This window comes from Nitrospirillum bahiense, assembly GCF_007828025.1.
Taxonomy (GTDB): domain Bacteria; phylum Pseudomonadota; class Alphaproteobacteria; order Azospirillales; family Azospirillaceae; genus Nitrospirillum; species Nitrospirillum amazonense.
Map to the genome: position 1 here is coordinate 334,565 of NZ_VITO01000002.1, position 56,123 is coordinate 390,687.

The 56,123-nt window shown below is 68.1% G+C and carries 53 protein-coding genes (2 of these 53 running past the window's edge); 24 read left to right on the forward strand and 29 right to left on the reverse strand.

What is annotated here, in order from left to right:
- Nucleotides 1-689 carry the 5' portion of a type III polyketide synthase gene (locus FBZ88_RS04170; RefSeq protein ID WP_246138482.1) on the reverse strand. It extends 415 nt beyond the left edge of the window, so only the first 689 of its 1,104 coding nucleotides appear in the window; it begins with the start codon at nt 687-689; its stop codon lies beyond the left edge, outside the window.
- Between the two features lie 246 nt (nt 690-935).
- On the opposite strand from FBZ88_RS04170, the gene FBZ88_RS04175 reads away from it, so the two are divergent.
- Nucleotides 936-1,346: a hypothetical protein gene (locus tag FBZ88_RS04175; protein ID WP_145615555.1), complete on the forward strand. Its 411-nt coding sequence runs from the start codon at nt 936-938 to the stop codon at nt 1,344-1,346.
- On the opposite strand, the gene FBZ88_RS04180 is transcribed toward FBZ88_RS04175, so the two are convergent.
- From FBZ88_RS04180 to recG, 3 genes are all read right to left on the reverse strand, one after another.
- Nucleotides 1,309-1,662, reverse strand: a complete 354-nt coding sequence (locus tag FBZ88_RS04180) for a hypothetical protein (RefSeq protein ID WP_145615556.1) — start codon at nt 1,660-1,662, stop codon at nt 1,309-1,311. The genes FBZ88_RS04175 and FBZ88_RS04180 overlap by 38 nt on opposite strands.
- A gap of 220 nt (nt 1,663-1,882) precedes the next feature.
- Nucleotides 1,883-2,611 (reverse strand): class I SAM-dependent methyltransferase, encoded by a 729-nt coding sequence (locus tag FBZ88_RS04185; protein WP_145615557.1) that lies wholly within the window; start codon nt 2,609-2,611, stop codon nt 1,883-1,885.
- A 96-nt stretch (nt 2,612-2,707) separates the two neighbouring features.
- The gene (recG, locus tag FBZ88_RS04190) at nt 2,708-4,789 is read right to left on the reverse strand and encodes an ATP-dependent DNA helicase RecG (protein WP_145615558.1); all 2,082 of its coding nucleotides are present in this window, start codon (nt 4,787-4,789) and stop codon (nt 2,708-2,710) included.
- A 161-nt stretch (nt 4,790-4,950) separates the two neighbouring features.
- On the opposite strand from recG, the gene FBZ88_RS04195 reads away from it, so the two are divergent.
- From FBZ88_RS04195 to FBZ88_RS04215, 5 genes are all read left to right on the forward strand, one after another.
- On the forward strand, nt 4,951-5,226 hold the full coding sequence (locus tag FBZ88_RS04195; RefSeq protein WP_145615559.1) for a CopG family ribbon-helix-helix protein: 276 nt from the start codon (nt 4,951-4,953) through the stop codon (nt 5,224-5,226).
- Between the two features lie 6 nt (nt 5,227-5,232).
- Nucleotides 5,233-5,526 (forward strand): type II toxin-antitoxin system RelE/ParE family toxin, encoded by a 294-nt coding sequence (locus FBZ88_RS31495; RefSeq protein ID WP_145615560.1) that lies wholly within the window; start codon nt 5,233-5,235, stop codon nt 5,524-5,526.
- A 53-nt stretch (nt 5,527-5,579) separates the two neighbouring features.
- Nucleotides 5,580-5,876, forward strand: coding sequence for an FAD assembly factor SdhE (locus FBZ88_RS04205; protein WP_145615561.1), 297 nt, complete (start codon nt 5,580-5,582; stop codon nt 5,874-5,876).
- 36 nt (nt 5,877-5,912) lie between these two features.
- Nucleotides 5,913-9,593 (forward strand): transcription-repair coupling factor, encoded by a 3,681-nt coding sequence (mfd, locus tag FBZ88_RS04210; protein WP_246138483.1) that lies wholly within the window; start codon nt 5,913-5,915, stop codon nt 9,591-9,593.
- Nucleotides 9,594-9,716: 123 nt separating this feature from the next.
- On the forward strand, nt 9,717-10,292 hold the full coding sequence (locus FBZ88_RS04215; RefSeq protein WP_186464190.1) for a tetratricopeptide repeat protein: 576 nt from the start codon (nt 9,717-9,719) through the stop codon (nt 10,290-10,292).
- 45 nt (nt 10,293-10,337) lie between these two features.
- Here the strand turns inward: FBZ88_RS04215 and FBZ88_RS04220 are convergent, their stop codons facing one another.
- Complete coding sequence (locus FBZ88_RS04220) at nt 10,338-10,898, reverse strand: hypothetical protein (RefSeq protein ID WP_145615563.1); 561 nt, start codon at nt 10,896-10,898, stop codon at nt 10,338-10,340.
- 287 nt (nt 10,899-11,185) lie between these two features.
- Here FBZ88_RS04220 and FBZ88_RS04225 point away from each other — a divergent pair, with 287 nt between their 5' ends.
- Complete coding sequence (locus FBZ88_RS04225; RefSeq protein WP_145615564.1) at nt 11,186-12,478, forward strand: O-acetylhomoserine aminocarboxypropyltransferase/cysteine synthase family protein; 1,293 nt, start codon at nt 11,186-11,188, stop codon at nt 12,476-12,478.
- Between the two features lie 23 nt (nt 12,479-12,501).
- Here the strand turns inward: FBZ88_RS04225 and FBZ88_RS04230 are convergent, their stop codons facing one another.
- The 11 genes from FBZ88_RS04230 to FBZ88_RS04280 form a co-directional block, all read right to left on the reverse strand.
- Entirely contained in the window at nt 12,502-13,371 is an 870-nt protein-coding gene (locus tag FBZ88_RS04230) for a DUF2189 domain-containing protein (protein WP_145615565.1), read from the reverse strand.
- 288 nt (nt 13,372-13,659) lie between these two features.
- The gene (locus tag FBZ88_RS04235; protein WP_145615566.1) at nt 13,660-14,073 is read right to left on the reverse strand and encodes a VOC family protein; all 414 of its coding nucleotides are present in this window, start codon (nt 14,071-14,073) and stop codon (nt 13,660-13,662) included.
- Nucleotides 14,074-14,185: 112 nt separating this feature from the next.
- A complete protein-coding gene (locus FBZ88_RS04240) occupies nt 14,186-14,602 on the reverse strand; it encodes a thioesterase family protein (RefSeq protein WP_145615567.1) in 417 nt (138 codons plus the stop codon).
- 59 nt (nt 14,603-14,661) lie between these two features.
- Nucleotides 14,662-14,982: a hypothetical protein gene (locus tag FBZ88_RS04245; protein WP_145615568.1), complete on the reverse strand. Its 321-nt coding sequence runs from the start codon at nt 14,980-14,982 to the stop codon at nt 14,662-14,664.
- 184 nt (nt 14,983-15,166) lie between these two features.
- Nucleotides 15,167-15,664, reverse strand: a complete 498-nt coding sequence (locus FBZ88_RS04250) for a Csu type fimbrial protein (protein WP_088871334.1) — start codon at nt 15,662-15,664, stop codon at nt 15,167-15,169.
- Entirely contained in the window at nt 15,661-18,060 is a 2,400-nt protein-coding gene (locus FBZ88_RS04255) for a fimbria/pilus outer membrane usher protein (protein WP_246138484.1), read from the reverse strand. The genes FBZ88_RS04250 and FBZ88_RS04255 overlap by 4 nt, the downstream gene beginning before the upstream one ends.
- Nucleotides 18,057-18,761 (reverse strand): fimbrial biogenesis chaperone, encoded by a 705-nt coding sequence (locus tag FBZ88_RS04260; protein ID WP_186464191.1) that lies wholly within the window; start codon nt 18,759-18,761, stop codon nt 18,057-18,059. Before FBZ88_RS04260 ends, FBZ88_RS04255 begins: the two co-directional genes overlap by 4 nt.
- Nucleotides 18,762-18,904: 143 nt before the next feature.
- Complete coding sequence (locus FBZ88_RS04265) at nt 18,905-19,399, reverse strand: Csu type fimbrial protein (protein ID WP_145615570.1); 495 nt, start codon at nt 19,397-19,399, stop codon at nt 18,905-18,907.
- Between the two features lie 155 nt (nt 19,400-19,554).
- Nucleotides 19,555-20,613, reverse strand: a complete 1,059-nt coding sequence (locus tag FBZ88_RS04270; RefSeq protein WP_145615571.1) for a serine hydrolase domain-containing protein — start codon at nt 20,611-20,613, stop codon at nt 19,555-19,557.
- A 122-nt stretch (nt 20,614-20,735) separates the two neighbouring features.
- On the reverse strand, nt 20,736-21,149 hold the full coding sequence (locus FBZ88_RS04275) for a type II toxin-antitoxin system VapC family toxin (protein WP_145615572.1): 414 nt from the start codon (nt 21,147-21,149) through the stop codon (nt 20,736-20,738).
- Nucleotides 21,146-21,379, reverse strand: coding sequence for a FitA-like ribbon-helix-helix domain-containing protein (locus FBZ88_RS04280; protein WP_145615573.1), 234 nt, complete (start codon nt 21,377-21,379; stop codon nt 21,146-21,148). The genes FBZ88_RS04275 and FBZ88_RS04280 overlap by 4 nt, the downstream gene beginning before the upstream one ends.
- Before the next feature lie 157 nt (nt 21,380-21,536).
- Between FBZ88_RS04280 and FBZ88_RS04285 the strand changes: the two genes are divergently transcribed.
- On the forward strand, nt 21,537-22,496 hold the full coding sequence (locus FBZ88_RS04285; RefSeq protein WP_145615574.1) for a 3-keto-disaccharide hydrolase: 960 nt from the start codon (nt 21,537-21,539) through the stop codon (nt 22,494-22,496).
- A 3-nt stretch (nt 22,497-22,499) separates the two neighbouring features.
- Here the strand turns inward: FBZ88_RS04285 and FBZ88_RS04290 are convergent, their stop codons facing one another.
- Together FBZ88_RS04290 and FBZ88_RS04295 are read right to left on the reverse strand one after the other, a co-directional pair.
- Nucleotides 22,500-23,423: an alpha/beta fold hydrolase gene (locus FBZ88_RS04290; RefSeq protein ID WP_145615575.1), complete on the reverse strand. Its 924-nt coding sequence runs from the start codon at nt 23,421-23,423 to the stop codon at nt 22,500-22,502.
- 37 nt (nt 23,424-23,460) lie between these two features.
- A complete protein-coding gene (locus FBZ88_RS04295) occupies nt 23,461-24,123 on the reverse strand; it encodes a DsbA family oxidoreductase (RefSeq protein WP_145615576.1) in 663 nt (220 codons plus the stop codon).
- 294 nt (nt 24,124-24,417) lie between these two features.
- On the opposite strand from FBZ88_RS04295, the gene FBZ88_RS04300 reads away from it, so the two are divergent.
- The 4 genes from FBZ88_RS04300 (at nt 24,418) to FBZ88_RS04315 (ending at nt 29,299) form a co-directional block, all read left to right on the forward strand.
- Nucleotides 24,418-24,849, forward strand: coding sequence for a hypothetical protein (locus tag FBZ88_RS04300; RefSeq protein WP_145615577.1), 432 nt, complete (start codon nt 24,418-24,420; stop codon nt 24,847-24,849).
- Between the two features lie 121 nt (nt 24,850-24,970).
- Entirely contained in the window at nt 24,971-26,332 is a 1,362-nt protein-coding gene (gene gltX / locus FBZ88_RS04305) for a glutamate--tRNA ligase (protein ID WP_145615578.1), read from the forward strand.
- A gap of 72 nt (nt 26,333-26,404) precedes the next feature.
- Nucleotides 26,405-27,778, forward strand: coding sequence for a cysteine--tRNA ligase (gene cysS / locus FBZ88_RS04310; RefSeq protein ID WP_145615579.1), 1,374 nt, complete (start codon nt 26,405-26,407; stop codon nt 27,776-27,778).
- A gap of 84 nt (nt 27,779-27,862) precedes the next feature.
- Nucleotides 27,863-29,299 carry a tetratricopeptide repeat protein gene (locus tag FBZ88_RS04315; protein WP_145615580.1) on the forward strand — a complete coding sequence of 479 codons (1,437 nt, stop codon included), beginning with the start codon at nt 27,863-27,865 and terminating at the stop codon, nt 29,297-29,299.
- 3 nt (nt 29,300-29,302) lie between these two features.
- Here the strand turns inward: FBZ88_RS04315 and FBZ88_RS31250 are convergent, their stop codons facing one another.
- Nucleotides 29,303-30,391, reverse strand: coding sequence for a tetratricopeptide repeat protein (locus tag FBZ88_RS31250; RefSeq protein ID WP_145615581.1), 1,089 nt, complete (start codon nt 30,389-30,391; stop codon nt 29,303-29,305).
- A gap of 808 nt (nt 30,392-31,199) precedes the next feature.
- Between FBZ88_RS31250 and FBZ88_RS04325 the strand changes: the two genes are divergently transcribed.
- Nucleotides 31,200-31,589 (forward strand): VHL beta domain-containing protein, encoded by a 390-nt coding sequence (locus tag FBZ88_RS04325; protein ID WP_145615582.1) that lies wholly within the window; start codon nt 31,200-31,202, stop codon nt 31,587-31,589.
- A gap of 59 nt (nt 31,590-31,648) precedes the next feature.
- On the opposite strand, the gene FBZ88_RS31255 is transcribed toward FBZ88_RS04325, so the two are convergent.
- Nucleotides 31,649-33,355, reverse strand: coding sequence for a methyl-accepting chemotaxis protein (locus FBZ88_RS31255; RefSeq protein ID WP_145615583.1), 1,707 nt, complete (start codon nt 33,353-33,355; stop codon nt 31,649-31,651).
- 423 nt (nt 33,356-33,778) lie between these two features.
- Here FBZ88_RS31255 and cimA point away from each other — a divergent pair, with 423 nt between their 5' ends.
- Together cimA and FBZ88_RS04340 are read left to right on the forward strand one after the other, a co-directional pair.
- On the forward strand, nt 33,779-35,401 hold the full coding sequence (cimA, locus tag FBZ88_RS04335) for a citramalate synthase (RefSeq protein WP_145615584.1): 1,623 nt from the start codon (nt 33,779-33,781) through the stop codon (nt 35,399-35,401).
- Nucleotides 35,402-35,432: 31 nt separating this feature from the next.
- Nucleotides 35,433-36,239, forward strand: coding sequence for an RNA methyltransferase (locus FBZ88_RS04340; protein ID WP_145615585.1), 807 nt, complete (start codon nt 35,433-35,435; stop codon nt 36,237-36,239).
- 14 nt (nt 36,240-36,253) lie between these two features.
- Here the strand turns inward: FBZ88_RS04340 and FBZ88_RS04345 are convergent, their stop codons facing one another.
- The gene (locus FBZ88_RS04345) at nt 36,254-37,123 is read right to left on the reverse strand and encodes an AraC family transcriptional regulator (protein ID WP_145615586.1); all 870 of its coding nucleotides are present in this window, start codon (nt 37,121-37,123) and stop codon (nt 36,254-36,256) included.
- A gap of 147 nt (nt 37,124-37,270) precedes the next feature.
- On the opposite strand from FBZ88_RS04345, the gene FBZ88_RS04350 reads away from it, so the two are divergent.
- The 6 genes from FBZ88_RS04350 to rpsD all read left to right on the forward strand — a co-directional run bounded on the left by FBZ88_RS04350 (nt 37,271) and on the right by rpsD (nt 43,285).
- Complete coding sequence (locus FBZ88_RS04350) at nt 37,271-38,203, forward strand: alpha/beta fold hydrolase (RefSeq protein WP_246138485.1); 933 nt, start codon at nt 37,271-37,273, stop codon at nt 38,201-38,203.
- 62 nt (nt 38,204-38,265) lie between these two features.
- The gene (locus tag FBZ88_RS04355) at nt 38,266-39,972 is read left to right on the forward strand and encodes an amidohydrolase (RefSeq protein WP_246138486.1); all 1,707 of its coding nucleotides are present in this window, start codon (nt 38,266-38,268) and stop codon (nt 39,970-39,972) included.
- A 134-nt stretch (nt 39,973-40,106) separates the two neighbouring features.
- Nucleotides 40,107-40,829, forward strand: coding sequence for a tetratricopeptide repeat protein (locus tag FBZ88_RS04360; protein WP_145615588.1), 723 nt, complete (start codon nt 40,107-40,109; stop codon nt 40,827-40,829).
- Nucleotides 40,830-40,960: 131 nt separating this feature from the next.
- Complete coding sequence (locus tag FBZ88_RS04365; RefSeq protein WP_211102508.1) at nt 40,961-41,602, forward strand: tetratricopeptide repeat protein; 642 nt, start codon at nt 40,961-40,963, stop codon at nt 41,600-41,602.
- Between the two features lie 102 nt (nt 41,603-41,704).
- Entirely contained in the window at nt 41,705-42,403 is a 699-nt protein-coding gene (locus FBZ88_RS04370; RefSeq protein WP_145615590.1) for a peroxiredoxin-like family protein, read from the forward strand.
- A gap of 267 nt (nt 42,404-42,670) precedes the next feature.
- Nucleotides 42,671-43,285 carry a 30S ribosomal protein S4 gene (gene rpsD, locus FBZ88_RS04375; protein WP_145615591.1) on the forward strand — a complete coding sequence of 205 codons (615 nt, stop codon included), beginning with the start codon at nt 42,671-42,673 and terminating at the stop codon, nt 43,283-43,285.
- A gap of 93 nt (nt 43,286-43,378) precedes the next feature.
- Here rpsD and FBZ88_RS04380 read toward each other — a convergent pair whose 3' ends face one another.
- On the reverse strand, nt 43,379-43,933 hold the full coding sequence (locus FBZ88_RS04380) for a cytochrome b (RefSeq protein ID WP_211102509.1): 555 nt from the start codon (nt 43,931-43,933) through the stop codon (nt 43,379-43,381).
- A 45-nt stretch (nt 43,934-43,978) separates the two neighbouring features.
- Complete coding sequence (locus tag FBZ88_RS04385) at nt 43,979-46,480, reverse strand: cation-translocating P-type ATPase (protein ID WP_246138487.1); 2,502 nt, start codon at nt 46,478-46,480, stop codon at nt 43,979-43,981.
- A 197-nt stretch (nt 46,481-46,677) separates the two neighbouring features.
- Between FBZ88_RS04385 and FBZ88_RS04390 the strand changes: the two genes are divergently transcribed.
- Both FBZ88_RS04390 and FBZ88_RS04395 read left to right on the forward strand, forming a co-directional pair.
- A complete protein-coding gene (locus tag FBZ88_RS04390) occupies nt 46,678-47,118 on the forward strand; it encodes a VOC family protein (protein WP_211102510.1) in 441 nt (146 codons plus the stop codon).
- A gap of 478 nt (nt 47,119-47,596) precedes the next feature.
- The gene (locus tag FBZ88_RS04395; protein ID WP_145615593.1) at nt 47,597-48,616 is read left to right on the forward strand and encodes a sulfotransferase family protein; all 1,020 of its coding nucleotides are present in this window, start codon (nt 47,597-47,599) and stop codon (nt 48,614-48,616) included.
- Nucleotide 48,617: 1 nt separating this feature from the next.
- On the opposite strand, the gene FBZ88_RS04400 is transcribed toward FBZ88_RS04395, so the two are convergent.
- The 5 genes from FBZ88_RS04400 to purQ all read right to left on the reverse strand — a co-directional run bounded on the left by FBZ88_RS04400 (nt 48,618) and on the right by purQ (nt 53,154).
- Complete coding sequence (locus tag FBZ88_RS04400) at nt 48,618-48,908, reverse strand: hypothetical protein (RefSeq protein WP_004272926.1); 291 nt, start codon at nt 48,906-48,908, stop codon at nt 48,618-48,620.
- A gap of 396 nt (nt 48,909-49,304) precedes the next feature.
- A complete protein-coding gene (gene grxD / locus FBZ88_RS04405) occupies nt 49,305-49,643 on the reverse strand; it encodes a Grx4 family monothiol glutaredoxin (protein WP_004272927.1) in 339 nt (112 codons plus the stop codon).
- A gap of 219 nt (nt 49,644-49,862) precedes the next feature.
- On the reverse strand, nt 49,863-50,099 hold the full coding sequence (locus FBZ88_RS04410) for a BolA family protein (RefSeq protein ID WP_040846404.1): 237 nt from the start codon (nt 50,097-50,099) through the stop codon (nt 49,863-49,865).
- A gap of 149 nt (nt 50,100-50,248) precedes the next feature.
- Nucleotides 50,249-52,378, reverse strand: coding sequence for a phosphoribosylformylglycinamidine synthase subunit PurL (gene purL / locus FBZ88_RS04415; RefSeq protein WP_411861187.1), 2,130 nt, complete (start codon nt 52,376-52,378; stop codon nt 50,249-50,251).
- Nucleotides 52,379-52,464: 86 nt separating this feature from the next.
- A complete protein-coding gene (gene purQ, locus FBZ88_RS04420) occupies nt 52,465-53,154 on the reverse strand; it encodes a phosphoribosylformylglycinamidine synthase subunit PurQ (RefSeq protein ID WP_145615594.1) in 690 nt (229 codons plus the stop codon).
- Nucleotides 53,155-53,445: 291 nt separating this feature from the next.
- Between purQ and FBZ88_RS04425 the strand changes: the two genes are divergently transcribed.
- Nucleotides 53,446-54,837 carry an NAD-dependent succinate-semialdehyde dehydrogenase gene (locus FBZ88_RS04425; protein ID WP_145615595.1) on the forward strand — a complete coding sequence of 464 codons (1,392 nt, stop codon included), beginning with the start codon at nt 53,446-53,448 and terminating at the stop codon, nt 54,835-54,837.
- 67 nt (nt 54,838-54,904) lie between these two features.
- Here FBZ88_RS04425 and galA read toward each other — a convergent pair whose 3' ends face one another.
- A protein-coding gene (gene galA / locus FBZ88_RS04430) for a beta-galactosidase GalA (RefSeq protein WP_186464192.1) crosses the window boundary here: on the reverse strand, nt 54,905-56,123 show its final stretch. The gene runs 1,328 nt beyond the window's last position; 1,219 of the gene's 2,547 nt are visible here — the last part of the coding sequence; the start codon falls outside the window, past its right edge — the gene reads right to left on this strand; it ends in the stop codon at nt 54,905-54,907.

Genomic DNA, 56,123 nt, shown 5'->3' on the forward strand with positions numbered 1-56,123 from the left:
AAGGCGGGGGCGTCGTCCGGCTCCCGGGGCCCGGCCCGCAGGATGGCCGCTGCCCCGCCATCGCCGAACAGGGCGGTGGCGATGACGTTGGCCTTGGACAGGTCGCCCCGGCGGAAGCTGAGGGCGCACAGCTCCACCACCAGCAGCAGGACGTTGGCACCGGGCCGGGCGGTGGCCCAGGTGGCCGCCCGCGCCAGGCCCAGCACGCCGCCGGCGCAGCCCAGGCCGAACAGGGGCATGCGCTCCACATCCGGCCTCATGCCCAGACGCTGCATAATCAGCGCGTCCAGGCTGGGCGTGGCGATACCGGTGGAGGAGACGGCGACGATGGCGTCCACGTCGGTGGGCTTGAGGCCGGCCTGGTCCAGCGCCTGGGTGGCGGCGCGGGCCAGCACGTCGACCGCGTGCTCCAGGTACAGGGCATTGCGCTCCGCCCAGCCGTGCGGTTCCAGATACCATTCCAGCGGCACGCAGGAGGCGCGGCCCTCGATGCCGGCATGGGTGAAGACGGGGGCCAGCCGGTCGAAATCGCGCAGCCGGTGGGCGAAGACCTGGCGGGCGCCGGCCAGCGCCTGCTCCTGCGTCAGGCGATAGGGCGGCAGGGCGGTGGCGATGGACAGCAGACGGGCGGGCGCCGGCGGGGCGGACAGCGGGGTATTGGATGTAGGTGCGGCGCTGGCCATGGTCATGTGTGTCCTTCCCCTTGTGTCTGCCTGTCATACGGCCACCGACCGGCGATGGTTCATGTGGCGTTGCCGGGCATGCCCGGACACCATCATGCTAAGGGGAAGGAGCCTCCCCAACATCCGTCACTTTGGCGGGGTGGGTCGTCCGGCAACGGTTGGAATAAAGCCGGGCGCCGCTTCGTCAGGACGTGCCGGAATGGCCGGCCGCGCTATATCGATGCGGGCCATCCCTGCGAAGGACGCCCGCTGGTGAACGTGGAAGCCTCACACCATGTCGACTGTTCCGACATCGGACCGGACGGCTACTATGATTATTATTATGCCTACACCCTGTGGCGCTTTTCCGACGGGGGACCGCGTGTCCTGATCGTGCGGGGCTATGACGACGACACGGCTGCGACGGTACAGGCATGGGAGGGCGCGGATGGCACCCGGCATCCGGTGGGCGCGCTCGACCTATTCCATCCCCTGGTCCGCCAGGCCATGGAGTATCTGCGGGGCGAGGGACGATCGGTCCAGCGGCTCAGCCCCTATGGCATCGTGTCGGCCACCCCCGTGCAGGGGTGGGCCAAGGCTTTCATGCTGGGGCTGGGCTATTGGCTGGGCTTGCTGGCGATGATCTTCAAATCACCATCAGGGCCGCCAGGCCCACGAAGATGAGGGCCAGAGGCGCCAGGCCGAGGGTAAGCCTCAGCCGGCCGATGGCGCTGGGCTGCTCGGGCGGGATGGAGCGGGCACGATAAGCCCCGATCAATCCCATGCTCGCCATGCCGCCCAATGCGCCCCCCAGAACGGAGCCGACAAGGGCGCCCCGGCTGGTTGGCAGGTCGTGTCGCATGACGAAAATCACCATCGGTATCAAGCCGAAGCCTAAGCCCAACAAGACGTGCCTGATGACCGTCAGGGTCCGCAGGCTGACCTTATCGGTTGCGGGGCCCGTTGGGGTGGCGGCTGCGGAAGTGGGCGTGGCGACCATGGCGTATCTCCTGAAGGGGGAACTCCATGGGACATACGGCGCTGATCCCGCGCCGCAACTGTGCGGAGGAAATAGCCCGGCGGCACAAGTTGGCGGTTGCAGGCGTCGCCCCGGGTGCAAACATTGCTACAACGATGCCGGTATCCGCCGCTCATCGGTGGAGTGACGACGATTTTATGGGCTGGAACCTTGGCCGCCTATTCGATAGCTGTCGCTTTCCTTATGGACCCACCGTGAGCGACGCGTTAAAGCCGGCCATTATCGCCTGCGAAGAAGCAATCTCGTTTTCTTGGTAAAATTTCTCAATATTTTCATCTGTCATGACTGCATCGCCAAATTCTTTGAGTATTTCATAATAATTATCCTCCAGAATAGTTGAGGATGGATTGAGATTGGTAATGCAGACGATGCCTGTCGGTGTCGTGTCGACGAGGGTGATGTGCAGGTCTTTTCTATATTTCTTCAATATCGGGATCATTTTCCAGGCGTCGCCGGTCCACCATCCGGCATAATCCTGATTCTTACGCTGTAATGGATTGTGCTGCCTTTCGGTCATTTCCGCGTTCACGGGTAGGCAGTCATCCAGCATGATGAGGCTGTGTCTATTGCAGTTTCTTTCGCTATTTATAAAATCTCTCAGTAAATATTCAAATTGATGTAGGCCATCAAGGAACACAACATCAAGCGTATCACCTGATATCGCTCTCACATCATGGTCCCTGAAAAATTGGTCGCTTGTCTTTTGATAGAGGAAAAGGGACGGCTTCGTGCCGATGGGGCTTGAGCTGAACTGGAAACAAGGATCGACGCCAATAGCGGAGCAATCGATCATCGCGAGGGTGGAGCCGTCGCGGACGCCGATTTCCATATAGGTTCTGGCCATTTTTGACTTGACCATTTTTTGTATGAATACCCGGAAATCAACGCCGGCGTGATTGTGGTGATACATGACCACTCCAGATCAAATTATAAATTGAAATCAATCGGATGGTTTCCTGGCTTTCCCAATCAAGCGCCTTGCGGCGCCGTTCATCCAAGTATGTCCTCAACCGGACCGCAGCGTCTTGACCGCCTCATCCCGCTGGAACAGGTAGAGCAGGACGCGCAGGGCCTGGCCGCGCGGGGTTTCCAGGTCGGGGTCGCGGGCCACCATCAGGCTGGCGTCGTCGCGGGCGGTGGCCAGCAGGTCGGCATGCACGGTGATGTCGGCCATGCGGAACTCCGGCAGGCCGGACTGGCGGGTGCCCAGCACCTCGCCCGCACCGCGCAGTTCCAGGTCCTTCTCCGCGATGATGAAGCCATCCTCCGTTGACGTCATGACATCCAGGCGGGCGCGGGCGGTTTCGCCCAAGGGCGCGGTGTACAGCAGCAGGCAGGCGGAGGCGCGCTCACCGCGCCCCACCCGGCCGCGCAGCTGGTGCAGCTGGGCCAGGCCGAAGCGCTCGGCATGCTCCACCACCATGATGGTGGCCTCCGGCACGTTCACCCCCACCTCGATGACGGTGGTGGCCACCAGCACGGACAGCTCGCCCGCGGCGAAGCGGGCCATGACGGCGTCCTTCTCCGCCCCCTTCATCTTGCCGTGCACCAAGCCGACGCAATCGCCCAGCCGTTCCATCAGGGTGGCGTGGCGCAGGGTGGCGTTGGCGAGGTCCACCGTTTCCGACTCGTCCACCAGGGGGCAGACCCAATAGACCCGCTGGCCGGTCTTGATGGCGGCGGCCACGCGCTCCACCACTTCCTCGATGCGGTCGGCCGCGGCGGCGCGGGTCACCACCGGCTTGCGCCCCGGCGGCTTTTCCATCAGGCGGCTGACGTCCATGTCGCCATAGGCGGTGAGGGTCAGCGTGCGGGGGATGGGGGTGGCGGTCATGACCAGGGTATCGACGCCGCGCCCCTTGGCCGCCAGGGCCAGGCGCTGGTGCACGCCGAACTTGTGCTGTTCATCGATGATGGCTAGCGCCAGGTCGTGGAAGGCCACGTCCTCCTGGAACAGGGCGTGGGTGCCGATCAGGATGTCGATCTCCCCCGACGCCAGGCGATCCAGCACCTGCTGGCGCGCCTTGCCCTTGTCGCGGCCGGTCAGCAGGGCCAGGCGGATGCCGGCGGCGTCGGTCAAGTCGGCCAGGCTTTCGGCGTGCTGGCGTGCCAGGATTTCGGTGGGCGCCATCAGGGCGGCCTGGGCGCCGGCCTCCACCGCCGTCGCCATGGCCATCAGCGCCACGATGGTCTTGCCGCTGCCCACGTCGCCCTGCAGCAGACGCAGCATGCGCTCCGGCTGCGCCATGTCGGCGTCGATCTCCACCAGCGCCTGCGCCTGCGCGCCGGTCAGCTGGTAGGGCAATGCCGCCTGGATGCGGGCGCGCAGGGTGCCGTTGCCCACCGTGGCGCGGCCGGCCAGCCGCCGCTGGTGCCAGCGCACCAGGGCCAGGGCCAGCTGGTTGGCCAGCAGCTCGTCATAGGCCAGGCGCTGGCGCAGGGGGCTCAGCGGGTTGACGTCCTTTTCCCCCTTGGGGTCGTGCGCGCCGGCCAGCGCCGCCTTCCAGGCGGGCCAGCCTTGGCGCTCCAGCCACGCCGGATCCTGCCATTCCTCCAGATCCGGCGCGCGGGCCAGGGCGGCCTGGATGGCGGTGCGCAGCGGCTTGGGGTTCAGGCCGCCGGTCAGGGGATAGACCGCCTCCACCTCCTGCGGCGGAGCGCCTTCCTCCACCGGGGCGAAATGGTCGGGGTGGGGCATCTGCAGCAGGCCGTTGAAACGCTCCACCTTGCCGCTGACCACCACCATGGTCCCCTGGGGCAGCTTCTTCTCCAGCCAGTCGCCCTTCACATGGAAGAACACCAGCTCCATCTCCCCGGTATGGTCGGTACAGCGCACGCGGTAGGGGCGGTGGCGCTGCACCGGCGGCATGTGGCCGTCCACCCGCACCGTCAGGGTGACGATGCGGCCCTCCGGCGCCTCGGCAATGCTGGGGGCGTTGGCGCGGTCCAGGATGCCGGTGGGCAGGTGCCACAGGATGTCCGCCACATGCGGGCCGGTCAGCCGCTCCGCCAGCTTGCCCAGGCGGGGCCCCAGGCCCGGCAGGCTGGTGATGGGCGCGAACAGGGGATAGAGGACGGGCGGACGCAACGGGGCAGGCTCCAGGACGCAAAACCGTGGGCATATGCCTATATGTTAGCGGGCTAGCTTGTCGACCGGCTACCGTCGTGGTGGCTCTTGGGCGGCGAGGCGTGTTTACGATGTGTTCCTGGCGATGTATGATGCCGTCCCCTCCAAGCGGTGGAACTGTCATGACGAAAACGATGCCTGTCGCCGTCAATCTCGAACCGGAGCTGAGCGACCAGGTTATTGCGGTGGCTGCCGCCCTTGACCGCCCTGCCGCGTGGGTTGTCGAACAAGCGGTCAAGGATTTTGTCGCCCTCCAGGAATGGCAACTTGCGGCGATAGACGAAGGAATTCGCGCCGCCGATGCCGGTGAGATCGTGGCCCATGAGGACGTCGTGGCATGGGTCCGCTCATGGGGCACATCCCATGAGTTGCCCATGCCTGCGCCTAAGTCCGACTAAACCGGGATGCGTATCGTTTGGACCATTCCCGCCCTAAGGGATTTGACGTCCATTCAAGCTTATATCGCCCAGGATAGCCCATCGGCGGCGGCCCAGCAGATCGAGGCCGTGATTGCATCCGTGTCGGATCTGCTGGCGCGTTTCCCGCAGGCTGGGCGAAATGGTCGCCGTGCCAACACGCGTGAGCTTGTCATCCAAAAAACGCCATATCTGGTCGCCTATCGGTTACGGGGTGACACGGTTGCCATTCTGCGCGTACTCCATGGCCGGCAACGTTGGCCGAGGCTCCCGGCGGGCTAGTGCGGGTGTGGTCAGGCTCTCGTTTTCAGAACCATCTTCAAGGTCCCTGTTTCATGTCCATCATCACTCATAATCCCGAAGACGACGCCTCGCAGAATGCCCTGGCCGTGCGGCGCAAGCGCCTGATCTTCCGCAGCTGGCATCGCGGGATGAAGGAGATGGACCTGCTCATGGGCACCTTCGCCGAAAAGCATGTGCCGGCCTTCACGGTGGAACAGCTGGACCGGTATGAACATTTGCTGGATCTGAACGATCCGGACGTCTTCGACTGGCTGCTGGGGCGCGCGCCCTTCCCGGATGACCTGGATGCGGACCTGATGGCCTTGCTGCAGGCCCATCGCGTCGCCTGATTTTTTCGTCACCGCTTAACGCCTGGCTGTTGCCCCATGCCCGACACCGTCCTGCCGTCCGCCCTGCTTTCCAGTCTGAACCCCGACACGCCCCGCCGCCTGCTGGTGGCCGGCGCGCCGGAGGGGCATGACGCGCGCGTGCTGGCCGACCTGGCGCGGCGGGCGGGGGCCTCCGGCCTGCTGCACGTGGCGCTGGACGACACGCGCATGGCCCGGGTGCAAGAGGCCTTGGCCTTCTTCGCGCCCGATGTGGCGGTGCTGCCCTTCCCGGCGTGGGACTGTCTGCCCTATGACCGCGTCTCGCCCAACGGCGACATCGTCGCCCGGCGCATCGAGACGCTGACGACCCTGCTGGGCGCGCGGCAAGCCGCGTCCCAAGGGGGCCCCTTCATCGTCCTCACCACCCTGAACGCCGCCCTGCAGAGGGTGCCGCCGCGCCTGGCCTTCCGCAACGCCACCTTCAACGCCAAGGTGGGCGGTCGCCTCAACGTCGATGAGCTGCAGCGCTTCCTGGCCAACAACGGCTACACCCGCGCCCAGACGGTGCGTGAGCCGGGCGAGTACGCCGTGCGCGGCGGCATCATCGACCTGTTCCCTCCGGCGACGCCGGAACCCTTGCGCCTGGACCTGTTCGGGGATGAGCTGGAAGGCGTGCGCGCCTTCGACCCCATGACCCAGATGACCACGGAAAAGCGGTCGGGCGTGGACTTGAAGCCCATGTCGGAGGTGTTCCTGGACGACCCCTCCGTCCAGCGCTTCCGCACCGGCTATCGCGAACTGTTCGGCGCCGTCACCGACAGCGACCCGCTGTATGAGGGCATCAGCGCCGGGCGCAAGATGCCGGGCATGGAACATTGGCTGCCCCTGTTCCACGCCGGGCTGGACACGCTGTTCGACTATGTCCCCGCCGCCATGGTCAGCCTGGACGCCCAGGCGGAGGAGGCGCGCGACGCCCGCCTGTCCCAGGTGGCGGACTTCTACGACGCCCGCCGCACCTTCCAGGAGGTGGAGAAGAAGTCGGGCACGCCGGTGTACAAGCCGGTGCCGACCTCCGCCATGTTCCTGGATGGTGACGCCTGGGACCGGCACTTGGCCTTGCGCTGCGTGGCGCAGCTGTCGACCTTTGCCGCGGTGGAAGGGGGAAGTAATCCCAACCTGGCCGATGCCGGCGGCCGCCGGGGGCGGGACTTCGCCGACGCCCGCGCCAACCCGGACGTGAACGTCTTCCGCGCGCTGGGCCAGCACATCGACCAGATGCATGCGGACGGCCGCCGCGTGGTGGTGGCGGGCTACAGCCAGGGTGCCCGCGACCGCCTGGCCAAGATGCTGAAGGAACACGGCATCGACCCGGCCTTGACCGCCGACAGCTGGGCGGAGGTGGGGGCGCAGGAATCGCGGGCCACCGCCGTCATCGTGCTGGGCATCGACACCGGTTTCACCACCGGCGACTTGGCGGTCATCACCGAACAGGACATCCTGGGCGACCGCCTGGCCCGCCCGTCGCAGAAGAAGCGCCGCGCCGCCAACTTCATCGCGGAGGCCGCCAGTCTGTCGCCCGGCGACCTGGTGGTGCACGTTGATCACGGCATCGGCCGGTATGATGGGCTGGAGACGCTGACCGTCACCGGCGCCCCGCATGACTGCCTGCGTATCCTCTACGACGGCGGCGACAAGCTGTACGTGCCGGTCGAGAACATCGAGGTGCTGTCCCGCTTCGGGTCGGAGGAATCAGGCGCGCAGCTGGACAAGCTGGGGGGCGTGGGCTGGCAGTCGCGCAAGGCTCGCGTCAAGAAGCGGCTGAAGGACATGGCCGACGCGCTGTTGCGCATCGCCGCGGAGCGCGCCCTGCGCAAGGCCCCGCCCATTGAGGTGCCGGACGGCGTCTATGATGAGTTCGCCGCCCGCTTCCCCTATGCCGAGACGGACGACCAGCTGAAGGCCATCGAGGATGTGCTGGAGGATTTGAACTCCGGCCAGCCCATGGACCGCTTGGTGTGCGGCGACGTCGGCTTCGGCAAGACCGAGGTGGCCCTGCGCGCCGCCTTCGTCGCGGCCATGAGCGGCCTGCAGGTGGCGGTGGTGGTGCCCACCACCCTGCTGGCCCGTCAGCACACCCGCACCTTCGAGAAGCGCTTCGCCGGGCTGCCCGTGCGCCTGGGGCACCTGTCGCGCCTGGTGACGGCAAAAGAGGCCAACCAGACCAAGGCCGGCCTGGCCGACGGCACCATCGACATCGTGGTCGGCACCCACGCCCTGCTGGCCAAGAGCATCCAGTTCAAGCGGCTGGGCCTGGTTATCGTGGACGAGGAACAGCATTTCGGCGTGAAGCAGAAGGAACGGCTGAAGGAACTGCGCACCGATGTGCACGTCCTGACCCTGACCGCCACGCCCATTCCCCGCACCCTGCAATTGGCGCTGAGCGGCGTGCGGGAGCTGTCGCTGATCGCCACCCCGCCGGTGGACCGCTTGGCCGTGCGCACCTTCGTGCTGCCCTACGACCCGGTGGTGATCCGCGAGGCCATCCTGCGCGAGCATTATCGCGGCGGGCAGAGCTTCTATGTCTGCCCGCGCATCGAGGATTTGCCCAAGCTGCAGGAACGGCTGGCCGAACTGGTGCCGGAGGTGAAGGTTATCACCGCCCACGGCCAGATGCCGGCGGCGCAGTTGGAGGAGGTGATGACCGCCTTCGACGAAGGCAAGTACGACCTGCTGCTGGCCACCAACATCATCGAAAGCGGCCTGGACATCCCCAGCGCCAACACCCTGATCGTCCATCGCGCCGACATGTTCGGCCTGGCGCAGCTGTACCAGGTGCGCGGCCGCGTGGGCCGGTCCAAGGTGCGCGGCTACGCCTACCTGACCTATCAGCCCAAGACGGTGCTGTCGCAGACGGCGCAGCAGCGCCTGCACGTCATCGAGACGCTGGACAGCCTGGGCGCGGGCTTCCAGCTGGCCAGCCACGACATGGACATCCGCGGCGCCGGCAACCTCTTGGGTGAGGAGCAGTCGGGCCAGATCCGCGAGGTGGGCGTGGAACTCTACCAGCAGATGCTGGAAGAGGCGGTGGCCGCCGCGCGCGGCGGCCTGACGGAGGCGCAGGCGGCGGAGGAGCAGTGGACGCCGCAGATCCAGCTGGGCATGCCCGTGCTGATCCCGGAGGACTATGTCGCCGACCTGGGCATCCGCCTGTCGCTCTACCGCCGCGTGGCCGACCTGGTGGACCGGGCGGAGATCGACGCCTTCGCCGCCGAGATGGTGGACCGCTTCGGCACCCTGCCGGGGGAGGTGGAGAACCTGCTGCGCCTGGTGGAGATCAAGCGCCTGTGCCGCGACGCCGGGGTGCAGACCCTGGACGCGGGCCCCAAGGGCGCCGTCATCGGCTTCCGCAACAACGAATTCAAGAACCCGGCCGCCCTGGTGGGCTTCATTCAGCAGCAGGCCGGCACCGCGAAGATCAGGCCGGACCACAAGCTGGTGCTGCTGCGCCCCTGGGATAGCGCCGAAACCCGCATGGACGGCGTGCGCAAGCTCATGAGCGACCTGGCCAAGATGGCGGCGGGCGAGACGGTGAAGACCGATCCGCCCCCGCCACCGCCGCCACCCCCGCCGCCCAAGCCGCAGGGCAAGCCCGTCTCCGCCTGGGGCCACAAGCCGCCGCTGCCATCAGCCAAGCTGAACCGCCCGGGCTTCTCCGCCCCGCCGCGCAGCCGGCGGTAGGGGCGCGCGGAAAACGCAAATGGCCCCGTACCCTGGCGGTACAACCAATCCCCGCCTTCCTGATGTCGGCGGCCCGGGTTAAGCTTCGGGCTGTGTTCGGGAGGGGAGGCGGCTATGGCCGGCATGCTTGACCCACAAGAGCTTCTGCAACAGGCCACCGCCGCCCGGCGGGCGGGTCGGCTGTCGGAAGCCCTCGACTTGGCCAGCCAGGCCGTGGCCCTGTCGCGTGCCTCCGGCCAGACGTGTGGCGCTGATCTGCCCCAGGCGCTGACGCAGCTGGCGCAGGCATTGCGTGATCTGCAGCGTCCGGCTGAGGCGCGGCTGCCGCAGGAGGAGGCGGTGGCCCTTTCCCGCAATGCGGGCGATGGCCTGTCCACGGCCCGCGCCCTGCGTCACCTGGGTGGAATCCTTGACGACATGGCGGCCCATGGGGACGCCGTGCCGGTTTATGCGGAGATGATGGCCTTGTACCAGGCGGCGGAGGTCGCTCCTCTGGAAATGGCCAACGCCGTCCGGGCGCTTGCCTGCAATGCCGAGGGGCGCGGCGACCAGCGCGAAGCCGAGGCGCGATGGCGGGAGGCATTGGACCGCTATGCCGCGCTCGATGCCGTGTTCCGTGGCGACTTCGGGCTGGCCGACAATCCCGGTGTCAAGGAGGCGCGGACGCGCCTGTCGCGGCTCCAGGCCAGCCCAGTCTAAACCGTTCTGGCCCCCGGGGCGATCCGTTCGCGCCAACGGTGATGGTTACAGCGCCCCGTGCCGTTCCAATGCCGCACGCAGCAGGCCCTTCATGGGCGCCTGGGGCACGGCATCCTGTTTCTTCAGCACGGCGGTGAAGGCGGGCGCGCCGCCGTAGGCGGACTCGTAGCGTTCCACCACCTCATCCGCCAGGCGGGACACGGCGTCAGCCGGCACGCCGTTGGGAAACTGGAAGAAGGCGCGGATGGGGCCCAGCAGGGTGCAGCCGTCGGCGGTCAGCGCCACGACCGCGCCCTTGGGCACCACGATGGGCTGGTCCTTGCGCCGCACCGCCACCTCGCCGCCCAGGGCCCAGTATTGGGTGCCGTCAACCTCCGTCCGACCGAAGACGCGGATGCGATCCCCCAGGCCGGCCTGGGCCAGGCCGGGGCAGCGGCCGGGCAGGGTGTCGGGCGCCTGCTCGAACACCACGGTCTGCGGGTCATAGATCAGGCCGAACACCGGTTCGATCATCTCTTCGGCATGGGCGCCGCCCGCCGTGGCCAGCAGTGTGGCGAACAGGCCGACCTTGGCCAGGGAACTCTTGAACAGGGAAACCTTGGGCATTTTCACGCTCCGGCAGCTGAACTGTCTTGAGGCTGCAAGGAAGGGTAGGAGCGGCGTGTGGCCGGAAAAGGGCGGGACCGGTATCGCGAAACGGCTAGATCGCGGCGCAGGCTGGCCGCCGGATCAGCCTATGGAAAGCGGGTGCACGGTGCGGCTGGTCCCCCGTTTCCCGCCATAAATGAAATAATTTAATAAGCATGCATCGGTGGATGCAATTTCCGAACGGCTGAGGCAACAATCGCCGCAACGTTGAATGCACCGACGAATAATGAGCGGAGGATGTCGCCATGGCCGTAGACAGCAAGCACCCCGAGACCTTGGCCCTGCATGCCGGGTACCGCGCCGATCCCGCCACGGGGGCCGTGGCCGTGCCCATCTACCAGACGACGTCCTACCAGTTCCGCGACACGGAGCACGCCGCCAACCTGTTCGCGCTCAAGGAATTGGGCAACATCTACACCCGCATCATGAACCCCACCACCGACGTGCTGGAACAGCGGCTGGCGGCGCTGGAGGGCGGGGTGGCGGCCCTGGCGGTGGCGTCGGGCCAGGCGGCCAGCACCTTCGCCATCCTGAACGTGGCCAGCGCCGGCGACAACTTCGTCACCTCCACCGACCTGTACGGCGGCACCTGGAACCTGTTCGCCAACACCTTCAAGCAGCTGGGTATCGAGGCGCGCTTCGTCGATCCGTCGGATCCGGAGAACTTCCGCCGCGCCACCGACGACCGCACCCGCGCCTATTACGCCGAGACGCTGCCCAATCCCAAGCTGCGCGTCTTCCCCATTGCCGAGGTGGCGGCCATCGGCCGCGACTTGGGCGTGCCGCTGATCATGGACAACACGGCCACCCCCATCATCGCCCGCCCGCTGGACCATGGGGCGGCCGTCGTCGTCTATTCCACCACCAAGTACATCGGCGGCCACGGCACCAGCATCGGCGGCGCCCTCATCGACGGCGGCAATTTCGATTGGGAGGCGCATGCCGATCGCTTCCCCCTGCTGAACCAGCCGGACCCCAGCTATCACGGGGCGGTGTGGACGCGGGCGGTGAAGCCGCTGGGCCCCATCGCCTACATCCTGCGCGCCCGCGTCACCCTGTTGCGCGACATCGGCGCCGCCCTCAGCCCGTTCAACGCCTTCCAGGCCATCCAGGGGCTGGAGACCCTGCCGCTGCGCATGCGGGAGCATAACCGCAACGCCAGCGCCGTCGCGGCCTTCCTGGCGGAACATTCCAAGGTGTCGGACGTCATCCACCCCAGCCGGCAGACGGGGGAACTGCGCCGCCGGGCGGACGCGGTGCTGAAGGGCGGCCATGGCGCGCTGGTGGGCTTCGAACTGAAGGGCGGCGCCGACGCCGGCCGCCGCTTCATCGACGCGCTCAAGCTGTTCTACCACGTCGCCAACATCGGCGACGCCCGCAGCCTGGCCATCCATCCGGCCAGCACCACCCATTCCCAGCTCTCGGCCGAGGACCAGGCGGCCACCGGCGTCACCCCCGGCTATGTCCGCCTGTCCATCGGCATCGAGCATATCGACGACATCCTGGCCGATCTCAGCCAGGCGTTGGCCCAGGCCTAACGGGCGCAGGCGCCCGGCGGGCGTCAGACCACCAGGCGGCGATAGAGGTGCCAGGTGCTGTGACCCAGCACCGGCATCACCACGATCAGGCCGACGAAGGCGGGCAGGGTGCCGGCCAGCAGGCTACCGGCCACGATCAGGCCCCACAGCGCCATGACGCCTGGGTTGCGCGCCACCGCTCGCATGGAGGTGCCGACGGCGGTGTGCAGCGGCACGTCGCGGTCCAGCAGCAGGGGGAAGCTGATGGCGGCGATGGCCAGCACCAAGGCCGCGAAGCAGGCGCCCACGGCGCAGCCCACCGCGATCATGGTCCAGCCGGCGCGGGTGCCCGCCACGTCGGCGGCGAACTGCGCCACCGAGGCCGGCGGCTGCGGCCCCAGGGTGGCGTCATAGATGCCCTGGGCGGCGTACAGCCAGGCGAAGTAGATGACCGTCAGCATAAAGCCCAGGGCCGCGATGGCGGCGATGGCCGGGGAGCGCAGGGGCCCGAACGCCTCCCGCCAGCTGGGCTGCGCGCCGCGCTCCCGCTGCCGGCTCATCTCCAAGAGGCCGATAGACGCCACCGGACCCACCAGCACGAAGCCGGAGGCCAGCGGGAACAGCATCGGCAGCATGTTCAGGTTCACCGCCGCCCGGGCCAGCACACAGCCCAGGATGGGGTAGATGATGCACAGCGCGAAGACATCGGTGCGGAAGGCGCCGAAGTCGCGGAAGCCGGCGGCGATGGCCTCGCCCAGGTCGGCCACACCGATGCGCCGCACCAGGGGCGCCTCCCGCGCCCGCAGGTCCTCCATATGCCCGATGGCCCGGCCCACGGACGCCACGCCCGCCGCCGCCTCACCCAGCCGTTCCCATGTCCATTCCACGGGATTGCGTATGGTCTCTTGTGTCATGCCCGATCCTCCTGAACGCATTGCGGTTTCAGGCAGGGGCCCAGAGATCAGCGGGGCCCAAGGCAGGGATGTTTTTGCCGCGACCGAGGCCCAATGGCCAGGGTCCGGCCGCGCAGGGCGGTTAAGCGCCGCTCCTGTTTTCGCGGGAAGTGTACGCCGGTTGGTTGGGCTTGTTAATGGGCGTGGGGAGGGGGATAGGGGACCGGACGTGGAGAAGCGGTTTCCAATATCCGGTCCCGGCGCCTTCTGCGCGCCCGTCTTGTCGAGACGGGGGCGCCCGTGCGGGGGCTAGGACTGGGGCGGGAGTTGGGCAGTGTCCATGAAAAGCGGCTCCCAGACATGGCCGTCCGGGTCTTCGAAGCTGCGGCTGTACATGAAGCCGAGGTCCTGCTTGGGGTTCACGTCGGCCTTGCCGCCATGCCGGCCTGCGGCCTCGGCCATGGTGTCGACGGCGGCGCGGTCGTCGCAGGACAGTGCCAGCATCAACGCCCCGCTGGCATGGGTGTCGGTGATGGGCTTCTGGGTGAAAACCCGCCACTTATCGTGGGTCAGCAGCATCACGAAAATGGTGTCGGAAAACACCATGCAGGCGGCGGTCTCGTCGGTGAATTGCGGATTGTTCACCGCCCCGATGGCGGTATAGAACGCCATCGCCTTGGGCAGGTCGCGCACCGGCAGGTTGATGAAGATTTGCCTGGCCATTGTCCTCTCCATTCAGGAAGCAGTACCCGAAGGACGGGCCGGGCCATCCGGAACCGACAGGGCGCCCAAAATTTTTCTTTCGGTGAGGGCGCCGGCCCCCATGTCGGGTTCTTCAGCACGCCGCCTTCTTCTCCACCCGGGCCATGAAGCGGGCGTAGTCGATCACGCCCCGGCTGTGGAAGCCTTCGCCGATCAGGCCGGTGGCATCAACGGCGGCGACCTTGAAGCGCAGGGCGCGGCCGTCGAAGGCGATCAGTTCCACGGTGGCGGTGACGGTCATGCCCACGGGCGTGGCGGCCACGTGACTGACGTCGACGTGGGTGCCGACGGTGCGCTCCCCCGGTTCCAGATAGGGCGCCAGTGCCTGCACGCAGGTCCATTCGATGAAGGCCACCATCTGCGCGGTGGCAAAGACCGGCGGCATGTCGTGGAAGCCACCGAAGGCGGCGGGCAGGGCGGGCACCAGCATGCTGGCGTCAACGGTCAGGCTTTCGCTGTGGCGCAGGCCGGGTTGCAGGCAGGATTTCATGCGTTGACTGCTCCTCACCGACAGCCGTTCCGGGCTGACCTCGGCGGCACGCCGGCGGTTCAGAATTCGATAACCAGCGTGGTGATGCCCTGCCCGGCCTCCTGGATGGGTGTGATGGTGGGATGGGGGGCGCCGACCGTGGATGTGGCGGGATCGCTCAGGCAGACGTTAGCGCTCGGGCCGGTGCGCATCTGCGCCAGCAGCGAGGCTGGGGTGATGTTGCACGCCGCGACCACAGTCACGGTCACGGCCATGGGCGCCGCCATGATGCCTGTGGCCTTGGCGAAGGGCGAAACGGCGACCAGGGCCAGCGGCACCATGAGGAGGAGGGGCAGGAGCTTTCGGTGGGCGCGTCGCGTCGGCTGCATCGGTTCAGGCATGGGGGTTCCGCCTTCCTGCACGACCGCCGCGCTCCGGGGGTAGCCGGCGGAAAGTTCATCTCGTCAGAATATCACGGCGACCGTGACGGTGTCCAAATATGCTCCCGCCGCCGCCATCCGTCCGGCCGCCCACCCGCCGCGTCCGCCATGGTCGCGCTGCCCCCCGGCCAGGGGGTGGCCATCCTCAGTATATGACGGTCACGGTGATCGTGTCGGAATAGGCCCCCGGCTGGACGATCTGGCCGGCCGGCATGCTGCCGTAGATGGGGTGGACGGTATGGCAGGGCGACAGGCAGTCGCCGACGACCGTCCGGGTGGAACCGCTGCCGTCACCCCATATGTTGGACCGCAGGGAGTCGGTGAAGAGCTGATAGTTCAGGTTATAGCCGCCGTACAGCATGCGGCGGCTGCTGTAGCTGCCGCTGTTGCCGCTGCTCAACGTGACGGTATAGCCGGCCGGCAGGGCTGCCGTGCAGTCCACCGTAACGCCGCCCGTGCTGTTCGTGGGGAAGGCACGGAAGGGGATATAGGTGCCATAATTCAGGGTGGTGACCGATACCGTGCACTGGGCCTGGGCCCTGTGGGGTATCAGCAGCAGGGCCAGCGCCAGCAGCAGGGCGGTGGGCAGCCATGTGCGCCAGCCGCGCGTCCGGCGGCGCTGGGGCAAGGGACGGCGGGTCATGGCACCTCCTTCCGGCAGAGCAGGGGACCGAGGGTGGGGATGTCGTCCGGCCGGTCCTGATAGTCGAATTCGGCCATGCAGCGCCGGCGGTTGGGCAGGGTCACCGTCAGGCGGTTGCGCGCCGACAGGTCCAATACGTAGGCCAGGCCGTCATACCCCACCGGCGTCCGCGCCCCGGTGGCGTCCAGTATGGCCTCGCTGCCCATAGGCAGGGGCTGGCCGTCCTCATCCACCAGGCGCAGCAGCGCGCCGTGGGCGCGGCGCAGGGGGAAGCGCACCACCACGCCCGACCGGTCCTGCGGCCGCACCGTCTGGGCCGTGGTGGCGGCATCCATGTCGATGGGGAGGTCCGTGGGATCGATGGCCAGCTGGTTGGCATCGAAGGAGCGCAGATCCGGAACCAGCAGGCGGCCGCCACCGTCGGTCACGCCCACCGGACGGTTTTCCCCCAGGACGTGCAGGCCAGCGGTGCCATCGGCATCCACCACGGCGAAGCTGTCGTTGATGGGGGTGGAGGCGAACAGGGCACCGTCCAGCAGCGACAGGGCGCCCTGGATCTCGGCCCGGCCGGCGGTCTCTTCGCCGCTGTGGTCCATGCCGCCTGACAGCAGGGCCCAGGGCGCACGGTACTGCAGGTCGGCGAAGGCGTGGGTTTGCTGTCCGCCGGCGGCGTAGGCCTGATAGCCGTAATCCCCTGTCTCATTGGCTGATTGATTGGCCTGCAACTGACCGTAGAGCCCGCTGGAGCCGCCGCCCAGGCTGGCGCTGGCCGAACTGCGGCTGCCCAGCGGCAGGGTCAGCGTCAGCAGAAGGCCGGTGCTGCGTCCGGTGGCGAAATCATGGAAGCCGGTAGCCGCGAGGGTCAGTGATCCCACTTGCGCCGAATAGCTGCCCGACAGCACATGGGCATGGGTGGCCGGCGACACCGACACGGTGGTGCCCGACAGCAAGGTGTCGCGGGCATAGAAGGTCAACGGCGTGGCGCTGGCGTCGCGGTCCAATCCGGTATAGCTGAGCGCCAGTGAGCCGTAGGGCCCCAGCGCGAAACTCAGGCCTGCGTTGATCTGCTGGTGGGCCACGCCATCGCCGGTCAGTGCCGCGATGTCGCGGTAGCCCTGGTTGGCGCGGGTGATGGAGGCATTGAAGCTGATGTCCTCGCCCATGCGCTGGAACCCGGCGGAGAATTGGGCACCATTGCCGGCACTGCCGGCGGCACTGAGCGTCAGCACGCCGAAGTCGGCCACGTTCACGGCTGCGCCGATGCCGCCCATGGCCAGGCCGCCGGCCCCCTCGACATGGCCTTCCACCGTGACCGCGTTTGACAGGCCGCGGCGGTAGGTGGCCGACCCCGTGAGCCGTCCATAATTGTTGCTCTGCAGGCCCCAGTCGCGGCGCACCGCCCCCACCTCCGCCGAATAGGCCTGCAGCCCGGCGGACAGCAGGTTGCTGCTGGCGTAAAAGGGCAGGCGGCTGGTCACCTGGTGGCCCAGGGCATCGGTCAGGGTCATGGCCACCGTGCCCGCGCCGGTGATCACCGGCAGGGTGGGCACCTGGAAGGGCCCCGCCGTCACCTGGCTGGAGAACAGGCGCGTGCTGTTGACCATGACATCGACGGTCGAGGGAACGGCGGCGGAGCCCAGGACGGAGGGGACGGGGAAGGTGGTCAGGTCCGGCCGCATCGAGAAGTCGGAATTGATCTGCACGCCGCCAAGGCGCACGGGCCGGGTCCAGGCGGTGCCGCCGCCGACGAAGTCGCCCAGGCGATAGCGGCGCAGGCTGTCGGGGTCGGAATAGACGTAGGCGCTGTCCAGACGCAGCGCCTGGAAGGCGCCGTTGTTGCCCGTGGTGCCGCCGGCGCGCGCCAGCAGGCCGGTGGAAATCACGCCCCAGGGGGAGAAGCCACGCAGGTCGAACAGGCCCGTGGCCAGACTTTGGCTGCCGCTGGGGCCGCCGCTGGTGCTGCCGGCCAGGTCATAGTTCAAGGTGGCGCCGGTGGCGCTTTGCACGGTGCCGGCCGGCGGCTGCGGCTGGTGTGCGGGGAGCAGCAGGGCCGGCACCAGCCGCTCATCCGTCGCCGTCACGTACAGGGTCTGGGTGCTGGCTTCCATGCGGGTATCCAGCCCAGGCGTCCCCGCCAACGGCACCAGTCCTTGGGCATCCGCCGGCGTTTCGGGCGGTAGTCGCAGCCCCAGGTCCCGCAGCTGGTCCAGACGGGCGAAAAGGGCACCGTCACGCATCACGAACTCCCCGATCTTGCCCGTGGGGTAGCCGTTGATCACGATCTCCAGCAGGCGGAGTTCATCGGCCATCGCCATAGGCAGCGTCAGCACGGCCTGAGGCAGCAGGGCGATGGCCGCAGCGGCGCAGGCCCGCCGCAGCCATCGGGGCGGGCTCATCGCGCGGCGGCCACCGTGACCGGCTGATCCAGCGCGCCGCTGTCGGCCCGCGCCGTCAGGCGCAGTGTGCTGCCGGCGGCGGGGGCGGCCAGCCCGGGCATGCGCCAGCGGCGCGTGGACCCCGGCAGGATGTAGGGCGATACATTGTCTTCCGCCTTCACGGCGCGACCGTCGGGCGCTGTCAGGACGATATTGCGGACGGTCTCATGCCGGTTGCCGTCATTGGTGGCCACCAGGTAGGCCTCGCCGCCGTTATTCTCCACCTGCCAGCGCACATGGGATGCGATCCGGGTGCTGGGTTCGGCAAAGATGGGGATGGACAGGCGCAGGGCGATGCGGACGGTGCCGGGGTCGGCCGGCGGCGGGATCTGGTCCAGCAGAATGCGGTAGCTGGCTTCCCGGCCCTGTGGCGGGTGGCGCACGGCGATGCGGACCACTTGGCTGGTGGCGGCGGGAATGGTGCCGATGGGTGGGCTGGCCAGCAATTCCTCGGTCGGCGTCAACTGATCGTTGCCGTCCACCTGGCTCCAGCGGAAGCCGCGGATCTGGTACGAGGCCTCGGTGTCGCTCTGGTTGATGACGGTGAAGGCCACCGCCGTCTGGCCCGGGGCCAGCTGCATGGTCACCGGCAGCACCGTGAGGCTTTGGGCCCCGGCGGCCGGCGAAAGTGCCGCCACCGCAACCAGGGCTGCCCCGCCCAACAGCGATCGCCAGAGGGGGGCGGAACGGGGCACGCCATGCGGGCGTCGTCGAGACGGGTTCCGGGAATCCTTCATTTTGCCCCCACGCGTTTCGAGAGATGGAGCCGATAGGGAGTGGCGGGCGATGCTGCGCCCTGCCGTGGTCAGTAGCTGACGGTCGCGGTGATGGTGTCGGAGTAGGCCCCCGGCGTGACGAACTGCGATGCGGGCAGCCGGCCGTAGACAGTCACCGTTTGCAGGGAACCGGAGCCAATGCCGGCGACCGTGTCGGTGCCGACGGTGATGCCCCAGTTCTGGCTATGGCCGGTATCGCGGTAGAGCCCATAGTTCAACATGTCGCCGGACGGGCCCGTCATCTGCCGGGTGGTGACCGTGGCGCCCGGGGCACTGCCGGCGTCCAGCCCGATGTTATAGGCCGTCGTGTTGGTGCAGGTGACGGAAATGATGGACGTGGCGTCCACCGAGGCCCCGGTATAGGTGCCGAAAGCCAGGGCCGTGGCGCTGACCTGGCAGGTCGCCCGGACGGTTGCCGTCACCTGGAACGTGGTGGTCGCCGTTGCCTGCGCGTGGGCCATCCGCGCCGGGGACCAAGTGATAAGGGCGATGCCGAAGAAGACGAAGCTAAGTAACCGAGGCATGGCGGTACCCCCTTGTTGGAGAGTTCCGCATGCTTATTCCGCCACCCAGCCCCTGTCCTTGATTTGGCGCAGTCAGGGGTTGATTTAATCGATCCTATGAACCGGAAAATTTAGGGAACGTTTCCCTCATGCCTACCGGCGCGTTGGCGGCCTGCTCATGGCATGGCCTTCAGGATGGACAGCAGGATATCCTGCGACCGCCGCTGGCCATAGCCCTTGCCGTAGGCGCTGGAGGTGATGGCCACCACCAGGTCCAGCGATGGCACCGCGTAGATCTTGTTGCCGCCGTTGCCCGAGGCGAAGTGGACCGGCACGGTGCGGCCATCTCCCACTGGTTCGTCCTTGGCGTACCACATGTAGCCATAGAAATCGGCGTAGGGGTCGCTGGCGGCGATGGGGTGGATGCGGGCCAGGCTGTCGCTCAGCCACCGCTGGCTGATGACGCGTCTGCCTTTATAGGTCCCCCCATTCAAGACCATCTGGCCGATGGTGGCGGCATCGCGGGCGGTGATCGACAGGTTGCCCTGGCCGGTGCCATGGCCGCCGGGCAGGGTGCGCCAGTCGTGGGCGCGGATGCCCAGCGGGTCGAACAGGGACTCCTGCGCCAGCCTGTCCAGGCTTTGGCCCGTGGCGCGTTCCACGATCAGGCCAACCAGGAAGGCGTTGAGGGAGCAATACTGGTAGGTGCGCCCCGGCGGTTCGCGCACCGGCACGGCCAAGGCGGTGGCCCAGTCGCCGGTCTTCTCCCCCGCCTCGTCCAGCGTGTCCTCGTTGCCGGGGCTGGCGGGGTCGGTGTCGTCGGCCGCCAGGCCGGAGCGCATGGTCAGCAGGTCGCGGATGGTGATCGCCTCCCATCCTGCGGGCAGGGGACCCGGCAGGTAGCGGGCAATGGGGGCGTCCACGCCCGCCACGCGGCCGCGATCGATGGCGATGCCCATCAGCAGGCTGGTCAGGCTTTTGGTGGCGGAACGGATGTCGTGCAGGGTGGTGGCGTCGTCGCCGTTGTAATAGGCCTCCGCGATGCGCCGGCCATGCCGCAGCACCACCACGCCCTTGAGGTCGGGGTGGGGATCATCATGCCGGCTGTCCAGCAGGGCGGTCAGCCTGGCCGGGGTGGCATTCTCCGCGCCGGCTATCCTGGGTGTCAGTCCCACCAACGCCGTTCCCGCCAAGCCACCCAGCACCGCCCGCCGGTTGCACCATGCCCCGTCCATACCGCCACTCCCCCTTGCTTGTGGGCGCAGCCTCGCCGAGTCCGGTGATGGGGGCAACGGCCATCCGTGCGGCGGGACGTGGGGCCACTTTCTGAATGACCTGGAGTGGCGGCGGATCCGACCTAATCCAGTGTCATGATCGCGTCGGCATAAATGGGGTGAGCCGAGGCGGCACGATGGAAGCGCCGGTCGGCCGTCACGACTTTGGCCGACAGATGCAGGGCCGCGGCAAGATACAGGCAATCATAGAGTGGGTGCTGGAGGGTCTGGGCGATGCGCAGGGCCGCCGGCAGAAGCGGTGATGTATCAATCAGGCGCACGGGTGCCTGTATCAGGAAAGCCAGCCGATCTTCGGCCTCATCAGCGCTGAGCGCCTGCCGCTGCGCCAACTTCCACAGGGCATTCGCGGCTTCCGTCAGCCAGAGGGCCGGGGCGGCCAGGGGGCGTCCGTCCAGCAACGCCGCCGCTGCCTCGCTATCGGCCTCCATCCACACCCATTTCAACGCGACCGAGGCATCGATGATGGTCAGGCTCATCTCTCGTCCCGCGCTTCCCGGATGAGGGCGGCGGTATCGATGGGCGTGCGGCCGGCGGTCTGGCGCCGAAACTCCGCGGCGCGTTGGGCGAAGTCGCCGGCAGTGGGCCGAAGAACCTGTTCCAGAATGGCGCGGTGCTCAGCCTCCACCGACCGGCCATGGGCGCTGGCCCTCGCTTTCAGGGCGGTGACGATTTCGTCATCAACTTGGCGCACCAGCAATTGAGCCATGACGATTTCTCCATTGGATCGCCGGAGCGCGAATGATAGCACGTGATATCATCGCGCTCAACGAGGCCCATGAATTGTGAATCCACTGCCTTTCCAGGATCAATGCTGCTATGAAATCGATAACATGGAGGCAAATCACCAAGGTTTGAGGGGCGACATGGCGATGCGGGCGGCGTGGGCACTGGTTCTGGCGGTGGGGATGGGGCTGGGCGGCGCGGTCCCGGCCCAAGCGGCGGACAAGACGCCGGCGAACCCGGCGCTGGAGGCTGTGCTGGCGGGGGATCCGCCGTTTCAGCCGCAAAACCTGCGCCTGGTGGACGTGCCGGCCCCGGCAGGGCCGGCGGTCAGCCTGTTCAACGGCCGCGACCTCAACGACTGGGACGCCTGGCTGGGCTATCCCGATCCGGCCCGCACCTATCTGGCCCAGCCCGGCCAGTCCCCCATCGGCGCCGACCAGGCCGCCATCGCCAAAATCTTCCACGTGGTGACGGAGGAGGGTGAGCCGGCGATCTTCATCACCGGGCAGACCTGGGGCGGCATCGTCAACCGGGGCGACCACGCCAACTATCACCTGCGCCTGGAATACAAATGGGGCAAGACCCGCTACGTCCCGCGCCTGGACCTGCCGTGGAACAACGGCCTGCTCTACCACAGCCATGGCGCGCCCGGCGCCGTCTACGGCACCTGGATGGCGGCGGCGGAGTTCGAGATCATGCTGGGCTCCGTCGGCATGGTGGTGCCCGTAGGCCCCAATGTGACGGCGGTGACCGAGGTGGCGCGCGACCGCGCCCTGATCGATCCCCAGCGCCGCTACATGATGGGCGGCCGCGCGGTCACCGTGCAGCAGCCGGCCTGGAACGTGGAGGCCGGCAGCAACGCCGAAAAGCCGGTGGGTGAATGGAACGTGCTGGACCTCTATGTCCTGGGCGACCAGGCCGTGCACGTGGTGAACGGCGTGCCGGTCATGGTGGTGCGCGACCTGCGGATGCGCGAGGGTGAGGGCTGGGCGCCCCTGACCCACGGCCATATCCAACTGCAGTCCGAAGGGGCGGAAACTTACTTCCGCCGCATTACGCTGGAGCCCATCACCAGCCTGCCCCGGGTGATCAAAAACTGAACGTCAGGCCTCCGCCGTTCCCGTGGCCAGGAAGTCCAGCAGCAGGCGGCTCACCGCCTCGGGTGCCTCGCGCGTCGGGAAGTGGCCCACGTCCGGCAGCACCTCGCGGCGGTAGGGGCCGGTGAAATGGCCCTCGCTGACCTCCGTCGTGGCGGGCAGGGTGCAGCGGTCGTCCCCGCCCTGAATCATCAGGGTGGGCACGGCCAGGGTGCGGGCGGCGCGCTGGCGCTTTTCCATTTCGGTATAGCGCGGGTCGGGTTTGGCCTCGTCCCAGCGCACGCGGTAGGAATGCAAGGTGATGGCGGCCCAGTCCGGATTCTCGAAGGCGGCCGCCGTCCGTTCGAACGCCGCCTCCTCATACCACCCGGCGGGGCTCCAGCTGTCCCATTGATAGCGGGCGAAGGCCTTGCCGTCGTGGCAGATGGTTTCCGCCCCGCGCTCCGTCGTCAGGAACCATTGATACCAGTAGCGCTGGGCCTGGGGCAGGGGCGGGGTGGGCAGGCTGCCCGGTTCCCACCCCACCGACAGGGCAGCGATACGGCAGAGGCGGTCGGGCGCCACGGCGGCCAGGAAATAGGCGATGCGGGCGCCCCAGTCGTGGCCGATGACGCTGAAGCGCTGCCAGTCCAGGGCGTTGGCGAGGTCCAGGGCGTCGTGCGCCAGGGCGGCGATCTGGCCGGAGCGGGTGGTCTGGCTGGACAGGAAGCGCGTGGGGCCGAAGCCGCGCAGCCAGGGCGCCACCGTTTTGTACCCCGCTTCCCACAGGGCCGGCGCCACCCGGTCCCAGGTGTGCGCGTCGTCCGGCCAGCCGTGCAGCAGCATCACCGGCGGCCCATCGGCCGGCCCGCCGGTGATGTAGGCCACATCCAGCAGCGGGGTGGCGATATGGGCGATCTCTGGTTCGGTGGCGTATTCGGTGGGAGGCATGGCGTTTCAACCTCGTTGAGGCGCCGATGGTTCCGGTTCAGCCTGCGGCGCTGGCCACCACGCCCTCCGCTCCAGCCAGGTCCAGCAGGGGCAGGAAGGCGCCCGGTTCCTGGGCGCCCGACAGGGAATAGAGGCGGTTGAAGATGAAGCAGGGCACCGCCTGGATGCCCAGTTGGCGCACGGTGGCCAGCGACTGGCGCAGGGCGTCGCGGTCGGCGTCGCCGTGCAGGAAGGCGGTGGCCGCGTCGGCGTCCAGCCCCGCCTCCCCGGCGATGGCGGCCAGCACGGCGCGGTCGCCGATGTCGCGGCCGTCGCGAAAGAAGGCGGCCTGCAGCGCGGCGGCCAACACCTGAGTGTGGCCCCTGCCTTGGCCATTGGCGTCGGCGTGGCGCAGCAGGCGATGGGCGTCCAGCGTGTTGGGCGTCCGGCGGATGCGGTCCAGGTTCAGGGCCAGGCCCTCCGCCGCCGCCGTCTGTTCCAGCAGGGCGTTCACCTGGCGGATGCGCTCCACGCTGCCGAACTTGGCCAGCTGGTCGATGGTGCGGTCGATGCCGCTGGGCGGCGTGTCCGGGTCCAGCTGGAAGGGCAGCCAGCGGACCTCCGGTTGTTGTGTCGGGCGCTGGGCCAGCGCGCGTTCCAAGCGGCGCTTGCCGATGTAGCACCACGGACAGACGAAGTCGGCGACGATCTCGATCAGCATGGGGGTGTCGTGGTGTGGTCGGGTCGCACGCGTGGACGAATGATACGGCGGTGGTGCCGGCCCGCCGAGCTTCACCATGGTTTATACACCAAGGTGGGTTACAGGGGGGAGGTGGCTGGCGGATGGCGTCGGTTTCTTTTCCGTTCCGGTTAGGAGGCTCCTGCGCTAAACTTTTCTTATCTCTGCCTTATATGGGCATGCCGCCGGTTTCGGCCGTTGGCGCCAGGCGGTGAATGCGCGGCGACTTAGAATGGCTGGTCCGGCGTGGACCGCCGCCCGGTGGGGACCCGTTCCATGAGCGAAACCTACGTCACCATGAAAATCCGCGAGGCCATGGCCCAGGCGCAGGGCAGCCGCGCCCAGGCGCAGCGCATCCTGATGGCCTGGGCGCTGGCGGATGAGCAGCTCATGCGCGGCCTGTGCAAGCCCTTCCTCAAGGGCATCACCGGCGCCGCCATCGAACGCGCCTACCGCGGCGGCCCCACCGTGCCTGCCATGGCGCCCGCCGCCGCCGTGCCCAGCGGGGGTACCAGCCGACGGGCGCCGGCGCCGCAGCGCCTGACCCAGGCCCAGTTGGACGCCATCGTCGCCCGCATGGGCGGCACCCGCCTGGCCAATCAGCCGCCCATCCTGAACGGGGCGCCGCCGCCCAAGAGCGAGGGCACGGTGAAGCAAGCTGCCTCCGTCAAGGCGCTGGCCGCCGCCTTCCACCGCAAGAAGTTCTGAACGGTCGCTTGTGGCTGTAGGAACAGGCGGGGCCGGCGGCTCCGCCTTTTGCTTTTCGGCCGCTTCATGGTATCGCTGCCGCCCTTGGTTTCCGTTCGTTTCCTGAAGGTCCGCTTTTCCCATGAGCCCAGTCGCCGTCCGTTTCGCGCCCAGCCCCACCGGCCGCCTGCACATCGGCAACGCCCGCGCGGCGGTGATGAACTGGCTGTTCGCCCGCAAGCAAGGCGGCAGCTTCATGCTGCGCATGGACGACACGGACCGGGAGCGGTCGACGGCCGAGTATGCCGCCGGCATCGAGGAGGACCTGCGCTGGCTGGGCCTGGAATGGGACCGCTATGCCCGCCAGTCCGATCGGCTGGACCGCTACACCGCCGCTGCCGAGCGCCTGAAGGCCGCCGGCCGCCTCTACCCCTGCTATGAGACCCCGGATGAGCTGGGCCTGAAGCGCAAGGCCCAGCTGGCCCAGCATCGCCCGCCGCTGTACGACCGCGCCGCCCTGCGCCTGACCGATGCCGACCGCGCGCGGCTGGAGGCGGAGGGCCGCCGCCCGCACTGGCGGCTGAAGCTGGAATACACACCCGTCGTCTGGGACGACCTGGTGCGTGGCACCCAGCGCTTCCAGGGCCAGGACCTCAGCGACCCGGTGCTGATCCGCGAGGATGGCCAGCCGCTGTACACCTTCGCCTCGGTGGTGGACGATATTGAGCTGGGGATCACCCATGTCATCCGGGGTGAGGACCATGTGGCCAACACCGCCGTGCAGATCCAGCTGTATGAGGCGCTTCTGGGTGAAATGGGGGGCGGCCCCGTGCCCGCCTTCGGCCATTTCCCCCTGATCACGGACGCCAGCGGCGCCGGCCTGTCCAAGCGCCTCGGCAGCCTGAGCCTGAAGAGCCTGCGCGAGGAATCGGGGCTGGAGCCCCTGTCCATCCTGTCGCTGCTGGCCAAGATCGGCACGTCGGACGCGGTGGAGGCCCGGGGCACGCTGGACGAGCTGGTGGCCGATTTTGACCTGGCCAAGGTCGGCCGGGGCACGCCCAAGTTCGATGCGGAGGACCTGCACCGCCTGAACGCCCAGATCCTGCATCGCATGCCCTACGCGGCGGTGGCGGGGCGGCTGCCGGCCCTGGGCATGCCGGGCGCCGATGAGGCCTTCTGGCTGGCGGTGCGGCCCAACATCACCCATGTCGCCGAGGCCAAGGGCTGGTGGGACATCACCCATGCGCCGCTGGCGCCGGTGGTGACCGACGCCGCCTTCCTGGAGGCCGCCGCCGGCCTGCTGCCCGCCGCCCCCTGGGGTCCCGACACCTGGGGCCAGTGGGTGGACGCGGTGAAGGCCGCCACCGGCGCCAAGGGCAAGGCCCTGTTCATGCCCCTGCGCCTGGCGCTGACAGGCTTGGAGCATGGGCCGGAGCTGAAGACCATGCTGCCCCTCATCGGGCGGGAGCGGACGCTGGCGCGGCTGTCCGGCCAGACCGCTTAAATCGCCAGGCCACTTAAATCGTTCGTTGTCAAATCGGTATCGTCGTTTTCTTCCAACCCAGGTTAACCCCACATGGCGCTTCAGCTCTACAATACGCTCACCCGCGCGAAGGAAGTCTTCGTGCCCGTCGATGCCAGCCATGTGCGGATCTATTGCTGCGGCCCCACCGTCTACAGCTACGCCCATATCGGCAACGGCCGTACCTTCACCGCCTTCGACCTGCTGGCACGGGTGATGAAGCATCTGTACCCGACCGTGACCTATGCCCGGAACATCACCGACGTCGATGACAAGATCATGGACCGGGCCAAGGCCCTGGGACAGTCCATCGAGACGGTGACGGAGACGACGACGGCGCAGTTCCATGCCGACATGGACGCGCTCAACCTGCTGCGCCCGGATGTGGAGCCGCGCGCCACCGGGCACATCGGCGCCATGATCGCCATGATCGAGCGGCTGATCGCCGGCGGCCATGCCTATGCCGCCGAGGGCCACGTGCTGTTCAACGTGCCGTCCATGCCCGACTACGGCCGCCTGTCGCGGCGCAGCCAGGATGAGATGATCGCCGGTGCGCGGGTGGAGGTGGCGCCCTACAAGAAAAGCCCGGCCGACTTCATCCTGTGGAAGCCGTCGGCCGAGGATCAGCCGGGCTGGGATAGCCCCTGGGGCCGGGGCCGCCCCGGCTGGCATATCGAGTGCAGCGCCATGACTGCCGCCCACCTGGGCCCGGTGTTCGACGTGCACGGCGGCGGGCTGGACCTGATCTTCCCCCACCATGAGAACGAGATCGCGCAAAGCCGCTGCGCCCACGGCACCCAGGTCATGGCCAACTACTGGGTCCACGCCGGCTTCCTGACCATGTCCGGCGACAAGATGTCGAAGTCGCTGGGCAACATCTTCACCGTGGCCGAGCTGCTGGACGAGGTGCCGGGCGAGGCCCTGCGCCTGGCCCTGCTGCAGGCCCATTACCGCCAGCCGCTGGACTTTTCCAAGGAAGGCCTGCGCCAGGCCAAGGCCACGCTGGACCGTTGGTACGGCGTGCTGCGGGCCGCCGGTACTGTGCCGGCGGCCAAAGTGCCTGATGAGGTTCTTGCAGCGCTGGAGGATGACCTGAACACGCCGCTGGCCTTCAGCCTGCTGCACGAGCTGGCCAACCGCTTCCACAAGGAGACGGATGAAGGCGCCCGCCGGGCCGTGGCCGCCAGCTTCAAGGCCGCCGCCAACCTCATGGGCCTGCTGACCCAGGACCCCGAGGCCTGGTTCCGCTGGACGCCCAAGGGGGCGGAGGGCCTGGACGAGGCCGCCATCCAGGCCGCCATCCAGGCGCGCAAGGACGCCCGCGCCGCCAAGAACTTCGCCGAGGCCGACCGCATCCGCAAAGTGCTGCTGGACCAGGGCGTGGTACTGGAGGACGGAGCCCAGGGCACGACTTGGAAGCGGGTGTAGCCGCGACACGATTGCCCCGACGCGCTCAGCGGGTAATACTGCCGGCGAAATCCCCTCATCGGGGGTGGCGATGCGGGGGAAGGCATGATCAGGGTCACGGCGGCGTTCGGCCTGGGGCTGCTGGCGGCGGCCCTGGGTGGCCCGGCGGGCGCGCAAACGGCGGCGTCGGCCGCGCGGACCAATTTCGACCGGCGGCACTGCGCGGAATCCCCGGCGGAGGAAGCCATCCCCGCCTGCACCCGCATCATCGAGGCGAAGGGGGAAACGGCCCAGGTCCGGGCCGGCGCCTTGCGCAACCGGGCCTTCCACTTCCACCAGGCGGGGGACCTGGACCGCGCCATCGCCGACTATGGCGCCGCCATCGATTTGCATCTGCGCGCGGGCGAGACGGACGCCAGGCTTTATGTCGACCGTGGCTTGGCCTATGCCGAGCGGGGCGACGATGGTCGGGCGCTGGCGGACTACGGCAGTGCCGTGACGGCGGATCCCAAACTGCTGGCTGGCTACGTCAACCGTGCCGCCCTTTTCCTGAAGCGGGGTGACCGTGACGCCGCGTTGGCGGATTTCAGCAGCGCCATCGCGCTGAAGGCGGATGACCCGACGCTCTATGTCAGCCGGGGCGCGCTCTACATCCAGCGCCATGAAGCCGACCGGGCCATTGCGGATGAAAGTGAGGCTATCCGCCTGGACCCGACCGCCGCCGCCGCATGGCGCTTCCGCGCCGTGGCCTATCGCGCCAAGGGCGACGATGCCCAGGCCCAGTCCGACGCGGCGGAGGCGGTACGGCGGGACCCCCGCATGGCCGAGGCCTACAGCGACATCGGTTTCAGCCTGCAGGCGGCGGGGGAGGCCGGGGGCGCCATTGCCGAATTCACCAAAGCCATTACCCTGAACCCCCAGGATGCCCGCGCCCTGAAGGCGCGCGGGGACAGCTATCTGGCGGTTGGCGCGCCGGACGCGGCCATCGCGGACTATGGCCAGGCGCTGGCGATCGACCCCGGCTTTACCGACGCGCACAACAACCGGGGGGTGGCCTATATCGGCAAGGCAGCCTGGGATCAGGCCATCGCCGATTTCACCGCCGTCCTGGACCAGGATCCCATGAACGCGGGTGCGCACCTGAACCGCAGCCTGGCCTTGCAGTCCAAAGGACAGGACGCGGCCGCCCTTGCCGACCTGGATGAGGCCTTGCGGCTGAAGCCCGGCACACCGCAAGCCCTGCTGCGGCGGGCCGCGATCTACCGCGCCCAGGGTCGCATGGCCGACGCCCTGGCCGACCTGAACGCTGCCGTCGCGCTGTCGCCGACCTACGCCGACGCGCTCCGGGCCCGAGGCGCCATTGCGCTGGACCAGGACCGTTTTGAGGCCGCCATCGCCGACATGACCCAGGTTATCGCCCTGCAACCCCGGGACGCGGCAGCGTACCGCTACCGCGCCATCGCCTACGCCGCCCTGCATGACGACGCCCGCGCCACCCGTGATGACGCGGCGGCGCAAGGGCTGGCGCCGGAACAGAAATAAGGCTCACCCCACCGGCGTCCTGGCCCTCAACTCCCACGCCCGCGCTTCCTCCGTCCGGCCCAGCTTGCGCAGGCAGGCGGCGCCGGCGGTGAGGGTGGCGGCCAGGCCGGCGGGGTCGCCGTGTTCGGCGGTCTCGGCGGCGTGGCGGTACCAGTCCATGGCCTCGTCGAAGCGGCCCATGCTGGCCAAGGTGTCCCCCACCGCTTGCAGGGCGTGGCACAGGCCCTCCAGGTTCACGCGCCCGGCGGCGTCGCCATCCTCGACCGCCGTGACGGCAGCCAAGGCCCAGGGCAGGGCGTCGGCCGGGCGCTTCAGGTCCATCAGGCAGTGGCTGACGCGCAGGCGGGCGCGGCCGACGTCGTCGTGGTTGACGGGGGTATCGGGCGCGCCGCGCTCCAGCGCCTGGACGCTGCGCTGGAACCAGACCAGCGCATCCTCGACCAAGCCCAGGGCGTAGAGGCAGTCCGCCATCAGGTGCAGGCTGGCGCCCAGGCTGGCGTGGTCCACGCGTCCGGTGCCGTCGCCTTGCTCCTTGGCGGCCACGGCCTGCTGCAGCCAGGGCAGGGCCTGGTCGGGCTGGCCCTGGCGCGCCAGGCAGGCGGCGGCCTGGTGCAGGCTGTGGCCCACGGCCTCGCGATCCACCCGGCCCTGGGCATCGCCCCGGCTGGCGGCCTCCGCCGCCTGCTGGAACCAGGCCAGCGCCTCCGTATCCCGGCCCAGGCGGGCCAGGCAGGTCCCCACCAGGTGCAGGCAGGCGGCCAGGTTGTCGCCGTGCACCAGCCCGTGGGCGTCGCCCTGTTCCGCCGCCGCCACGGCGTTCTGGAACTCCGCCAGCGCTTCGTCGATGCGGCCCAGGTCGTATAGGCAATAGCCCACGTCATAGAGGATGCGGCCCAGGCGGTCCGCGTCCACGACCCCTTGGCCGTCGCCTTGCCGGGCCAGAAGGGCCGCGTGCTGGAAGACGGGCAGCGCGTCCTCGGGACGGCCCTGGTCGATCAGGCCGCGCCCCTGCCGATGGAACCCGCGGGAGTCCGGAAAGGCGGGATTCATGAAGGCGGGATCGGCGAAGGGAATTGCGGTGTGCGCCGGCATGCGAGGGGTGGCTTCCTGCGAAGGGGGCCGGCCAAAGGTGGGGACTGCCTCCAGGGCTGTCAACGCGCGGCCGGGGCGGGGGGCCTTCTGGGCAGGGGCCTCAGAGCGAGGCTATGGAGGAAGGGATACGGCGCGCGTCATACGCCACCCCACGAAAGACCAAGGGGCCCTATAGCCCCGCGCGGCCCTTTCCCTTTCGATCATACTGGGGCGCCACCGCGGCGCCCCGTCCTCCCTTCCCATTGCTGCCGAGGTGGCGCCGGCCGCTCCCTCCCGTTATGACAAGAAGCCATCCAGCATAGGGCGTGGATCCGCATCATCCGGCACCAATCATGCCAACGTTCGGCTAGGAGAAGGGTGCAGACAAAAGTCGATGTGCCGGTCCAGTGGGGCCATTAGCGCGCAGTTTATTTTGACTGGAAGGATTCATTCCCGAAAATGACGGATTCGGCACGGCTGTTCCCTATGTGGCGAAGGAACGTGAGACGGAAATTAGAATTATTAAGAACCTGTTCGGAAGGAAAATTTCCGATAACCCAGATGGCGCGGCTGAATCCTACCTTCCCTCTGGTTTGCCAAGGGTGCCCGGCGTGCTGCTTTTGCGTAGTTGACCGAACTGATGTACAAATCGGTGAAATATGAGTAACTCCCTGTTGTGAGTGCTGTATGGCACCTCGCTCGACTTGTCGGCGTGTTCAATGCTTCGAACGGATTCAGTAATTAGAAAAATTTAAAATTGGCAGAAAAGTTTCTGTGGTCGCTATTTGCTTACGCGTAATGAACATATCAAGTATTGAGGAGATCGATCATGCGTAAATTCGCTTTCTTCTGCGCCCTCGCTTTTCCCCTGCTGTCCGCCTCGTATGCCAGTGCGCAGCAATGCGACAACCAACAGGAGCCGTCGCCCCAGACGCGCGTGAAGTCCGGCCTGAGCTTGCAGAACACCACCAACAGCCAGATCAATGTGCTGTGGGCGGGCTTCGATGGGGTCCTTACCCATTACACCACCCTGCAGCCCAAGCAGACGGCAGACTTCGTCACCTATGTCGGCCACATCTGGTATCTGGAGGCGTTCACGCCCAGTGGCGCCGTTTGCCTGGGCCCCATCCGCCCGGTGCAGGCCTCGGCCTGCAAAATGAAGATCTCCCTGCAGAGCGGCGATTTCGCGTACGAGCAGGTGGGCTGCCAGGTCGAATAAGCGCCGGCGGGCGGCATGGGCCCGGCGGGGCCGTGCCGCCCCCTATTTTTCCGGCCCCCTCACGCCGCCCGCACCGTCCCCAGAAACCGTTCCACCGCGCCGGTCAGCACGTCGGCATGTTCCGCCAGCTTGCCGGACGTTCCCTTGATCTGGGTGGCGGCGCTGCCGGTGGTGGTGGCGGCGGCGCTGACCTGGGTGATGTCGCGCGACATGTCCTCGGCGCCGGTGGCGGCCTCGTTGATGCCGCGGGCCACCTCGCGGGTGGCGGCGGTCTGTTCTTCCACGGCCGACGCGATGGCCATGGCGATGTCGGCCATGCCGGTGATGGCACTTTGCATGCCGGCGATGGCGGCGGCCGTGCGCTCGCTCAAGCCCTGGATGCGCTGGACCTGGGCGGTCACGTCCTCGGTCGCCTTGGCGGTCTGTGTCGCCAGCGCCTTGACCTCGCCGGCCACGACGGCGAAGCCCTTGCCGGCCTCCCCGGCGCGCGCCGCCTCGATGGTCGCGTTCAGGGCCAGCAGGTTGGTCTGCGCGGCGATGCCGGCGATGATCTCAACCACCTCGGTGATGCGGTTGGTGCTGTCCCGCAACTGGCCCACCACCTCGGTGGAGGCGGCACAGTCGGCGATGGCGTCCTGGGCCTGCAGGCGGGAGCGTTCGACCTGGCGCGCGATCTCCTGCACCGTGGCGGCCAGTTCCTCCGACGCGGTGGCGACCATCTGCACGTTGGCCGAGGTCTGCAGGGCGGTGCTGGCGACGGCGCTGGAGCGGTCGCGGGTGACACCCGCCGCGTCCGCCATGGACTCCGCCGTGTCCTTCATCTCGCGGGCGGCGGTGGCCAGGGCATCGACCAGGCTGGCCACCTGGGCCTCGAAGGCGTCCGCCACCGCGGCTTGGGCGGCCTTGCGCTCCCGCTCCGCCTGGGTGCGCAGGGCCGCCTGTTCCTGTTCCAGCAGCCGCACGGCCAGGGCGTTGTCGCGGAACACGGCCAGCGCCCGGCCCAGCAGGCCGACCTCGTCCCGTCGCTCCTGCTGGGCCAGCACGGCCCCCTCCAGGTCACCGCGCGCCAGTCGGCCCAGCGCGTCCGCCATGGCGGTCAAGGGGCGGGCCACGGTGCGCGACATGGCCAGGATGACCACCAGCCCCAAGGCCAGGCTGGCGGCCAGCGCCCCCAGCACGGCGGTGCGTGCGGCTTCGCGGGTGGCGTTCGCCGCCCGCGCCAGTTCCTGCCCATGGCGGGCGTTCCAGTCCAGCGTGTCCGTCAGAGGGCTGATCACGGCGCGGAAGGCGTCCTTCAGCGGGCCGGAGGCCAAGCTCTGCATGCCGGCATCGTCATGCGCATCGATCAGGCCCACCAGTTTGGCCGTGGCGGCGGTGTAGCGCTGCCAGGCCTCGGTGAAGGTACGCAGGGAGTGCCCGTCCGGGCTGTCGGCGTTGACGTTGGCGGCGTAATCGCGGATGGCCGTTTCCACCGCCGCCCGGGTCTTGGGGAAATCATCCTCCGCCCCTTTGACATCGCCGGCATCGTGCACGGCGGCGGCCAGCGCCAGGCGCAGTTCCAGGCGGCGATAGCGATTCAGGCTTTCCATCAGTTCCCCCAGCCGCACGGCGTTGGGCAGCGCCTGGCCGGCCAGGGTGTCCGTCGTCCGTCCCAGGCTGGCCTGGGTCCAGAGGGACGTGCCGCCCAGGGCCGCCATGAGGACCAGGACGGCCAGGAAGGAGAGGAGGACCTTGGCGCGCAGCGACAGGTTCAGCCAAAGCGTCATGGGCGGTTTCCTTGGAAAAGGGGGACGGATGCCGGAACGGGTCAATAAATAGCAAGACGACGGAGCGGCGGTCGCTCGCGGGAGTAAAATTCAATAAAATTATCGATATTAACCAGGATGATTCAAGAATTTGACTATGCAAAAAGTATAGGTTCTGAACAAAAGAACGCAACATCTGTGTGTAGGTTTTTGCCAATTTGATTGGTTAATTCTACTTGTCCGCCTTCCGTGGATGTCACAGTCAATCACATCCGGAAGCGCCTGGCGGTTTTTACCAATGTCCCGCGATCCATCCCGATGTCGTCGGATCAGGGCGCACCGCGTCCGGCAGGGCCGCCATGTCCGTCCTTGAGGGCTTCCAAGGTTGCTTCGTTGCGTGCGATGGGCCATTGTCGCAACTCCATTACGTTATCTGGCCTGGTTATGACCGATCGCCCCCGCATCTACCTGTACGACACCACGCTGCGCGACGGCGCGCAGACCCAGGGCGTGGACTTCACCGCGGCCGACAAGGCGGCCATCGCGCGGGAATTGGATGCGTTGGGCATCGACTATATCGAGGGCGGCTGGCCGGGGGCCAACCCCACGGACGACGCCTTTTTCGCCGACCCGCCCCGCTTCAAGCGGGCGCGGCTGACGGCCTTCGGCATGACCCGCCGCCCGGGGCGCAGCGCCGGCAACGACCCGGGCCTGAACGCCCTGTTCAACGCCACGGACGGGGTGCCGGGCGCCGGCGTCTGCCTGGTGGGCAAGACCTGGGATTTCCATGTCGACGTGGCCCTGAACATCCCGCGCGGCGAAAACCTGGACCTGATCCGTGACAGCGTGGCGGAGACGGCGGCCCGGGGCCGCGAGCCGCTGTTCGATGCGGAGCATTTCTTCGACGGCTACAAGGCCAACCCGGACTACGCCCTGGCCTGCGTGCGCGCGGCGTACGAGGGCGGGGCCCGCTGGGTGGTGTTGTGCGACACCAACGGCGGCAGCCTGCCGCATGAGGTGGAGGCCATCGTGGCGGCCGTGGCGCGGATCATCCCGGGCGACCGGCTGGGCATCCATTGCCACAACGACACCGAGAACGCCGTGGCCAACAGCCTGGCGGCGGTGCGCGCCGGCGCCCGCATGATCCAGGGCACCCTGAACGGCCTGGGCGAGCGCTGCGGCAACGCCAACCTCATCTCCCTCATTCCCACGCTGTCCCTGAAGATGGGGTATGAGACCGGCGTGGACGAGGAGGGGATGCGCCGCCTGGTCCATGTCAGCCGCCTATTGGACGACCGGCTGAACCGCGCCCCCAACCGCCACGCCGCCTATGTCGGCGAAAGCGCCTTCGCGCACAAGGGGGGCCTGCATGTCTCGGCGGTGGAGAAGGACCCCACCAGTTATGAGCATGTGCCGCCGGAGAGCGTGGGCAACCGGCGCCATGTCGTGGTGTCGGACCAGGCCGGCCGCTCCAACGTCCTGGCCCGCCTGCGTGAGGTGGGCATCAGCATCGAGCCCGGCGACCCGCGCGTGGGCGCCCTGGTGGAGGCGGTGAAGCGGCGGGAGTTCGAGGGCTACGCCTATGACGGGGCGGAGGCCAGCTTCGAACTGCTGGCCCGGCGCACGCTGGGCACCCTGCCGGATTATTTCCGCCTGATCTCCTTCCGCGTGCTGGATGAGCGGCGCTGGAACGCCCAGGGGCAGCTGGTGACCCTGTCGGAGGCGACCGCCAAGCTGGAGGTGCCGGGCGTGGCCGACGCCCTGATGACGGTGGCGGAGGGCAACGGCCCGGTGAACGCGCTGGACACGGCGTTGCGCAAGGCCCTGATCCCCGCCTACCCGCATCTGGACGGGATGCGGCTGGTCGACTACAAGGTCCGCATCCTGACCCCCCAGGACGGCACCAAGGCGGTGACCCGCGTCATGATCGAAACGCGGATGCCGGACGGCGCCCCTTGGGTTACCGTCGGGGTATCGGCCAACGTCATCGACGCCTCGTTCAACGCGCTGTTCGACAGCATCACCTATTGTCTCTACCGCGCGGGGGCCACCGTCCCCACCGCCTGAGGGACGCCAGCAGTTTCAGGACCCAAGTGCCATGAGTGGAACCGACCGCCGTATGCTCGCCAAATCCCAGGCTGAAGGGACGGAGGAGGGCGCGGGCCCGGCCGTCATCCTGGTGGAGCCCCAGTTGGGGGAGAACATCGGCACCGTGGCGCGGGCCATGCTGAACCATGGCCTGACCGACCTGCGCCTGGTGAATCCGCGCGACGGCTGGCCCAACGAGAAGGCGGTGTCGGCATCGGCCGGCGCTACCCTGGTGCTGGACCAGGCCCGCGTGTACGAGAGCACCAAGGACGCCATCGCCGACCTGCAGAAGGTCTACGCCACCACGGCGCGCCCCCGCTACATGGTCAAGACCGTGCTGACGGCGCGCGAGGCGGCGACGGAGATGCGGGCGCATGCCCAGGTGGGCCGCGGCGTCGGCATCCTGTTCGGGCCGGAGCGCACCGGCCTGGTCAATGACGACATCGCGCTGGCCGACACCATCATCACCATCCCACTGAACCCGGGCTTTTCCTCCCTGAACCTGGCGCAGTGCGTGCTGCTGGTGGCGCACGAATGGTTCCAGGCGGGCTATGAGGGGCCGGAGCGGCAGCTCTACACCGGCAACTCCCGCCCCGCGACCAAGGAAGAACTGGTCAACCTGTTCGAGCACCTGGAGCTGGAGCTGGACGCCACCGGCTTCTACACCAGCGAGGAAAAGCGCCCCAGCATGGTGCGCAACATCCGCAACATGCTGCAGCGCGCCCACATGACGGAGCAGGAGGTGCGCACCCTGCACGGGGTGATCGCCGCGCTTGTTGGCCGGCGCAAGGACGGCGGCCCCGTGAAGGGGCACTGATCGCCAGGGTTCCCTCACGTCACCACGGGCACGTGGAAGTCGATGACGGCGCCGGGGCGGGTGGGGGCGAATTCGCTGTCGTAAAGCTCGAAGTCCGGGCTGTCCGCCACCCTCAGGCCCGATGCCGGCATCAGCTCGCCCCAGATGCGGTCCATGGCCGCCTTGACCTGGGGGTGCAGGGGGCCGCCGTTCAACGTGATGCGGAACACGGCGTAGGTGGCGGCGGGGATGCGCAGGGTGGTGAACCCCGCCGGCGGCGTGGCGTCCGGGGCGACGCGCACGCCGGCCATGTAATCGAAGCTGCCTTCCGAGCGGTCCGCCGCCCACACCACGCCATAGGTGGCCCAGCTGGGTTCCTGTCCCGCGAAGGGCAGGGCGCCGATCAGCGCCGGCCAGAGCTGGGGGATGGTGGCCTTGGTGGCGCCGTCGAAGCGCCGCGACGGGCCGGCGACGGTGAAGGCGTCCAGGGAAACCAGGTCGGGCAGTCGGATGACATCGACATCGGTGCTGTCGGGCAGGCTCATGGGATATTGTCCTTCAAAGGGGATGGCGGAGTAGCCTTGCCGGAACCGGCCGGGCGAGACACCGAACAGGCGCCCGAAGGCGCGGGTGAACGCTTCCTGGGAGTCGAAGCCGCAATCGAACGCCAGGTCGATCAGGCGCACCTCCGGCTCGCGGGTCAGGCGCCGCGCCGCCTTGACCAGCCGCCGTCCACGAACGTAGGCCATGACGCTGCGCCCCATGCGGGCCGTGAACAGGCGGGAGAAATGGTAGGGCGACAGCGCCATGCGCGCGGCGATGCCGTCCAGCGTCAGCGGCTGGTCCAAATTGTCCTCGATCCAGGACAAGAGGTCGGCGAGGCGGTCGGGGGTGTGCTGGCTCATGCCGGCACTATGACCAATGCCGACATCCCTGTCCTGACCGGTCTTGCTGTTTTGGGGGGAAGGGAGGCACCCTGGTGCTCCTACGCCGACGGGTCGGCCAACGATACGGGGAAGGCAATGCGGTCAGGGACGATGATACGGGCGGCGATGCTGGCGGCAGCCTTGGCGATGGCGCCCTTTATGGCGCCGGGGGATGGGCACGCGGCCGATGCCGCGCAACCCGCCGCCGCCGGACGGGCGGCGAAGAGCGAAGCGCAGACCATCCAGCTGTTCGGCGCCTCCATCAAATATTACGAGGCGGGGCAGGGCCCGACCCTGGTGCTGGTCCACGGTTTGGGCAGCAGCGCGCAGGGCGACTGGGGCAAGGTGATGGCCGACCTCGCCAAGACCCACCACGTGCTGGCGCTGGACCAACTGGGCTTCGGCGCCTCGGACAAGCCCATGATCGACTACGCCATCCAGACCTGGGTGGATTTCCTGGGCGAATTCCTGCGGCAGAAGAAGGTGACGGACTTCACCCTGATGGGCGAATCCCTGGGCGGCTGGATTTCGGCGCAATACACCATCCAGGCCCTGGACGGCATCGCCGCCGATCCCGCCTTCGCCCTGCCCAAGCCGTCGCGGCTGGTCCTGTGTGACGCCGCCGGCCGGCATGACACCATGGCCAAGGCCTTTGGCCCCAAGCCGGCGGGCGCCGACGCCCCGCCCCCCGCCGCCTCGCTGGCGGGGCAGAAGGCCATGCTGGGCGCCATCTTCCATGACCCGCGCTGGTCCACCGGGCCGGCGGCCCTGAAGCGCGGCTTCGCCTGGAGCCTGTCCAAGGGCGACGCCTGGACCATCCACGCCGTCTACAGCAACCCGGCGCTGCTGAACGAGACGGTGGATGGCAGGCTGAAGGACATCACCATCCCCACCCTGGTGGTCTGGGGGGCGGAGGATAAGCTGTTGCCCCCGGCGGATGGCCAGTTCTACGCCGACGGCATTCCGGGGGCCAAGCTGGTCACCATCCCCGACAGCGGCCACGCCCCCATGATTGAGACGCCCAAGGCCTTCCTGGCGGCGGTGGAGCCCTTCCTCTAGAATTTGACCGCAAGAAAATCCCCTGTACCCTTGGCGGCAATGAAACCAAGGGGATGGGGATCATGATGCGAATGGGACGGGTCGCGGCGGCGGTCTCTGGTTTGGCGCTGCTGACCGGCCCGTTGGGGGGCCCACTGGGGGGGCAGGCATGGGCCGCGCCCACGCTGCTGGTCAACGCCCTCATCCATACCGAGGATGCCGTCCACCCCACGGCCAGCGCCCTGGCCTGGGATGAGAGCGGCATCCTGCTGGCGGTGGGGGAGACGGCGGACCTGACCCAGCGCTATCCCGGTGCCGCCACGGTGGATGCCGGCGGCGCCCCCGTGGTGCCCGGCCTGATCGACGCCCACGGCCATGTGCAGGAGGAGGGGGCGGCGCTGCTGACCGCCGACCTGTCGGGCAGCACCAGCAAGGCCGAAATCCTCAACCGCCTGAAGGCGCAGGCGGCCAAGCTGCCGCCGGGCGATTGGCTGCAGGGCTGGGGCTGGGACCAGAACCGCTGGGCGGACAAGGCCTTCCCCACCGCCGCCGACCTGGACGCCGCCTTTCCCGACCGGCCGGTGCGGCTGGAGCGTATCGACGGCCACGCCGTCTGGATCAATAGCGCCGCCCTGCGTGTCATGGCGGCGCAACCCAAGGCCAAAAGCCTGGACGGCAGCTGGCAACCGCAAGGCGGCCGCATCGTGCGCAAGGGCAAGAAGGCCACGGGCGTGCTGATCGACAACGCCATGGACCTGCTGACCGAGGCCCTGCCGCCGCGCACCGATGACCAGATCCGCCAGAACTATACGCTGGCCTTCGCCGAGATGGTGTCGCTGGGCCTGACCGGCACGCATGAGCCCGGCATCGACCTGCAGTCCTTCCGCGTGCTGCAGGACATGGCCGCCAAGGGGGAGGTGCCGGTGCGCCTCTACACCATGGCCGACGGCGACCATGAGGCGCTGGCCTGGCTGTGCAGCCAAAACGGCGGCTATACCGACCCCACCGGCCGGGTGCGCATGCGGGCGGTGAAGCTGTACATGGACGGCGCGCTGGGCAGCCGGGGCGCCAAGCTGCTGCGCCCCTACAGCGACGATCCCGGCAACAGCGGCATCTACGTCACCAACCCCGCCGACTATCCCCGCATCGTGGCCAAGGCCAAGGGTTGCCACGTCCAGGTGGCGACCCACGCCATCGGCGACGGCGGCAACCGCCTGGTGCTGGACACCTACGCCAAGGTACTGGGCGCCGACGCCAAGAGCGACCACCGCTGGCGGGTGGAGCATGCCCAGATCCTGACCCTGGATGATATCCCGCGCTTCGCCCAGCTGGGCGTCATCGCCTCCATGCAGCCCACCCACGCCACCTCGGACATGCCGTGGGCGGAAAAGCGCCTGGGCCATGACCGGCTGGCCGGCGCCTATGCCTGGCAGAGCCTGCGCCACGCCGGCGCGCGCCTGGCCCTGGGCTCAGACTTCCCGGTGGAGAAGGTGAACCCCATGCTGGGGCTCTATGCCGCCGTCACCCGCCAGGACCTGGCCGGCCAGCCCCCGGGCGGCTGGTTGCCCGACCAGAAGCTGACGCGGGAGGAGGCGCTGGCCGGCTTCACCCGCGACGCCGCCTACGCCGGCTTCATGGAAGAGGAGGTGGGCGCCCTGAAGCCGGGCCTGCGCGCCGACTTCGTCATCCTCAGCGCTGACCCCCTGACCGTGGCCCCCCGCCAGATCGCCGACATCAAGCCGCTGTCGACCTGGGTGGACGGCCGGAAGGTGTACGATGCCGGGAAGTAGGATTTTAGGGCGCTGCCCGGGTTGTGCCCCTGGCGCACCACAATCGCGCTGATAGAATGATCGCCAAGCCGCCACGATTGCAGCGGTGGAGATCGGGGGGGACAATGCGCGCTGGGGTATTCGCTATTCTATTGATGGCGGGTCTGTTGGCTGGAGCCGGGCGTGCGACCGCCCAGGAAAGTGGGAGCGCTGCCGGACCAACGGTGCCGTCGGACAAGGTCGATCACGAGGAGATGAGGCACCTGATCCGCGAGGGCCTGCAAATGCTGCAGTCTGGCCAGCCACGCCAAGCCATCGACACCGACTTCGATAAAATCATCGCCGCTTACGAGGCGGCCTACAAGGACGGCAAGGTGCAGGTCTATTCCATCGCCAATCCGGCGGAGGCGCTGGCCTACATGGCGATGGCGGCCAAGGACGGCAAGCATGCGGTGGCGCTGGACGACACCTGGGCCTATGCCTTGTATTTCAAAGGTTATGCGCTGGTGGAAATGAGCGATCTCGCCGGAGGTGAGGCGGTTCTGCAGCAGGCCCAAGCACTGGCCCCGTTCAATCCGCAAATCATGATGGAACGGGCGAACATTCATAAGTTGCGGAAGGAATGGCCGCAGGCGATGGAGCTGTATCAAGCGGCCGCCGCCTTTGTCAGCGGCTTTGCGCGGCCGGGACTTGAAGCGGATATGGAGGCCAAGGCCAACCATGGCATCGCCTACATCGACTCCGAGACGGGCAAGCTCGATGAGGCGGAGGCCATCTATAAGAAGTGCCTGGAGAAGAACCCGCAAGACGGCTACGCCAAGAATGAGCTGCAGTACATCGCCGGACAGCGGGCGAAGCAAGCGCGACAGGCCCAGTAATGAGGTGAGACATGGGCCCGTTGCTGCGATGCTGTATCGTGATGGCGGCCCTGGCGCCCGCTGCGGCGTGGGCCACCCCGCCGGGGCCGGATCCGGCTGGCCAAGGCGCGGCACCGATACCGAGCGTTGACTTGGCGCCCGATCCCCGGCTGGCGGATGGCCTACAGGAAGGGCTGGCGGCTTTGCGCGGCGGGGACGCCCGCCTGGCCCTGGACGGCTATTTCAACAAGATCATTGCCGCCTACGAGGCGCGCTATCGCGACATCAAGGAACGTCTCTATTGCGCCCGCACCCAGGCGGAGGCCAGCCGCTATCTGAAAGAGGCGGCCGTCCGGCAGCAAAGTGTGCGGATCGTGGAGGCGGGGCTGGTGCAGGCCTATGCCTACCGCGCTTATGAATTGATGGTGCTGAACGATACGGCGGGCGCGGTGGAGAGCCTGGAACGGGCACGCGACCTATCGCCAGGCAACGCCGCGATCCTGTCCCGTCTGGCGGCCCTCTACAAGGCACAGCAGAACTTGCCCCAGGCGCTGGAGGCCTATCAGGCGGCGTTGCCGGCGGCGTCCGAACTGTCGCCGGCGGACCGGCGGTGGGGGGAATTGTACGACGCCTATCACGGCCTGGGCGGCGTTTATGCGGCCATGGGTCGCCTGGAGGAGGCTGCCGCGACCTACCAGCAATGTTTGGCGGTGCTGCCGGACGATGACGATGCCAAGGAGGAACTGGCCTATATCCGGCGGCGGCAAGCCAAGGCTCAAGGCCGGACCCCTTAGCCGACTTCACCCCGGCCAATAAGACGCTCAAGGATTCCTCGGGTTTTTCAGGCTGCCGCCGCTGGCAGAGTGGCGGCAACCGTCAAACCTGGGAGCCCATCCATGACCCAATCCGCCGAACCCACCCTGACCCAGCTGTTCGCCGACCTGCACGCCCATCGGGTGGCGACCATGGATCCGGCCCAGCTGCAGATCAACATCGACCAGCGGCGGGAACTGGTGGAGACGGCGGATCGCAGCGCCTTCGTCCGGCCGGGTGACCGGCTGGTAGGTGAGGTGCTGCAGGATGTGGAGGGCGGCACGCTGCACCTGGGCGCGCTGCTGGCCCGGGGGCCGGTGGCGCTGGTCTTCTTCCGCTTCGCCACCTGTCCCGCCTGCAACATCGCGCTGCCCTATTACCAGCGCCATCTGGAGCCGGGCCTGCGCGCCCTGGGCATTCAGCTGGTGGCGGTCAGTCCCCAGGTGCCGGAGCGGCTGGTGGACATCAAGCGCCGCCACGACCTGACCTTCATCGTCGCCAGCGACCGCGACAACACCCTGGGCCGCCGTCTGGGCATCGTCTTCACCGCCAACGCCGCCTCCCAGGCCAGCCAGCTGGCCAAGGGCACCTCGCTGGGGGAGGTCACGGGCACCGGCACTTGGGACCTGCCCATGCCCGCCGTGCTGCTGCTGGACCGCGATGGTGTGGTGCGCTACGCCGACGTCACCCCGGATTGGCTGGCGCGGACGGAGCCCGGCCCCGTCCTGCAAGCCGCGTGCACCCTGGCGTTCCAGGATGCCGCCCACCGCGCGGCGGAATAAGGCTGGAAGCCTTGCGATGCGGGGTCGGGGGCGCTAAACCGGCGCCGCATGGGCCGCCTGCGGCCGGCGCTGGCCCGATGTCTGCGGTTTCCGTTGACTCAGCCAGTGTCGTGCTTATAGTGCCGGCCTTCCCTTCCCGGGAAGGTGGGTCCGGGGGATCTCTCCCCTTGTCCCTGTCCATGGGTTCCGATCCGGATTTATGCCGGAAGGGGCGCCATGGAACTACCGGGACAACAAGCCGCGACAGCGGCACTCTGGAGCTTAGAGATGAGCAAGCGTTTAGAGTCCAAGTACAAGATTGACCGCCGCCTTGGCGTCAACCTGTGGGGCCGTGCCAAGAGCCCGGTCAACCGCCGCGAATATGGCCCCGGCCAGCACGGCCAGCGCCGCAAGAAGCCGTCCGACTTCGGCCTGCAGCTGATGGCCAAGCAGAAGCTGAAGGGCTACTACGCCAACATCGGCGAGCGTCAGTTCCGCCGCATCTATCAGGAAGCCGTCCGTCGCCGTGGCGACACCGGCGAGAACCTGATTCAGCTGCTGGAGCGTCGTCTGGACGCCGTGGTCTACCGCATGAAGTTCGCGCCGACCCCGTTCGCCGCGCGTCAGATCATCAACCACGGCCACATCCTGGTGAACGGCAAGCGCCTGAACATCGCCTCCTACCGCGTGAAGGACGGCGACACCATCGAAGTGCGCCAGAAGGCCAAACAGTTCGCCATCATCCTGGAGTCCGTCGCTTCGGGTGAGCGCGACACCCCCGAGTACGTGCAGGTCGACACCGGCGCGCTGAAGGGCACCTTCGTCCGCGCCCCGAACCTGGCCGACGTCCCGTACCCGGTGACCATGGAACCGAACCTGGTGGTCGAGTACTACTCGCGCTAATCCAGGCTCCTTCCGGAACCGCAAAGATCAGGCCGCGCCCCCCGGGACGCGGCCTTTTCTTTTGGCGCGGCCCGGCTGGCGCGGCCCGAGCCTTCAGCTCCGGGGGCGGAGACGGGGCATCATGCGATCCATGATCCGGTCACGCCACAGCACGACATGGGCGGCCACGGCGGCCACGTGCAGGCCCACCAGGACCAGCAGCACGGTCACCAGGGTTTCATGCACTTCGCCCAAGGCCCGGCCGACGGTGGAGCCCGTGGCCACCAGCGCCGGCAGGTCCAGGATGCCGAACAGGGTCACGGGCCAGCCGCGCCGCGACGCGTCGGCCCATCCGGTCAGCACCAGGGCGAAGACCAGCAGGTACAGCAGGCCGTGGACGGCCGCCGCCGCCCTATGCTGCCACACCGGCAGGGTGGGATCGCTTGGCGGCTGGGGCGTCAGCACCCGCCAGGCCAGGCGCAAGGCCATGACCGTGCCGATGGCCACGCCGAAGGACAGGTGCAGGTTGACCAGGCCCTCCGGCGGCATGCCGCGGCGCAGCTCCGGCATGGTCCAGCCCAAAGCGTATTGCACCACCAGCAGGGCCACCACCAGCCAGTGGAACCCCTTCATGGCGCCGCCGTACTCGGCCAAGGGTGTGCGATCCATTTGTTTCCTCCTTCCAGGTCAACGGCCCCAGGTCGATGGCCCAGGTCAACGGCGCAGGTGATCGGCCCAAAGGGGCTTCACCATCTCCAGGGCCAGCACCATGACGACGGCGGCGGCGAAGGCCACGGCCAGGTCGTCGGCATGCAGGGGCCCGAAGGCGAACAGGGCGGCCGCGGGCGGCCAGGCGAGGGTGGCCGCCATGACCGCGCCCATGACCGCCAGCACCGTCCATAGCGCGGTGTTGGGCCGCAGCAGCGCCGTCAGCGGCGACGCCGCGAAGGAGCGGTTGACCAGCACCAGGCCGAAATTGATCAGCATGAGGGCGACGAAGGCCAGCGCGCGGGCCTGGTCGGCCGGCATGCCGCCGTTCAACGCGGCCATGAACAGCACCGCCACGACGGCGAAGGCGACGAGGCCCTGGGCCAGGCTCCACAGCACCAGCGCGCGGGAAAATAGGGTGCTGCCCGGCGGGCGGGGTGGCCGGCGCATGATGTCCGCCTCCGACCGTTCCGCTTCGAAGACGATGGAGCAGACGGGGTCGATCACCATTTCCAGGAAGGCGATGTGCACGGGGGTCAGCAGCAGCGGCAGGTTCAGCGCCAGCGGCAGCAGCGCCAGGCCGGCAATAGGCACATGGACCGCCAGGATGTACCCCATGGCCTTGCGCAGATTGTCATAGATGCGCCGTCCCAGCCGGATGGTGTGGACGATGGACCCAAAGTCATCGTCCAGCAGCACCAGGGACGCCGCCTCGCGCGCGACGTCCGTGCCACGGCCGCCCATGGCGATGCCGATGTCCGCCGCCTTCAGCGACGGCGCGTCGTTCACGCCGTCCCCGGTCATGGCCACGATCTGGCCGTCCGCCTGCAGGGCCTTCACGATCGCCAGCTTGTGCGCGGGGCGGGTGCGGGCGAACAGGGCGGCCCCCCGGATGCGGGCCGCCTGTTCCTGGGGCGGCAGGCCGTCCAGTTCCGCCCCGGTGACCAGGGGACCGTCGGGCAGGCCGGCCTGGATGGCGATGGCGCGGGCGGTTTCGGGATAATCCCCCGTGATCATCACCACGCGGACCCCCGCCGACAGGCAATCCCGCACCGCCGCCGGCACCTCCGCCCGCAGCGGATCGCTGAAGCCCACTAGGCCCAGCAGGTGGCAAGGATAGTCGCGGCGGTCGGTGGGCAGCGGGCCATGCGCCTCGCCGCCGGCGACGGCCAGCACGCGCATGCCGTCGCCAGCCAGGCCGTCCACGGCGCGCAGCATCGCCGCATGCGCCTGCCGGTCCAGCCGGCATAGCGCCGCCACCGCCTCCGGCGCGCCCTTGGCCGCCACGATGGCCCCGCCCTGCGGCGGCTGCCAGACCTGGGTCACCGCCGGCAGGCCCGGCTCCAGCCCATGTTCCCGCGCCAGGACCCAGGAGGGCTCTGGTGGATGCAGGCTCAGGCGTTCGCCCAGGTCGTGGAAGGCGCGCTCCATGGGATCGAACGGGTTGGGGGCGCTGGCCAGGATGCCATGCCACACCAGCGTGCGGATGGCGGCGGCGGCCTCTGTATCACCGGGCGTCAGGCGTCGCGCCAAGTCGCCGGCGTCCCGCATCTCGGCGATGGCCATGCGGTTTTGCGTCAGGGTTCCGGTCTTGTCCGTGCACAGCACCGTGGCGGCGCCGAGCGCCTCGATGGCGGCGGCGCGGCGGGTCAGGACCCGCGCCCGCGACAGGCGCCACGCCCCCATGACCATGAACACGGTCAGCACCAGGGGGAACTCTTCCGGGATCATCGACATGGTCACGGCCAGTCCGGCGAGCGCGCCTTGCAGCCAGCTTCCCCGCGCCAGGCCGTAAAGTACCATGACCAGGACGCTGACGGCCAGGCCGGCCACGGCCACGCCGCGGACCAGGCGGCGTGTCTGCCGATTCAGGCGGGTGGGCTCCGGATGGATTCCCCCGAGGGCCAGCCCGATCTTGCCGATTTCACTGTGACGGCCCGTGGCGATGGTGGCGCCGCAGCCGCGGCCGCGCACCACCAGGGTGCCGGAAAAGGCCAGGGGCAGGTCGTCGCCCCCTGGGGTGGCGGCGGCGTCGTCCGGGCCGCCGGGGCGTTTGCGCACCGGCGCGGATTCCCCGGTCAGCAGGGATTCGTCCACCTCCAGATCCTGGGTGGACAGGAGGTGGATGTCGGCTGGCACCCGGTCGCCTTCCTCCAGGAACACGATGTCGCCGGGCACCACCTCCCGTCCCGGAATGCGGACGCGCGCGCCATCGCGCAGCACCTGGGCCCGGGGGCTGGTCAGGGTACGCAGCGTGTCCAGCACCCGCTCGCTCCGGCTTTCCTGGGCGGCGGCGATGCCGACCGACGCGGTGGCGAAGGCCAGCAGCATCAGGCCTTCGCGCAGGTCGCCCAGCACGAGGTAGATAAGGGCGCTGGCCACCAGCAGGCCGAACATGGGTTCGGCCAGGATACCCAGCAGGATGCGGAGGAAGGGGCGCCTGTCCGGCCGGGGCAGTTCGTTGTAGCCCTCGGACACCAGCCGCCGTGCCGCTTCCGTGGCGGACAATCCGGCGGTCGGAACTGGGTCGCGCGGCATCATGGCACCGGGGGGCGGATACGCTGTTCAGGCGGAGGTAGTGTGCCGCGATGCGGGGGCGGGGACCTTGATTCAGGTCAGGGCGTTGGGGGATACCCGCCGCCCTCGCGCCTCTTTGCCGCGCCCCTATCCAGGGCGTGGTCTTTTCTTTTGGTTATGGCGATGCGATGCTGCGCCATCACACCAGCAGCGGCCGGCAGGGCCAGCGGGGGAGCGGCATGGAACGGGTCACGGGCATTGGCGGCGTCTTCATGAAGGCGCGGGATGTGAAGGCGTTGAGCGCCTGGTACCGTGACGCCCTGGGTGTCCCGCTCAGCCCGTATTTCGCCGGCGCCAAATTCAGCTGGCCTGAGGGACAGCGCCCCGACCGGCCGGGCACCACCGCGTGGAGTCTGTTCCCTGAGGACAGCACTTACTTCGCCCCGTCTACGGCGCCCTTCATGATCAATTTCCGGGTGGACAACCTGGATGCCATGCTGGCGCAACTGCGGGCCTTCGGCGCCGCCGTGGACGAGCGGGTGGAGCAGAGTGAATTCGGCCGCTTCGGCTGGGTCATGGATCCGGAAGGCAACCGGGTCGAGCTGTGGGAACCGCCCCCCGGCAAGTAATCCTGCGTTCCGTTAACTCCGCGCTCCGTCTGCCCGCTGGCGGACCTCGTGTGCCTGTCGGCAGCCCGGCCCTGCGTCTGCGGGATGCCTGGGCGGAAGTTCCCTGCCTGCCAATATCCTATCCAAAAAAATGAAACATGCCCGCTTGGCGCAGGGGATGTTTGCACGCCTGGGTGGAGAATGTGGCGGAGTTCAGGCTAAGGCCTAGGCCGAATTAAATAATGTTTGCAAATATGAATGATTTTATTGAGCGCGACCTATTACGATGGTCATGTATCAGGTATATCTAATGGATGTCTCGGTAACGGGTCTACTAGACGGAAGAATCCGTTTCTAGAGCATAAATGAAGCAGGATTTTTAATCTCCCTGCGTAACAGGAAAGTCACGGAGAGAACCTGTGACTTGTGGACGCATCCCAGCCTGGATTGATCCGGAGAAGGTTGCCGTTCGCCCAATCACTGTAATGGGGATTTGGTCTTGTCGAACGCCTATGCCAAGAATTGGGACAGTCAAAGTCGCGCCGGTACCCCGGCGTCCCGCCCCGCGCGGACCGTCCATAGCCAGGGCGGCACGATAGAACGGCTGCGGCGGCGCTTCGCCGATTTGCCGGCACCGGTGATCGTCTATAACAAGTCGCATTCCGGCAGCCGGCTGCTGGCCCAGATGCTGGACGACCAGGGCGTGTTCATCGGCGGCAAACTGAACGAGTCCAACGACGCCATGGCCATCCTGCCCCTGGTCGAACGGCTGGTGGAGGACTACTACCCCGATTACCACGCGCTTTGGGACCGGGAGTGGCCCACCGACCTTGAGGCCCTGTTCGTCACCGCGATGATGGAGCATCTGGCGGGCTATGACGGGCATTCGCCCTGGGGCTGGAAGCTGTGCGAGACGACCTACATCGTTCCCATCATCGCCGCCGTCTTCCCCGAGGCGCGTTTCATCCACCTGCTGCGCGACGGGCTGGATGTGGCCTTCAGCGACCATGTGCCGCCCCAGGCCCGCTTCTGGCGCAAGGTTTATTTCAATAATGGCGACATCCAGGGCTGGCGCGGCCTGTCCATGACCAACCGCGCCTACGTCCGCCGGCCGCACGTCTACAACGCCCTGCACTGGATGAATTCGGTGGAGGTGGGGCGTACCTACGGCGCCATGCTGCAGGAACGTTACCTGGAGGTGCGGTACGAGGATTTGTGCCAGGACTTCATCCCCACCTCCCGCCGTATCCTGGCCTTCATGGGGCAGGTGGCAGACGAGGCCGCGCTGATGAGGCGGTCCGCTTCCGTGCGCAAGGGCGCCATCGGCAAGCATCATCGCCACCGCCGGCAGCGGCGCCAGGTGGTTCGCCTGATCGAGCCCACGCTGTTGTCCCTGGGATATCTGGAGGCGCCTAGCCAGCCCACGCTGTTGTGGCGCCTGCGGGAGCGCTGGTACAGCGTGCTGCGCGAGGCGGGCAAGGGCTGGGACCGACTGCGGAGGCGGGGGCGACGCCCATAGGTCAGCCGGCGGCCTTGCTCAGGCGTCGGCGGTTGGCGCGCACCTTGCGGCGGTAATGGGCCAGCACCTTGGCGGCGGCGCCGTCGGCGGTGGTGCCCAGGCCGCCGGTCAGCGCCCGCATCTGCAGGTCCAAGCCGGCGGCGATCTTCTCGCTCACCATCCGCTGCGCCTCCGTCTGCGCGGCGGCCCCACCGGCCGCCAACTTCATGGTGCGCAGGGTGATGACCTGCAAGGCTTCCATGCCCAGCAGCCAGCTGTCGAAGCCATTGCGCATCCAGGCGTTCTTCGCCATCGGTGTCTCCGCGATCGGGGGCAAGCCCGACTTAAACGGGGCGCGGCCAATCTTTGTTCCGACACTCCCATAACCATCCCCTGGAACAAAATCCGGTTCCTCGGGGTTCTTGTCGGCGTTGGCCCAGTCTTGTGGGGCCGCTCTCAAGAATTGAGAGATCGAGAACCGAGAAACAAGGAGATCGCGGCGATGCGATATGGGCTGTTATGGCTGCTGGGGGTGCCGTTACCCGTCCTGATCATCATCTATCTGATGTTTCATTAAGGGCCTGGTGTTCCATAAAGGGACGGCGCCGCGACCGCGTCAGGCGGCATCCCAGCGAGCTGAAAGCACAAAGCGAAAGGGCCGCGCCCGGCATCCCGGGGCGGCCCTTCGTCAATTCTCAGCCCTGGGTGATCAGGCGGCGGCCTGGGCGGCGACGCCCTTCTCGGCCAGCAGCTGCACCAGCTCACCCGACTCATACATGTCGCGGATGATGTCGCAGCCGCCCACGAACTCACCCTTCACATACAGCTGCGGGATGGTGGGCCAGTTGGTGAATTCCTTGATGCCCTGGCGCAGGGCCGGGTCGACCAGGATGTCGATGCCCTTGAACTTCACGCCCAGGTGGCTCAGCACCTGCACGACGGCGGCGGAGAAACCGCACTGCGGGAAAACGGGGGTGCCCTTCATGTAGAGCACGACGTCGTTTTCGGTGATGTCGCGGCGGATGCGCTCTTCGACGGTCTTGTCCATGTACGATCGATCCTCTGGTGCCGGGGCTGCCTTCCTCACGCGGGGAAGACGGTCGGCGGTCTAAACCAAGCCGGCCAAACGGGGCCGGTGTCGCTGGCGCCCATGATACCGCTGGCGGCGGCCTGGTTCACCCAACAACGTGTACCCGTCATAAATGAGCGCGCGCCGGGCGTCTGTCCAGAGGGAATAGCCGGCGCATCGCCCCGCGATGTTCGCGGATCAGTCTTGCGTGGCCGCCGTGGTCAGGGCCAGGGCGTGCAGTTCATTGCCCATGCGCCCGCCCAGGGCCGCGTAGACCATCTGGTGCTGCGCCACCCGGCTCTTGCCTTTGAAGGCCGCCGCGGTGACGTAGGCGGCATAATGGTCGCCGTCGCCCCGCAGATCCTCGATACGCACCTCGGCGCCCGGAATGCCTTCCCGGATCAGGCGCTCGATTTCAGAGGCGTCCATGGCCATAAGTTATTTCCTTTCTATGTTCCCTCAGGCGCCGGGCGGCCGCATCCGCGGCCTTGGCTTGTCCTCGCTGTGCCCTGCGGTGCTCGCTCCGGCGCCCGCAGTCGCGGGCTACGCTGGCATGAATAAGTCATGCCAGCGCTCCCGTCTGCTTAGGCGTCGCCGGCCATGTAGCCGGGCAGCCAGCCTTCGTGCACCTCGCGCAGGTCGGCCAGCGCCAGGGCGCCGCCGCCCAGGCCGGTGATGGCGTCGCCGCCCACCGTGCCCAGGGTGGTGACCGGTACACCGGCGGCCTTGGCGGCGTCGGTGACGGCGGCCACATCGCCGGCGGCCACGGTGACCAGATAGCGGCCCTGGTCCTCACCGAACAGCAGGCCGGCGTCCGCCGCCTCCAGGCCAGTCAGGGCGATGCCCTTCTTGCCGCGCAGGGCCATTTCCGCCAGGCCCACGGCCAGGCCGCCATCGGCCAGGTCGTGGCAGGCGGTCAGCGTGCGGGCCTCGATCAGGCCGCGCACCAGGTCGCCGGCGCGGCGCTCGGCCGCCAGGTCGACCGGCGGCGGGGCGCCTTCCTCACGGCCGTGCACCTCGCGCAGGTACAGCGACTGCCCGACATGGCCTTTCGTCTCACCGAACAGCAGGACCACGTCACCCTCGGCCTTGACGCCGCTGCCGATGGCCAGGGTGCTGTCCTTCAGCAGGCCCACGCCGCCGATGGCGGGGGTGGGCAGGATGCCTTCGCCATTGGTCTCGTTGTACAGGCTGACGTTGCCCGACACGACGGGGAAGTCCAGGACGCGGCAAGCCTCCGCCATGCCTTCGATGCAGCCGGCGAACTGCCCCATGATGCGGGGCTTCTCCGGGTTGCCGAAGTTCATGTTGTCGGTGATGGCCAGGGGCAGGGCGCCCACGGTGATGATGTTGCGGTAGGCCTCGGCCACTGCCTGGGCGCCGCCGCGCACCGGGTCGGCGTAGCAGTAGCGCGGGGTGCAGTCGGTGGTCATGGCCAGCGCCTTGGGCGTGCCGTGCACCCGCACCAATGCCGCGTCACCACCAGGCCCGATCATGGTGTCGGCACCCACCTGGCTGTCGTACTGCTCCCAGATCCAGCGGCGGGAGGCGAGGTCCGGCGTGCCCATCAGGGCCAGCAGGGTGTCGCGGGCCGATGCCTTCAGCGGGGCGTCCGCCGCGGCGATCTCGGCCTGCGGCGGGGTCGGCTCCGTCGGGCGGTTGTACAGCGGCGCCTTGTCGAACAGGGGCGCCAGCTCCACGTCGCACCAAGTGTGGCCGTGCATGCGGATGACCATGCGGCCGTTGTCCGTCAGCTTGCCGATGACGGCGAAGTCCAGTTCCCACTTGTCGAAGATGCGCTTGGCCTCTTCCTCGCGGCCCGGCTCCAGGATCATGAGCATGCGTTCCTGGCTTTCCGACAGCATGATCTCATACGGGGTCATGCCGGCTTCGCGCTGGGGAACGGCGTCGAGATCCAGGTCGATGCCCAGGCCGCCCTTGCCCGCCATCTCGACGGAGGAGGAGGTGAGGCCGGCGGCGCCCATGTCCTGGATGGCGACGATGGCGTCGGTGGCCATCAGCTCCAGGCAGGCCTCGATCAGCAGCTTCTCGGTGAAGGGGTCGCCCACCTGCACCGTCGGGCGCTTGGCCTCGCTGTCCTCGGTGAACTCGGCGGAGGACATGGTGGCGCCGTGGATGCCGTCGCGGCCAGTCTTCGACCCCACATAGACGACGGGCTTACCCACGCCGGCGGCCTTGGAATAGAAGATCTTGTCCGTCTGGGCCACGCCCACGGTCATGGCGTTGACCAGGCAGTTGCCGTTGTACGCCTTGTGGAAGTTGGTCTCGCCGCCCACGGTGGGCACGCCGACGCAGTTGCCGTAGCCGCCGATGCCGGCCACCACGCCCGCCACCAGGTGACGGGTCTTGGGGTTGGCGGGCTCCCCGAAGCGCAGGGCGTTCAGGTTGGCCACGGGGCGGGCGCCCATGGTGAAGACGTCGCGCAGGATGCCGCCCACGCCCGTCGCCGCACCCTGGTAGGGCTCGATGAAGCTGGGGTGGTTGTGGCTTTCCATCTTGAAGATGGCGGCCTGGCCGTCGCCGATGTCGATGACGCCAGCGTTCTCACCGGGGCCGCAGATCACCCAGGGCGCCGTCGTCGGCAGCTTCTTCAGCCACACGCGCGAGGATTTGTAGGAGCAGTGCTCCGACCACATGACGGAATAGATGCCCAGTTCCGTCAGGGTGGGCGTGCGACCCACGCTTTCCAGCATGCTGGCGTATTCGTCGGGCTTCAGGCCGTGCTCGGCCGCCAGCTCGGCGGTAACCTTCGGTTCGCGGTCAGGGGTGTGGGTGACGCTCACGACAGGCTCTCCAGCAGGCTGGTAAACAGGGCGCGGCCATCGGTGTTGCCGTGCTGCGGGTCAAAGGCGCGTTCGGGGTGGGGCATCATGCCCAGGACGGTGCGCGTCTCGTTGAAGATGCCGGCGATGTTGTTGGTGGCGCCGTTGGGGTTGCCGGCCGCGTTCACCACGCCGTTGGCGTCGGTGTAGCGGAAGGCCACGCGGCCCTCGCCTTCCAGGCGCTTCAGCGTCTCCTCATCCGCGACGTAGTTGCCCTCGCCATGGCCCACCGGAATGCCGATGTGCTGGCCCGGGGTGTAGTGGCGGGTGAAGGCGCTGTCGGTGTTCTCCACCTTCAGATCCACCGTCTTGCAGATGTACTTCAGCGACTGGTTGCGGATCAGCGCGCCGGGCAGCAGCCCCGCCTCCGTCAGGATCTGGAAGCCGTTGCAGACGCCGATAACCTTCACACCCTGGGCGGCCCGTTCCTTCACCACCCGCATGACGGGGGAGTTGGCGGCCATGGCGCCGCAGCGCAGATAGTCGCCGTAGGAAAAGCCGCCGGGAACGGCGATGACGTCGACCTCGGGCAGGTCGGTGTCGCGGTGCCAGGCGTGGAAGGTCTTGTGGCCGGAAACCTGTTCCAGGGCCACGGCGATGTCCCGTTCACAGTTGGAACCGGGAAAGACGATGACGGCGGACTTCATGGGGGCCGCAAATCCGATCGTTGGAGGCCGGGGAAGGCGGGATGCCCACCGATCCTAAGCCGGCGCAACACCCGTCGTCTTGTGGGGCGGAAGCTAGCCGCGCCGCTGGTCGAATGCAAGGCGTGGGGGTGGGGGGCTACCCCGCGCGGATGTGGGGGCGTGGCGACCGCTAGGGATGGGGGCCGGCGCCTTCGCAGCGGCCTTTGATGCACCTCATGGCCGCAGGCCGGACGGGGTGCTTCGATGGGGGTGGCCGGGACGGTGTGCCGGCCAGCAACGGAGGACGACGCCATGCCGTACGCGACCACCAATCCCTATACTGGCGAATTGCTGAAGACCTTTCCCGACGCCACCGACGCGGAGGTCGATCGCGCCCTGTCGGACGCCCACGCCGCCTTCCTGGCCTGGCGGGAAACGCCTTTCGCCCATCGCGCCGGCGTCATGCAGAAAGCGGCCGACATCCTGCGTGCCGAGGCCGACGCCTATGCCCGGCTGCTGACGCTGGAGATGGGCAAGCTGTTCACCGAGGCGAAGGCGGAGGTGGAACTGTCCGCCCGCATCTTCGAATATTACGCCGAGAAGGCGGAGGCGCTGCTGGCGCCGGAGAAACTGCCGGTGGCCGACCCGGCGGAGGGCGAGGCCGTGCTGGTGTGCGAGCCGCTGGGCGTGCTGCTGGCCATCGAGCCGTGGAACTTCCCCTATTACCAGATCGCCCGCATCATCGCCCCGCAGCTGTCCGCCGGGAACACGATGCTGCTGAAGCACGCCTCCAACGTGCCGCAGTGCGCCGCCGCGTTCGAGGGGCTGATGCGCCAGGCGGGCCTGCCCGACGGCGCTTTCCGGAACCTGTACGCCACCCGGGACCAGATCGAGCGCATCCTGAACGACCCGCGCGTCCACGGCGTGGCCCTGACGGGGTCGGAGGCGGCGGGCGCGGTGATCGCGGCCCAGGCGGGCAAGGCGCTGAAGAAATCCACCATGGAACTGGGCGGGGCCGACGCCTTCGTCGTGCTGGCGGACGCCGACATGGACAAGACCGTCAAGTGGGCGGTGTTCGGCCGGCATTGGAACGGCGGCCAGGTCTGCGTCTCCTCCAAGCGCATGATCATCGTGGATGATGTCTATGACCAGTTCCTGGACCGCTACATCAACGGCGTCGCCGGGCTGAAGGCGGGCGATCCCTTCGACGCCGCGACCACCCTGGCGCCCCTGTCGTCGCAAGGGGCCGCCGACGAGGTGAAGCAGAAAATCCGCGAGGCGGTCGCCAATGGCGCCAAGGCGATCGAGGTGGGCCCCAAGGTCCCCAACCAGGGCGCCTTCGTCCAGCCCACCATCCTGACGGAGGTGGGGGAGGACAACCCCGCCCGCTACTGGGAATTCTTCGGCCCCGTCTCCATGCTGTTCCGCGCCAAGGACGAGGACGACGCGGTGCGCATCGCCAACGACTCCCCCTTCGGCCTGGGCGGCTCAGTCTTCACCCGCGACACCCAGCGCGGGGCGGCGGTCGCGGCCCGCATCTCCACCGGCATGGTCTTCGTCAACCACCCGACCATGGTGAAGGCCGACCTGCCGTTCGGCGGCATCCGCCGTTCCGGCTACGGCCGCGAATTGCTGGGGCTGGGCATCAAGGAGTTCGTGAACCACAAGCTGATCGACGTGGTCGATATCGACGCGCCGTTCTGAGCGTTCTGAGCGTTGGGGGGCGACACGCGGGCGCGGTCTCATGCCGCGCCCGCGTGTTCATGCATCGTCAGGCTGGGCCGACGCTTGGCACCAGCGTCGCCTTTTCCAGCGACAGTTCCACCGTGGCCGGCTTCAGCCCCTGGGCCTTGGCGGTCACGCGCACCGTGCCGGCTTGGCGGCCCGTCTGCGCGATGGCGCCGCACAGGCCCTTGAAGGCCTTGCGATAGGGGGCGTGGTCGGGTTCCAGGCTGGTGGGGTCGCCGTTGCCCACACCCAGCAGGCGGGCGCCGCCCTCGATGGTGAAGGTCACCAGGTTGTCGGCATTGGGCACCAGGCGGCCCTTGGCGTCGACTACGCTGGCCGACAGCACCGCCACGTCGTCGCCGTCGGCCAACAGCGTGACGCGGTCGGCGGCCAGGGTCAGGGCGTGGGCCGGGCCGGCGGTTTCCTGACGCTGGGTCAGCACGCGCCGGCCGTCCTTGTAGCCGTGGGCCTCGATGGCGCCCGGCTGGTGGGGCACGGTCCATTCCAGGTGGCGGTTGCGGGTGACGTCCTTGCGCCCCAGGCTGCGGCCGTTCACGAACAGCTCCACCGCGTCCAGGTTGCTGTGGCACCAGACGGCGATGTCCTGGCCCTCCCGCCCCGGCCAGGTCCAGTGGGGGAACAGGTGCAGGTGCGGCTGATCCGGCCGCCACCAAGCGCGGTAGTAGTGGTAGTTGTCCTTGGGGAAGCCGCACAGGTCCAGGATGCCGAAGTTGGACACGGTGTTGGGCCAGTCGATGAAGGGCGTCGGCTCCCCGCGATAGTCGAAGCCCGTCCAGGCGAAGCCGCCGGAGAGGAAGGGGCGGCTGTCGTAGAAGGTCCACCACTGTTCCGCCGTGCTGGCCCACTTGGGATATTCGGTGTCGTAGGCGGGGACGTAGTGGCGGGCGTCGTCATGGGCATAGACGCCGCGGGTGCAGACGGTGCTGGCCGTTTCCGTGCCGATCATGGGCTGGCTGGGGAAGCGGGCGTGGAAGGCGTCAATCTCATCCAGGTAGTAGTTGAAGCCCATGACGTCCAGCACCGGGCTGGCGCCCTGGCCGAACTTGCCGTTGAACGCTTCCGTCACCGGGCGGGTGCCGTCCAGGCGGTATACGGCGCGCTTCATGCTGGCGGCGATGCGGGCGCCCTGTTCCGTGCCGCGGTGGATTTCCTCGTTGCCGATGCTCCACAGGAAGACGCTGGGGCGGTTGCGGTCGCGCCGCACCATGCGTTCCAGCTGGCTCATGCCCTCCGGGTTGCTG

Coding starts and splice junctions, on each gene's coding strand:
- FBZ88_RS04180 (WP_145615556.1), bottom strand. CDS start 1,662: ATGGTCGCCACGCCCACTTCCGCAGCCGCCACCCCAACGGGCCCCGCA.
- FBZ88_RS04185 (WP_145615557.1), bottom strand. CDS start 2,611: ATGTATCACCACAATCACGCCGGCGTTGATTTCCGGGTATTCATACAA.
- FBZ88_RS04195 (WP_145615559.1), top strand. CDS start 4,951: ATGACGAAAACGATGCCTGTCGCCGTCAATCTCGAACCGGAGCTGAGC.
- FBZ88_RS31495 (WP_145615560.1), top strand. CDS start 5,233: ATGCGTATCGTTTGGACCATTCCCGCCCTAAGGGATTTGACGTCCATT.
- FBZ88_RS04205 (WP_145615561.1), top strand. CDS start 5,580: ATGTCCATCATCACTCATAATCCCGAAGACGACGCCTCGCAGAATGCC.
- mfd (WP_246138483.1), top strand. CDS start 5,913: ATGCCCGACACCGTCCTGCCGTCCGCCCTGCTTTCCAGTCTGAACCCC.
- FBZ88_RS04215 (WP_186464190.1), top strand. CDS start 9,717: ATGCTTGACCCACAAGAGCTTCTGCAACAGGCCACCGCCGCCCGGCGG.
- FBZ88_RS04220 (WP_145615563.1), bottom strand. CDS start 10,898: ATGCCCAAGGTTTCCCTGTTCAAGAGTTCCCTGGCCAAGGTCGGCCTG.
- FBZ88_RS04225 (WP_145615564.1), top strand. CDS start 11,186: ATGGCCGTAGACAGCAAGCACCCCGAGACCTTGGCCCTGCATGCCGGG.
- FBZ88_RS04230 (WP_145615565.1), bottom strand. CDS start 13,371: ATGACACAAGAGACCATACGCAATCCCGTGGAATGGACATGGGAACGG.
- FBZ88_RS04235 (WP_145615566.1), bottom strand. CDS start 14,073: ATGGCCAGGCAAATCTTCATCAACCTGCCGGTGCGCGACCTGCCCAAG.
- FBZ88_RS04240 (WP_145615567.1), bottom strand. CDS start 14,602: ATGAAATCCTGCCTGCAACCCGGCCTGCGCCACAGCGAAAGCCTGACC.
- FBZ88_RS04245 (WP_145615568.1), bottom strand. CDS start 14,982: ATGCCTGAACCGATGCAGCCGACGCGACGCGCCCACCGAAAGCTCCTG.
- FBZ88_RS04250 (WP_088871334.1), bottom strand. CDS start 15,664: ATGACCCGCCGTCCCTTGCCCCAGCGCCGCCGGACGCGCGGCTGGCGC.
- FBZ88_RS04255 (WP_246138484.1), bottom strand. CDS start 18,060: ATGAGCCCGCCCCGATGGCTGCGGCGGGCCTGCGCCGCTGCGGCCATC.
- FBZ88_RS04265 (WP_145615570.1), bottom strand. CDS start 19,399: ATGCCTCGGTTACTTAGCTTCGTCTTCTTCGGCATCGCCCTTATCACT.
- FBZ88_RS04270 (WP_145615571.1), bottom strand. CDS start 20,613: ATGGACGGGGCATGGTGCAACCGGCGGGCGGTGCTGGGTGGCTTGGCG.
- FBZ88_RS04275 (WP_145615572.1), bottom strand. CDS start 21,149: ATGAGCCTGACCATCATCGATGCCTCGGTCGCGTTGAAATGGGTGTGG.
- FBZ88_RS04280 (WP_145615573.1), bottom strand. CDS start 21,379: ATGGCTCAATTGCTGGTGCGCCAAGTTGATGACGAAATCGTCACCGCC.
- FBZ88_RS04285 (WP_145615574.1), top strand. CDS start 21,537: ATGGCGATGCGGGCGGCGTGGGCACTGGTTCTGGCGGTGGGGATGGGG.
- FBZ88_RS04290 (WP_145615575.1), bottom strand. CDS start 23,423: ATGCCTCCCACCGAATACGCCACCGAACCAGAGATCGCCCATATCGCC.
- FBZ88_RS04295 (WP_145615576.1), bottom strand. CDS start 24,123: ATGCTGATCGAGATCGTCGCCGACTTCGTCTGTCCGTGGTGCTACATC.
- FBZ88_RS04300 (WP_145615577.1), top strand. CDS start 24,418: ATGAGCGAAACCTACGTCACCATGAAAATCCGCGAGGCCATGGCCCAG.
- gltX (WP_145615578.1), top strand. CDS start 24,971: ATGAGCCCAGTCGCCGTCCGTTTCGCGCCCAGCCCCACCGGCCGCCTG.
- cysS (WP_145615579.1), top strand. CDS start 26,405: ATGGCGCTTCAGCTCTACAATACGCTCACCCGCGCGAAGGAAGTCTTC.
- FBZ88_RS04315 (WP_145615580.1), top strand. CDS start 27,863: ATGATCAGGGTCACGGCGGCGTTCGGCCTGGGGCTGCTGGCGGCGGCC.
- FBZ88_RS31250 (WP_145615581.1), bottom strand. CDS start 30,391: ATGCCGGCGCACACCGCAATTCCCTTCGCCGATCCCGCCTTCATGAAT.
- FBZ88_RS04325 (WP_145615582.1), top strand. CDS start 31,200: ATGCGTAAATTCGCTTTCTTCTGCGCCCTCGCTTTTCCCCTGCTGTCC.
- FBZ88_RS31255 (WP_145615583.1), bottom strand. CDS start 33,355: ATGACGCTTTGGCTGAACCTGTCGCTGCGCGCCAAGGTCCTCCTCTCC.
- cimA (WP_145615584.1), top strand. CDS start 33,779: ATGACCGATCGCCCCCGCATCTACCTGTACGACACCACGCTGCGCGAC.
- FBZ88_RS04340 (WP_145615585.1), top strand. CDS start 35,433: ATGAGTGGAACCGACCGCCGTATGCTCGCCAAATCCCAGGCTGAAGGG.
- FBZ88_RS04345 (WP_145615586.1), bottom strand. CDS start 37,123: ATGAGCCAGCACACCCCCGACCGCCTCGCCGACCTCTTGTCCTGGATC.
- FBZ88_RS04350 (WP_246138485.1), top strand. CDS start 37,271: ATGCTGGCGGCAGCCTTGGCGATGGCGCCCTTTATGGCGCCGGGGGAT.
- FBZ88_RS04355 (WP_246138486.1), top strand. CDS start 38,266: ATGATGCGAATGGGACGGGTCGCGGCGGCGGTCTCTGGTTTGGCGCTG.
- FBZ88_RS04360 (WP_145615588.1), top strand. CDS start 40,107: ATGGCGGGTCTGTTGGCTGGAGCCGGGCGTGCGACCGCCCAGGAAAGT.
- FBZ88_RS04370 (WP_145615590.1), top strand. CDS start 41,705: ATGACCCAATCCGCCGAACCCACCCTGACCCAGCTGTTCGCCGACCTG.
- rpsD (WP_145615591.1), top strand. CDS start 42,671: ATGAGCAAGCGTTTAGAGTCCAAGTACAAGATTGACCGCCGCCTTGGC.
- FBZ88_RS04380 (WP_211102509.1), bottom strand. CDS start 43,933: ATGGATCGCACACCCTTGGCCGAGTACGGCGGCGCCATGAAGGGGTTC.
- FBZ88_RS04390 (WP_211102510.1), top strand. CDS start 46,678: ATGCTGCGCCATCACACCAGCAGCGGCCGGCAGGGCCAGCGGGGGAGC.
- FBZ88_RS04400 (WP_004272926.1), bottom strand. CDS start 48,908: ATGGCGAAGAACGCCTGGATGCGCAATGGCTTCGACAGCTGGCTGCTG.
- grxD (WP_004272927.1), bottom strand. CDS start 49,643: ATGGACAAGACCGTCGAAGAGCGCATCCGCCGCGACATCACCGAAAAC.
- FBZ88_RS04410 (WP_040846404.1), bottom strand. CDS start 50,099: ATGGCCATGGACGCCTCTGAAATCGAGCGCCTGATCCGGGAAGGCATT.
- purL (WP_411861187.1), bottom strand. CDS start 52,378: ATGCTGGAAAGCGTGGGTCGCACGCCCACCCTGACGGAACTGGGCATC.
- purQ (WP_145615594.1), bottom strand. CDS start 53,154: ATGAAGTCCGCCGTCATCGTCTTTCCCGGTTCCAACTGTGAACGGGAC.
- FBZ88_RS04425 (WP_145615595.1), top strand. CDS start 53,446: ATGCCGTACGCGACCACCAATCCCTATACTGGCGAATTGCTGAAGACC.